Raw genomic sequence first — 42,069 nt, 5'->3', positions numbered from 1 at the left:
GCCCGACCGCCGCGCCGACGCCGTCGCTGTCGCCGTCGGCGCGGCCCCGCCCGCCCGCGACCGTGCCCGCCGGGCCGGCGGCGGGCGCCGGGATCGGCGGGCCGACCTGGCCGGCCGGGCAGCTGCCGCCCACCACCGGCCGCTACCTGTACGTCTCCGGCACCGGCGACGACGGCAACAGTGGGCGCAGCCGCAAACGGCCGCTGCGGACGCTGGGCCGGGCCGCCGCGCTGACCGAACCCGGCGACACGGTGCTGGTCGACGACGGCGAGTACCGCGAGCCCGACCGGTTCGCGGTGGTGGCGATCGAACGCTCCGGCACCCCGCAGAAGTGGATCACCTGGGCCGCCTATCCCGGGGCCCGCCCGGTCGTCCGGGCCACCGCCTGGCACGGCATCTGGGTGCACGCCTCCTACGTCACCGTCTCCGGCTTCACCATCACCGGGCTGCGCGAGGAGCTGACCGCGGCGCAGCGGGCCGCGGCCCGGCGCGGCGACGTCACCGACCCGGCACTCTCCACCAGCTGCCTGTCCGTGAGCGAGCTGAGGAACGCCCCCACCCCGCGACGCCCGCACCACGTGGTGGTCTGGGGCAACACCATGACCGACTGCACGCTCAACGGCATCTCGGCCCAGTTCGCCGACCACGTGACGATCGCCCACAACGTCACCGCCCGCAACGCCTGGTGGTCGCCGTACGCCGGCAGCGGCATCTCGGTGCACAGCAGCTGGAACTCCGACGCCGGCACCGGCGTCAAGATGATCGTCCGGGGCAACGTCAGCCACGACAACCAGAACCTCGTGCCGGCCGCCGCCACCGGCAGGATCCAGGACGGCAACGGGATCATCGTCGAGTCGAACGACAACCGGGACGTCCGGGGCGCGCCGCTGTTCCAGACCCCCTACACCGGGCGGACGCTGGTGGAGAACAACATCTCGTACCGCAACGGCGGCCGGGGCGTCAACGTCTACCGGGCCGCCCACGTCGACGTCGTCAACAACACCCTCTACCGCAACGCCGCCCACCCCGACATCGAGATCGACCTGACGGTCACCGAGTGCCGGGACGTCCGGGTGGCCAACAGCGTGGTGGTCGCCGGCCCGGGCAGCCCCGCCGCCGCGCTGTCCCGCTCCACCGGGGTCACCTTCGACCACAACCTGCTCGTCGGGCGGACCCTCGGCGTCACCGACCGGGCCCTGACCTCGGCCGACCCCCGGTTCGTCGACCCCGGCGACGGCGACTTCCGGCTCGCCGCCGGCAGCCCGGCGGTGGACAGCGGCACCGCCACGGGAGCCCCGGAGCGCGACGCGCGGCGGGCGGCGCGGGTCGGCGGGGTGGACCGGGGCGCGCTGGAACGGCGCTGAACCCGCCGGCTGTCTTTCCGGCGCGTACGCCCCGACGTCACCCCGCTGCGGTGCGACGATGTCCTCGACCTACGACGAGGGGGCGGCAATGACGTCGCAGCTCAACCCGTACCTCGCCTTCGCCGGCAACGCCCGCGAGGCGATGGAGTTCTACCAGCAGGTGTTCGGCGGTGACCTTCACCTGACCACGTTCGGCGAGTTCGGCACCGAGGACCCGGCGCTCGCCGACCAGGTCATGCACGCCCTGCTCCGCACCACCAGCGGGCACGTGCTGATGGCCTCGGACCTGCCACCCGGCGTGGAGCTGCGGCGGGGCAACGGCAACACGATCAGCCTCAGCGGTGACGACGCCGACGAGCTGCGCGGCTACTGGCAGCGGCTCTCCGAGGGCGGCATCGTGGCGCTGGCGCTGGAAAAGCAGATGTGGGGCGACGAGTTCGGCCAGTGCGAGGACCGCTTCGGCGTCGGCTGGATGGTCAACATCTCCCAGCCCCAGAGCTGAGGGCCGCGCCCCCTGCCGACGCCGCCGGCACGGCAGGGGCCCTGGATCGACGCCACCGCGCGCGCCGCTTCCGTTTGGGCGGCGGCGGGACCGGAAAGAGTGCCGGGCATGAACTGGACCGGTCGAGCCGTACCCGTCGTCGCCGCCGCCGTCGCGGGCCTGGCCGTGCGCGACGTCCTCCAGCGCGACCACGCGCTGCTGCGCAACTTCCCGCTGATCGGGCGGGCCCGCTACCTGCTGGAGGCGATCGGGCCGGAGCTGCGGCAGTACATCGTCGCCGGCAACAACGAGGAGCGGCCGTTCACCCGCGACCAGCGGCGCTGGATCTACGCCTCGGCGAAGCAGGAGAACAACTACTTCGGCTTCGGCACGGACAACGACATCGAGTACACGCCCGGCTACCCGATCATCAAGCACCGCACCTTCGGCCGGGCGGTGCCGCCGTCGGCGCCCACGGCGGGACACGACGTACGGCTGCCCGCGGCGAAGGTGCTCGGCGGCGCGCGGGGCCGCGCCCACGCGTTCCGACCCGAGTCGGTGGTCAACATCTCCGGGATGAGCTTCGGTTCGCTGTCGGGCAACGCGATCACCGCGTTGAACAAGGGCGCGGCGCTCGCCGGCTGCCTGCAGAACACCGGCGAGGGCGGGCTGTCGCCGTACCACCGCAACGGCGGTGACCTGGTCTTCCAGCTCGGCACGGCGTACTTCGGCTGCCGGGACTCCCGCGGCCGGTTCAGCCTCGACAAGCTCAAGGAGCTGGTCGCCGGCGCCCCCGTGCGGGCGCTAGAGGTGAAGCTCAGCCAGGGCGCGAAGCCCAGCCTCGGCGGGTTGCTGCCCGGGGCGAAGGTCTCCGCGGAGATCGCCGCGACCCGGGGCATCCCGCAGGGCAAGGACTGCGTGAGCCCGTCCCGGCACGCCGAGTTCTCCGACTGCGACAGCCTGCTCGACTGGGTGGAGCTGCTCGCCGCCGAGACCGGGCTGCCGGTCGGCATCAAGTCCGCCGTCGGCGACCTCGGCTTCTGGGACGAGCTGACCACGCTGATGCGCGACACCGGCCGAGGCGTGGACTTCGTGACCGTCGACGGCGGCGAGGGCGGCACCGGCGCCGCGCCGCTGATCTTCACCGACTCGGTGTCGCTGCCGTTCCAGCAGGGCTTTGCCCGGGTCTACCGGACCTTTGCCGAGAAGGACCTGCACGAGCAGGTGGTCTTCGTCGGCGCCGGCAAGCTGGGCCTGCCCGACAACGCGATCGTGGCTTTCGCGCTGGGCTGCGACATGGTCAACGTGGGCCGGGAGGCGATGCTGGCGATCGGCTGCATCCAGGCGCAGAAGTGCCACACCGACACCTGCCCCACCGGCGTGGCCACCCAGAACCCGTGGCTGGCCCGCGGCCTCGACCCCACCCTCAAGTCCGTGCGCGCCGCCAACTACCTCCGCACCCTGCGGCGGGACCTGGTGAAGGTCGCCGAGGCGTGCGGCGTCGAGCACCCCGGCCTGATCGACACCGACGCGGTGGAGATCCTGGACGGCCGGACCGCCTCCACCCCGCTGCGCGAGGTCTACGGGTACCGGCCGGAGTGGGGGCTGCCGTCGGCGGCGGACCGGGCCGAGATCGCCCGGCTGATGACCGGCGAGGCGCCGCAGGGCGGCAGCGCCACCCCGTCGGCCACCGCCCAGGGCTGACCCGGGCCAGGCTCATCGCCACGCCGGCCGGCGGAAACCGGTGGCCGCCGCCGGCCGGCTGCGGCAGGATCTCCGACCGATGCTGATCAGACGAGAGACCCCCGCCGACGTCGACGCCGTCCGCGCCGTGCACGTCGCCGCCTTCGCGAAGGCGGACGCCCCGGACGCCGTACCCGTGGAAGCCGGCCTGGTCGACGCGCTCCGCGCCGACGAGGGCTGGCTGCCCGCCCTCTCCCTCGTCGCCGTCGCCGCCGACGGGACGGTCGTCGGGCACGTGGTCGCCACCCGGGGCACCGTGGGCGGTGCGCCCGTCGCCGTCGGGCTCGGGCCGCTCGGCGTGCTGCCGGCGTGGCAGGGTCGGGGGGTGGGCTCCGCGCTGATGCACGCGGTGCTCGGCGCCGCCGACGCGCTGGCCGTACCCTTGGTCGTGCTGCTCGGGCACCCCGGGTACTACCCCCGCTTCGGGTTCGTGCCGGCGGTGGACCTGGGCGTGACCCCGCCGGGTCCGTGGGGGCCGGCGTACTTCATGGCGCGGACGTTGAGCGCCTGGGAGCCGGACATCCGGGGCGAGTTCGCGTACGCCCGGCCCTTCAGCGACCTGTAGCCCGCCCGTCCCCCACTCGCCGCGCCTTCCGCGCGCTGCCGCCGTCGGGCATCCTGGGGAGATGGGAGAGGTGCTACCGATGCCCAGCTTCGGTGACCTGTTCACCGACACCCGGGGCGAGGACCGGACGATGCGGGTCAGCTACCACCCCGAGCGCGGCGCCGTGGTGCTGTCGCTGTGGAGCGGGGCCCACTGCCGGGGCTCCTTCCGGCTCGCCGCCGACGACGTCGGGCGGCTACGGGAGCTGCTCACCGCGATCGAGATCGCCGCCGCCGCACCGGCCGACGGGCCCGGGACCGGGGCCGCCGCCGGGTGCGCGGCGCCGGTGGAGGCGACGGAGGTCGTCCGGACCGGCGACATCTCCGGTACGGCGCGCCGGGCCGCGCTGCCGGTCGTGCCGCCGCCCCGGGTCGCCTGAGCGGGCGTTGGGCGATCGGCGGCTAGCATCGACCGAATGTCGATCACGTCGAGGACGGTGCGGCTGCTCACCCCACTGGCGGCGGCGCTGTTCCTGGGTGTCGCACTGGCGATCCGGGCGGTCGACGACGGGCCGCTGCGGCAGCACTCCGGCACCGCCCTGTACGCGTCCATGGTGTGGGCCGGGGTGTTGTTCGTCCGGCCCCGCCTGGCGCCGCTGCCCGCCGGGCTCGTCGCGGTGGTGTTCTGCTGGCTGATGGAGTGCGCGCAGCTGACGGGGATTCCGGCGGAGCTGTCGGCCCGCAGCGTGGCCGCGCGGCTGGCGCTGGGAGTGCAGTTCGATCCGGTGGACCTGGCCTGGTACCCGGCCGGGGTGGCGCCGCTGGTCGCGCTGCACCTCGCCGTACGCCGCCGACGGCGCACCGCCGGGCCGGTCGGGGCACCGATCGGCCCCGGCGGGGACGGGCGGGTGGGCGGCTCCCGCGACCAGCCACCCCGGACGGGTCACCAGGCGCAGGGGGCGTAGTCCTTCAGGAAGCAGCCGTAGAGCTCCTCGCCCTGTTCGCCACGGACGATCGGGTCGTACACCCGGGCCGCTCCGTCGACCAGGTCCAGCGGCGCGTGGAAGCCCTCGTCGGCCAGCCGCATCTTCGTCGGGTGCGGGCGCTCGTCGGTGATCCACCCGGTGTCGACGCTGGTCATCAGGATCCCGTCGGCGCGCATGTCCTCGGCGCTGGTGCGGGTCAGCATGTTCAGCGCCGCCTTGGCCATGTTGGTGTGCGGGTGCCCCGCCCCCTTGTAGCCCCGGGCGAACTGGCCCTCCATCGCCGACACGTTCACCACGTACGCGCGGCCTGCGGGCGACGCCGCCAGGGCCGGTCGCAGCCGGCTGACCAGGACGAACGGCGCGGTCACGTTGCAGAGCTGCACCTCCAGCAGCTCGACCGGGTCGACCTCGTGCACCCGCTGCACCCAGCTGTTGACCGGGGCGAGGTCCGGGGTCAGGCCGCCCGCGTCGACGGCGGTGGCGGCCGCGATCCGCTCGGGCGAGGCCGAGCCGCTGGTCAACGCCAGCGCGGTGAGGGCGTGTGGAGTGAGCGCGGGCGACGTCGGGGTGCCCTCCGGCAGCGCCGCGGTGTCACCCCGGCTCGCGGGGCCGGTGAAGGTGAGCAGCTCCGGCAGCGGCCCGTCCGGCAGGGCCGCCGCTTCGGCGGCGACGAGATGGGCGTACGCGCCGGGGCTGCGGCGTACGGTCTGCGCGGCGTTGTTGATCAGGATGTCGAGCGGCCCCTGCGCGGCGACCGAGTCGGCGAGCGCCACCACCTGGGCCGGGTCGCGCAGGTCGATGCCGACGACCCGCAGCCGGTGCAGCCAGTCCGCGCTGTCGGGCATCGCGGTGAACCGGCGGACCGCGTCGTGCGGGAACCGGGTGGTGATCGTGGTGTGGGCGCCGTCGCGCAGCAGCCGCAGCGCGATGTACATGCCGATCTTCGCGCGGCCGCCGGTCAGCAGCGCCCGCCGGCCGGTCAGGTCGGTGCGGGCGTCGCGGCGGGCCCGGTTCAGCGCGGCGCACGTCGGGCAGAGCTGGTGATAGAAGGCGTCCACCTCGCGGTAGCGCTCCTTGCAGATGTAGCAGCCGCGCGGATTGATCAGGGTGCCGGCGGTGGCGCCCGCGGTGGGCGAGGCGAGCGGGATGCCGCGCGTCTCGTCGTCGATCCGGCCCGGCGCGCCGGTGGCGGTGGCGGCCGTCACGGCCCGGTCGTGGGCCAGGACGGCGTCGCGCCGCTCCTCACGCCGCCGCTGCTTGATCATCTTGTACAGCTTCGCGGTGGCGCGCTGCACCCGCACCACGTCCGGGTGCTCGGGCGGCAACGCCTCCAGCGCCTCGAACACGTCCAGGCAGGTCTGCAACCGGTCCCGGTCGATGCCCACCGGGTCCCCGTTACGACCTGATCGTGCGACGTTGTCCACCGTCATTGCCACTACCGTCTCGTCCTCGTCCACTGGGTCGACCCACCGACCGACCCGGGAACTGTACGGACCACGGGGCCTCCGGTGCCACACGCCCCGACCGGCCGGGCCGCCGACGTGGCGGCCGGCGGCCCGGCGGGCATCCGCCACCGCGCCCGGACGGCCAATCATGCGGCCGAGCGGTGGATACCGGGCCACCGTCGCGGCGGCGACCATGACGGTGTGAAGTTGACCCCTCACCTGGTGTTGTCGGTCACGGGCGTCGTCGTCGCCGCGCTCGCGACCACGTTCGTCGTGCTGCGGTGGGAGTCGGCCGACCGGCTCGCGACGGCCGTGTCGGCGTTGGCGGCCGTCGCCAGCGTCGGGGTGGCAGTCTGGGCGGCCGTCACCGCCCGCCGGGCCGGCGGCCGGGCCGAATCGACCGGCCGGGCGACCGCCGAGGCGGGAAGCTACGCCACCTCCGGCATCGACGCGCCCGCCGACGATTCGGCCACCCTCGACGTCTCCGCGACCGGCGACGCCGAGGCCAGCGGCGGCGGGCAGGCGATCACCGGTATCCGCCGCCGCGACCGATGACCCGCGACCGGTTCGACGGACACCCCCCGTCCGGGTACGTCGTCACCAACACCGGCGGGGCGTGGGCCGGCGCACCGGGCAGCGTCGCGGTCTCCGGATACGTCGAGGGCAACGTCCTCGTCGGCCTGCCGCAGTACCGGCTCACCGCCCCGACCGCCGAGGCGCCGCGCGCGGCGGAGGGGTTGCGGCTCGCCGAACTGCTCGACGCGCGGCACCGGGTGGTCCCGTTCGTGGGCCGGTCCGCCGAGCGACGGTCGTTGGAGCAGTGGCTGACCGGGGTGGGCGCCACTCCGGACCGGTCGGCACTGCTGATCCACGCGGCGGGCGGCCAGGGCAAGACCCGCCTGGCGGACCGGTTCGCGGCCACCGCCCGGACGAACGGCTGGGCGGTGCTGCGGGCCCACCGCGACCCGGGCGCACCGGAGCCGACCACGGCCGCCGGTCCACCCCGCGGCCCGGCGGGGCTGCTGGTGGTCGTCGACTACGGCGACCGGTGGCCCGCCGCCGACCTGCGGGCCCTGTTCACCGACCCGCGGCTGCACCGCGACGGCCCGGTGCGTGTGCTGGTGCTGGCCCGGTCCCAGGGCTACTGGTGGCGGGCACTGCGGCACTGGCTGGGCACGATCGGCGTGTCGACCGGCGAGCGCGAGCTGGCCCCGCTGGCGGTCGACCCGGACACCCGGGAACTGCTCTTCCGGACGGCCGCCGCGCGCTTCGCCGAGCTGATCCCGGGGGCCCGGCTCGCCGAGGTGCCCACACCGGACCTGACCGACCCGGCGTACGAGACCGCGCTGACCGTACAGCTGGCGGCGCTGGTGGCCGTTGACGCCAGCCGGGGCGCCGGACCGGCCCCGCCGTCCACCCCGGTGGACCGGTACGGCTACCTGCTCGACCGGGAGGTCGGGCACTGGCAGCAGCTCTTCGCCGGAGCCGCCACCACCAGCCCACCCGAGCACCTCGACCGGGCGGTCTTCGCCGCGACGCTGACCGGCCCGGCGCCGTACGAGCTGGGGCGGGAGATCCTCGCCTGCGCCGGCGTGGACCCGGCGTGGACCGAGGTGCTGCTGGTCGACCACGCGACCTGCTACCCGCCCCGCGACCCTGGGTTTGTGCTGGAACCGCTGCAACCCGACCGGCTCGCCGAGGCGTACCTCGCACTGGCCCTGCCCGGTCACCCCTGGCCGTCCCACGCTCCCCGGCCGTGGGCGGGCGGGACGGCCCGCGCCCTGCTCCGGGCGGAAGGCGTGCCGCCCGCGGCGGCGCCCCGGGTCCGGGCGGCCACGCTCACGGTCCTGACGGAGGTGGCGGCCGCCTGGCGGCACGTCGCCACCACGGTGCTCCTGCCGGCGCTGCGCGCCGATCCGGGGCTCGCCACCGCCGCCGGCGGCGCCGTCCTGGCCACGATCGTCGACCTGCCCGACGCCGATGTCGCGCTGCTGGCCGCGGTCGAGCCGTTCCTGCCGCCGGGACGGGACGTCGACTTCGACAACGTGGCCTGCGACATCATGGCCCGGCTCGTCCGGCACCGGCTGCCCGGCTGCGACGCCCCCGTCGAGCTGGCGCGGTTACACCTCGCCTACGGGCGCCGGCTGGCCAACGCCGGGGACCGCGAGGCGGCCCTGGACGAGATCGACAAGGCCGTGACGGCGGGCCAGGAGGCGGTAGACGGGGACCCCTCCCCCGGCCGCCGCGCCCTGCTGGCACAGGCCCTGCACCTGCGCGGCTACCGGCTCGCCGCGCTGAGCCGTTACCCGGAGGCGCTGGTCAGCGTCGAGCGGGCGGTCGGGATCCTCACCCCGCTCGCCGACGGCGGGGGCGCCGAGGCGGAGACGCACCGGTGGGCGCTGGCGGAGACGCTCGACAACCTCGGGGTGCGGCTGTCGAACGTCGGCCGGCACGAGGAGGCCGAGGTGGCGGCGCGGCGCGCGGTCGAGGTGTTCCGCGACGGCCCCGGCTCCCCGGCGGTGCAGGTGAGCCTGGCCGGAGCGCTGACCAACCTGGCCGTGATCGAGGCGCAGCTGGGCGCGGGATGGTCGGCCCTGGCCACCGTCCGCCGGGCGGTGCACATCTGGCGCCGGCTCAGCGACGACCAGCCGTCGATCTACCTGCCCGAGCTGGCGCTGGCGCTGAACACGGTAGGGCTGCGGCAGGCCGACCTGGTACAGCTGCCGGCAGCGGTGGACGCCGCGGAGGAGTCGGTGCGGATCTATCGCGACCTCGTCCGGGTCAACGCGGTCGCGTTCGAACTGGACCTGGCCGCGGTGCTGGCGAACCTGAGCGGCTACCTGTGGCGGCTGGACCGCCGCGCCGAGGCGTTGCAGGCCAACGCCGAGGCCGAGGAGATCTTCGCGCGGTGGGGCGGCGCCAACCCGGAGGCGTTCTCGCTGCACCTGCGCCACGTGCGGGAGAACATCGCGCGGATGAGGGCGCAGCGGTCCTCGACGGACCTGCGCCGGTGGGAGCTGGGCGCGCACTCGTTCCATAGTTGACGTCCGTGCCCTTCGGCCGCCGCCCGCCGCCCCGGCTAGGCTGCGCCGGTGACCGAACCGTCAGCCCTGACGCGCCTGGAGGTCGAGCCCTCCGGGCTGGCCGTGTTGACCGTCGACGCCGGGCCGCTCAACCTCTACACCCTCGACCTGCACGAGCGGATCGACGCGGCGCTCGACGGGCTGCCGGGCGACACCCGCGCCCTGTTGGTCCGCTTCGACGGGCGGGTGGTCAGCGCCGGCGTGGACGTAAGCCTCTTTGAGGCGCAGCAGTCGCCGGAGCAGGCGAAGGTGCTCTTCGACCGGATGCTGACGCTGCCACAGCGGATCGCCGCCTACGAGTTCCCCACCGTCTTCGCCGCGCACGCCCTCTGCCTGACCTGGGCGTTCGAGGTGGCGGTGGCCTGCGACATCATCCTCGCCGCGCAGCGGGCCAGCTTCGGCCTGGTGGAGCGGGTGGTCGGGCTGACACCCACAATGGGCGGCACCCAGCGGCTCGCCGCGCGCGCCGGGGTGGGCCGGGCCAAGGAGTTCGTGATGACCGGCGAGCGGTATCCGGCCTCGGTGCTGGAGCGCTGGAACGTGGTGAACCGGGTCCTGCCCGACGACGGCTTCGACGAGGCGGCCCGGGAGTTCGCCGCGCGGCTCGCCGCCGGGCCGACCCGCGCCCACGCCGCCACGAAGCGGGTGCTCGACCACTTCGCCGCCGGCGGCGTGTCCGAGGCCGACCGGCACGTCACGGAGATCGCCGCCGAGCTCTACCGCACCGAGGACCTCCGCAACGCGGTGCGCTCGTTCCTCACCGACGGGCCGGGCCAGGCGACGTTCACCGGACGCTGACCAGGGCCCCGGTCGACGTACGCGCCGCGCCGCCACCCTGCCGACCCCGGTGGGACAAGGCCCCGACGGCGCTGGGGCGCGCACCGCGCCTCGGCCGTACCCGGAGTTGCAGGACCGGTAACCCGAGGCGGGCGGGCGGCGGGACGGCGGGGCGATAGGGTCGGGCCTCATGCGGACGAAGCAGGAGTTGACCGCGGCCATCCGGCGGGACCGAAGAGCGGCGCTGGTCATCAACGCCCGCTCCCGCCGCGGCCAGGAGAACTTCGAGCGAGCCCGGATCCGACTGACCACGGCCGGCTTCGACCTGCTCGGCACGTACCCGGTGCACCGGCCCGGGCAGCTCGAGGAGAGCATCGCCGCCGCCGCGGACCTGGGGCCGGACCTCCTCGTCGCCGGCGGCGGCGACGGCACGCTCAGCACCGCCGCGCGGCTGCTCGCCCACCGGGACATCGCGCTCGGCGCGCTGCCACTGGGCACCACCAACAACTTCGCCCGGACAATCGGCCTCCCGCTGGACCTCGACGACGCGGTCGCGGTCCTCACCGACGGCACGGTGATCGACGTCGACCTCGGGATCGCCGGCGGGATGCGCTTCACCAACCAGCTCGGCGTCGGCCTCTCCGCCGACATCATGCGCCGGACCCCGCCCCGGCTGAAGCGGATCTCCGGCCGGCTGGCGTACCCGTTGACGGCGCTGGCGCTGCTCGGCGGGCACCGGCCGCTGCGCGCCACCGTCCGCGCCGGCGGCACCGCCTACGAGTTCCTCACCCACCAGCTCTACGTCGCCAACGGCGGCTTCCACGCCGGCCGGCCGATCACCGCCGACGCCGACGCCGACGACCGGCTGCTGGTGGCGTACCCGGTCGGCGGGGCGACCCGCCGCGGCCTGGTCCGCGCGACCGTCCGCAACGCCGCGACCGGCCACCGCCGCACCCTGCACGAGGAGCCGTTCCTCGCCGTGGACGAGCTCTGGCTGGAGACCGACCGGCCGGCACGCTTCGAGGTCGACGGCGAGTTGTGCGGGACGACGCCGATTCGGGTCGCCGTGGATGCGAACGCGTTGCGAGTGATGGCGCCGGCGGGCAGTCCGGACCGCTGACGCCGGACTCAGGCCCCCGCCGCAGAACAGCGGAGTGACCGGGCTCCCGGCGGCCGATTGGCAGATCCCCGAAGATGGTGCTCCGCGCCGCGCGCTCGACCTCCGCGTCCAGGTCGATTTTCAGCTCTTCGGACGCGTCGTGAGCGGCGCCGATGAGCACAAGTTCGGTCCCGGGGTGATCGGGGAAGCCGGGCGGGCCGAGCGGGGCGAAGCGACGACCGTGGAACTTAGCCCTGTAGCAGCGCGGGGCAGCGTGACCCTCCGGGACCCGCGCTCGAACACGACTCGCCAGACGTGCGTCAGCAGCGGCAAGTCGGCCACCGGCCGTTCCTATCTCGTTGGTGCGCCGCCAAGGACTCGAACCCCGAGCCCGCGGGGTGCCGGCGAGCCGGCCGAATCGGGTGCGGTGCGAGGTCATTCGGCCTGCTGGCGCGCTTCTCGGGCTGGTTCGGCTGGCACGGTTGCTGTACTTCGCTGCTGTACTGCTGGCCTCAGACGAGGGGCCGGATGCGGGCCTTCGGACGCTCGTTTCTCAGGTGGCCCTGCTTGTGCTGGCGGACCTGCTCGTCCCACACCTCTTGGTCGTAGTCCGGGTTCGGCGGGATCCACTTGTGGGAGCCATCGCTGTAGTGGAACTTCTCGTCGCCGGGTCGCAGGATGCTCATCGGGTCCAGCCGAGGAACCGGTGGTGCAGGTTTCCGGCGGGGACGTGGGCCAGGTCCTGGGCGGCGTCGACGAGCTGGGCGGCCAGGTAGAGGGCGAGCGACACCGGGGCGCGGTCGTACTCCGCTCGCAGCTCCCGCCGCCGCGTCTGGCAGGGCCAGTCGGCACCGCAGCCGCCGCACGTCCAGGTCGGCGTAACGGGACCGTGGGCGGTCACCGCACACCGCCGAGGAAACGCACGGTGATCGTCCGGGCCTGCCGACTGGGCGCCCAATCCGTCTGCCAGCACGGGTACGGCGTCAGCCGCGACCACCACGCCCGGCAGCCGACGCACATGCCGTCGACTCCTCGAACGTGTACCGCGACGATCGTTTGCTCCTGGCCGTCGTTCACCGCTCACCGTCCTGGGGCCAGTGGCCACGATTGACTGGAACGCGGTGTCGGACGTGGAAGGGCAAGTCGGCTCCGCATCGGCACACGCGCCGCCAGTTCCTCCAAGACCAGACGGGACGGTGTCGCTGAGCCAGGGTCAGGGCGGTCACCGACAGGTACTCGTCATACGAGACGCGCTGGCTGCCAAGAGCCGACCGGCCACGTCGGCACACGCGCCGCCAGTTCCTCCAAGACCAGACGGGACGGTGTCGCTGAGCCAGGGTCAGGGCGGTCACCGACAGGTACTCGTCATACGAGACGCGCTGGCTGCCAAGAGCCGACCGGCCACGGTCGCCGCCGGTACGGCGGCTCATTGACGGCTCCCGGGTGCCTGTCTGTTCTGCCGGCGCGGCCCGGTCGGCGCTCCTCGCCTCAATTCGCAGGACGGCGGGACCTGTCGTAGCCGGGTTGCCTGGTCCAGTAGCCGCTGCCGGGCCGCCGCCTGCTCGGCCGTCTGGTGTTGCTGACCGATGCTCGGTCGCGACGGCGTGGGCCACCCGAGCAGCCACCGCATCAGAGCAAACAGACGACTCGGGGCCGGCTCGATGAGTGGATTCTTAGCATCGAAAGGCATGCCCGAAACGATTCCGCCGGCTCAGACTCGGCGGCCATGTCCGCTGGCCATGTCACGGTGGCATGAGCGGGCTCGACCTGCTCGAACCCCGCCCCTAGGCTTCAGCGCGGGCACCATGAGTAGTCATGTGATGACATCGCGGTTCGCTGTGCCGCTCGATCACCCCCAGGTTCCCGAGGAGCTGTGGTCCCGGGAGGACATGCGCGCCGCGCTGGGCGTCCGCGACATCGGCACGGTGTTTCCGCTCCTCGCCCGGCACACCGGTGCAAGTCAGACGCGGATCGGGGCGGCCGTCGGCCTGGAACAGGGTTACGTCAGCCGGATCATCGCCGGCCGGAAGGTGTCCTCCATCGAGGTACTGGAACGGATCGCCGACGGGTGCCGCATGCCCGACGAGGCCCGGATGACGCTGGGTCTGGCGCCGCGCCGGCGGCGATGTGCCGCCGACATGGCCGCGCATCCTCGCGGTGGGCAGAGTGACGCGCAGGCCAACCGGTCCTGGCGTGAGGACGTCCAGGCCGGGCGGGCCGCCAGTTACCGCCAGTTAAGCCGCGATGTCGCGGGCCGTGTCAGCTGCACGCCGGGTTTCTTCCTCGGCTTCGTTGGCGATGGCTGCTCGCTACTCGGCGGCGTACTCGGCGAGTAGCAGCCGACACGAGCTGGCACAAGGTCGACGGTCGTCGGAGTGCCGACAAGGAGTTGTTGGTTCTCGCCTCCAGCAGGCGCGGCGGTGACGAACGGGGTGCCGGAGCCGACGGTGCCGAGTACGTCAGCCCATGCCGGCGCGGGTGGTGGGAGCTTGCGGGTGTCGTGCCCGGGGCGCTCAAGGTGTTGCGTCGAAGGTGGGGGTTCCGCGGCGGGTCCGAGGACGGAGGGCAGGACGACGGTCTTGGCGCTCATTCTCGGAAGGGTGACCTGTGATGCTGCCGAGATCACCGGTGGCGAGCGAGAAGTCGATGACACGCACGTCGATGGTGCGGCCTGCGGTGACGGCGACATTCGCTGCCTGCTGTAGCGCCTGTTGAAGTTCGGCCGGTGTCCTGTCGCCGGTCCGGCTCTGGGCTTCGCCGTATCGCCGATCGCTACTGTCCCAGACGTCGCCGGCGAAGTAGGCCACCAGGTAGATGCCGGTGCCCCCCAACGGGCCGGTGAGATAGCGGTCGGCGAGCTGGGGGCCGAAGGCTTTGGTGACGTCTGGGTGCCAGTTGCCTTTGACCTCGATGACGATGTTGAGTTCGACACGGACGGTGGTGGTCTGCAGGGCGACGGCGATGATGTCGGGCCGGTCTGCCGGTGTGCTGCCGAGACGGGGACTGATCTCGACTTCCCGGAACAGCGCGATGTGGGCCCTCAGGTAGTGTCGTAGCTCGCGGGTCAGCCAGGTGGAGATCTCGTTTTCTTCCTTGGGCACCCAGGTGCCGCTCCACCGTTCGCCGCCTGGGCGTTGACGGTGCCACGCCAACGCGCACATGGCCCGATCGCGGCGCACGTCAATGGCGAAGTTGTCGATCGCGCCGAGCAGGACCTCGACGAACTCCTCACGGGTGCGGACGCGGCGTAGTTCAGGGGTGTCTAGGACCGCGAGGATCTCGGTCACGGACGCGGTAGAGCCTGCGGCGATGGCGGTGTCCTCCAGGCGGCGCGCGCGTTGGCGGAGGTACACGTAGCCGGTGCGTTCGGCGAGGCGCCGGAGTGTGGCGACTGCGGATCTGGCCTGCAGCAGCGGGTCCGTCGTCGGGGCGAGCTGCTGCGGGTCGGACAGGATGTCCACGAGGTGGTCGGCGAATCCGGGGACCGGGTCGGTGGAAATGTGAACGCCAGGCGCGGCGAGGGGCTGCCGGAACGTGGTGTCGGCCCAGAGGAACAACTCGCCGATGTGCTCAGGCGTGAGACCGGTCCAGGCTCGCAGCCCGCCGTCACTGGCAGCGCTCCTGATCACGGCTGCGGCGAACGTGGCGTCGCTGCGCAGCACCGCGATGAACTCGGCGAAGTGGTCGGACAGTGTCGGCATCGCGGCGAGGGCAGCGGCCGCGTGAACGGCAATATCGCGCCCCGCACCTTCACCAGATTGGTACTGCCGCAGCAGGCCTCGCGCGATGAGGGTCGCTCGATCGGGTTGGTGGGTGGCGCCGATCATCAGCAGGTGCCGGAGATGGCGGCCGCCGACAGCCTCGCTCCCGGCTTCGGCTAGATCAAGAGCGGCTGCACTGATTGCCGGCGTCTGTACCCCGTGCAGATGCCAGACGATAGTCGGCTCAGTCAGCGCCGCAACGACGATCTGTTCAGCCGCGACTGGGTCGGCTCCCATGCTCCGGTGGATGGCCGTGCGGATAAGCCCGGCAACGTCCGGCTCGCCGATCAGTGTTGGCAGCCAGGCGAGCCAGCGTTCGGTGGTCACCGCCGTCAGGCGCTTCGGGTCGTGTCTGCTCAGGATGGAGTGAGCGGCGTTGAGCCGACACCGGCCGTCGGCGGTGATGGCGGACGCCTGCGGTGACAGCATGTGCCGCCGCGCTTGATCGGCCAACTGTTCCTGCTGGTCAGGGCTCAGCTTGTGCCACTGCAGGTTCGCCGGGCCGTCCTCGCCGATGACGTCGAGTACGCGGTCATCGTCGTGGCCGAGCAGTTCGCCGACGCGTTGCAGGAGCTGCTCGGTCAATGGCGGAGGGATGGCCGCTGTGTGCGGTGGTGGGGCGGTGCGTTCCTGGCAGGCTTCGGCGCTGAAGTAGTGGTTGAACACCGCCGCGGCGCCGCTCCCGACCTGCAGTTGGGCCGCTGCGGCTCGGGTTGCGGCCGGCAGCTGAGCCGGGCTGGTGATGGCGGCCGCGATCGAGGACAGTACTGCCTCGGCGAGGCGGGCGTCGTTGACGGCGACGCGGTCTTGGGCGGCAGCCAGGCGCTGCGCCCACCAGAGGGCGTCCTGCGCGCCCGTCAGTGGTGAGTTCACGAGGTGGTGTGCGCTGCTGACCATCGCGCGGGCGGCCACGTGGGCGGCGAACCGGCGCCGCCGTTCGTCGTCCAGGTGCTGCAGGGCGTCGGCTGGCCAGTCCGGTAGGGCGTGCTCGTCCAGCAGAGCCGCGGTGATCGTGACGGATTGCTCCCAGCTGGTGCCATCGTTCAGTTCGCCGGAGAGCACCCTCAGGACTAGGCGTGGTATGTGGTCCAGTCGGCGCTGCTCGCGGCGAACAGAGGGCGGCATCGTGGCGATGAACTGCAGCAGGTCGGCGTCCTGGTCGGTGGGGATAGCCCCGGCATGGTTGATGATGCCGATCAGCGCCCGAGCGAATGCGCTGCCGCCGGCCCTGCGGCCACCGGGCGGTATTGCGGCATGGAGATCAGCGGTCGTCAGGTAGGTCGGCCACAGCCATCGGGCAAGCTCCGTTCTGACAACCCAGGGGATGCCGCCGTCGCGTAGCAGCGTGGTTCCGCGGTTGACGAGGTGCGAATCGGTGCTGCCGCGTAGCGCGATGGCGGCCCAGGTGGCGGCCTGAATGTCGGCGTTGTAGTCGTCGGGGCCTGAGCGCCGCGCGATGTCCTCGATCACGGCAACGAGGTTGGCGTCGAGGTCGCGTAACCCGTTGGCGATGACGACCAGCAAGACTTCCTTGATGCGCCAGGCGGGCTGCCCCGCCGCCAGCAACGGCGCGAGATCCTCGCCGAGTTCCGGATACAGCAGGCCGGTGTAGTCGAGGCCGAACCGGTCCAGATCCGGTTCGGTGCCGCCAGGGTCGTACGGGGGGGCGTCGTTGGCCAGACTCTCGATCAGAGTGGCGCCGAGCCGGCGTCGTTGATCATCGGAGCGGTGTCGCAGATCGGGGTTAAACAGCAGCTCGTAACGTCGCTCCAAAGCCCACTCGAACCAGGCGTCGTCGGTGGAGGCGAGCCACGCCGTGACCCCGAGCAGCTGTGGTGGGATCACCTGCGGCATCGCAGGGCTTCCCAGCAACGCCGCTACCGATTCCTTCGGTAACGACTGAAGCTGTTCAGCGCACAGGTACTCCTCGATGCTGCGGTGAAACCAGGAACGCTCATCAATGTTGCCCCGCATCAGGCCGCCGTCGATGACCGCGTGAAGGGCAGTAAGGGCGATGTCACTGGTGGCGATGTCCTCAAGGTCAACGACCCTGCCCGTGTGGTCGGCACGGGGCTGCCGGTGAACGATCGTGGTACCGGACAGGGCGGTGACCGCAGCCAGTCGGCGGGCCGCCTTGAGGATCTGAGCAGTCGGCGGTCGATTTCCGGTAGCCCGGTCGTCGGGTCCATCGACTAACCCAGCGATGCCGCTGCGGTAGGTATCGGCGCGGGTGCGGGGCATCTGGCCCTTACGGTGGGCTTGCAGGACCAGCCGAAGCGATAGAGGGTGCGCCGCCAGCGGCCCGATGCCGGACTTCGCGACGCGGCGCATGAATTCGTCGGGATCGGGCAGATCGACTGACGCCGCCTGTCGGGCCTGCGCCGCCGTCAGTGGCGCGAGCTGGTAAACAGCACAGGGCGCGAGGCCCTCCGGCAGGGCCTGGTCGATGCTCACTGGCCACTGCGACCCAGTGATCGCTGCGAAGCGAAGCCGCGGCAGGGGCGCCTCGTGACGAATCAGCGCCTTCCGGACGCCACGGGCGATCGACTGAAAAGTCCCGTTTGTCTGGTCAAGGCCGTCAATGAGGACAACGCCCTCCGGGCCTACCTCCCTCAGGGCCTGGGCCACGTCGTCGCCGGCTTCTCGCCCGTCGAGGCCACTGAGGTCGATGAAGGTGACCGAGCGGCCTAGGTCCTGCAAGCGCCGTTGTTCAGCTCGTAACGCCTGAGTCTTGCCGATGCCCGACTCGCCCACGATGAGGATGACAGGCTCGATCAGGTCGACCAGTCGGGTGCCGGTTTGGGCCTGCGCACGGGGGTAAGGCTCTTCTGGGTCCTTGAGGAACCCGTCCGCGCTGATCGGCAGGCTTCCCGGGTAGGGAAAATACGCGCGTACCCATGGCACCATACCGTCGCCCAGGTATCCCACCGGATCACGATACCGGCGCTACCAAGCCACCAGACGATACCCTCGCCGACGTCGACGGTGACAACCGACCGGTTGACCTCCGCGCGCTGCATCAGCACCGACCTGGAGCGGCCTACGGGCTGGCGATACGTCGGACGGCGGCGCCGCGCAGCCGTCGAAGCTTCTTGTACTTTGATCCGGTTGGCTCATCGGCAGGGGTTGAAGGCGCCCGACGGCTCGGTCCCGGTCGAAGCGACACCAGGCCGACCGCGCCATCCGGCCTTAGGGGTCCGCGAGGAGAGGGGCGACGTCATGTCCGAGCTGTTCGGCACCAATACGATCGACATCGGCGGCACGTCGATGCTGTTGACGGTGACCAGCGGATCGGCGATTCATCTCGCAGCGCCGGCTCAGACACCTGGCTCTGGACGCGCAGCCGTCTTGGAACACCATCTGCGGAGCAACGATCCAGATCGGGAACGGCTGCTCGCTAACTACGATCGGCGGGCCTTGGCGGAGCCGCGATGGTCGGCGACAACCCTGTGCGGCCGGGAGTGGTCGCTGATGATCGGCGGCGACGGTGGCACCGTCTCGCTGTTTCGCGAGACGGCGTTCGCGCCGACCTGCCGACGATGCATGGCGGTGGTCGACCGCCAGTTCCCGAAGCCCACCGCCGATGACCGCCTCGCACTTGTGGCTCGGCTGGCGGCTGACAAGGTTCTCGAAAGCGGGCACGTCGAGGTGCACAACGTACCGGCCGACCAGCAGACGCTGCTACGTAACGGCGTCAAGAAGCTGCTCCGGGCCGTGACGAGCCACAGTGTCGCCACGCATGTGCTACAGGCGGGACAGATCACCGTCGTCTGCGATTCCATCTACGACGAGCAGTCCCACGACCGAGCCGCCGAGGCCATCGAAGACTTGGCGACATTCATCTTCGCGTCAGGTATGCAGCAATCGCCAGACGAATACATCGAGCGCGACTGGGTCATCGACTGGCAGCAGTGGGATGTTCCCTGAATACCTTGGGCTCGGCTCCACGCGAGCGCCGGAAGAGACTGCCGGAGGAGCATCGCGGGCCGTCCACAATTCGCCTACAGGCCATTCTGCTCACTGCATCCCCAAACCCGCTCCGCGTGCGCCAACACCGCTTTCAAGTCATACATGACCCGGTATCTGCTACCTGAACGCCCACTCTCATCAGATCCAGCCTGACCGTCTGCGCGCATCGCCGAGACACCCGTAGCTTCCGGGGAGCGCGCCCAAGACCGGATCAGCGCAGCCGCCACCGGGCGCCGCCACCTCACCGCTAGGTGTTCAGCGATGGCGTATGCGTCTAACGGGATCTGCTTTCTTACGCTAGACGCAATCCACCAGTCGACTGCGCCGGCAGCGCCGCAGAGAACGCACATGATCCTGCGGTCATCAAAATTTTGGTAGAGGTCTCCCCCACACCGCACCCCCTCCTCCGCCAGTGAGCACGCGCCAGCTTTGACCCAATCCGACGCGCCATCGTGCGCCAAATGCCATAGTTCTGGCGCCTCAGCAATATCGCGTAAAAGTTTAGAGACCGCTTGAACTTGAGAGTTCCTGGCGAGCCAGTCAGCATTGTTCCGAATCACATTCAACATAACTTTCGGAGATTCGCAATCCACAGCAACCCCCCTCGCCTCGATCACAATTTGAGCCACCGAGAAGAGCGCTTCTTTGATTGCCCCCCTTGCGTCTATAACATTCCCCCGGGGTGCATTTGATGGGACTCGAGAACCAGAAACCCTCTCACAATATTGCGGCGCATGGCCCAGCGCAGCCTCAAGCTCCACATAGAGGTTGTAGGCAATCTTGGCAAACCGGATTATTTGCTGCACCTTCACGCCTTGCTCCGACAAACCTCCGCCTACGAGACCACCCTTGGACATGCGCCCGCCAGTTCACTAGTGCCACCGAAGGTTCCGCTCCGAGGCTAAGCCAACCCTCCGACATGGACGCCTGAAGGGCGTGGCTGAAGTAGTTCAACCCGGTCGACGGATGATCGCGCGCTAACGGCCGTCGGCGTACCGGTTCCAATGCAGAATTAGGTACGCCCGAACCGCGCACCCCTGGCCCAGGGCAGATACCCGTACGCCAACAATGGCCATCCACCCGACGCCGCTTGAGGCGCGTCAGCGGACGAACCGACTGCCGACGCGGTAACAGCCGCCCGGGTCCGATGGCGAGCCGGTCGAAGAGGGCGTTCGCACCGATGGCCAACATGACGGCCACCACTGTGATCGCGCCAGCAGTATGTCGGACTCTGCCGGTACGTTGCGACCTATGGCTGTGTGGCCCCCGATCGACCGTGACGACCTGCGGCACGCTGCCGGGTCAGCCGGCTTCGACACGACGCTTCCTTTGCTGATACGCCGGCTGATCGCCGAAACCGGAGACGGCGTGACCGAGCTGGACATGCCCGGTGGCTCCGGTGTCGCCAGCGGCGGCTTCGATGGTGTGGTGGCGGCGACCGGCGGGACACCGTTCGTACCGGCCGGCACGTCGGTGTGGGAGCTGTCCGTCGGCGGCGGGCAGACAAAGGCCGACAAGGACTACAAAAAGCGCACGACCGGCCCCAACGGTCAGGCCCCCAGCGGCATCACCTACGTCCAGGCGATCCTGGTGCCGTGGACCAAAGCGGCCAGTTGGGCGAAGCAACGGACCGGTGAGGGGCTGTGGAAGGAGGTACGGGCCTACAACCTCGACAAGATCCACATTTGGCTGGATTCCGCGCCCGCCACCACCGCATGGCTGGCCGAGCAGCTCGGCAAGTCGATGCCCGGTGTCCGCCCGGCCGGCGAGTGGTGGTCCGGCGCCTGGCTGCCATCAACAACGATGCGCCTCGATGCCCGAGTTGTCCTCGCAGGGCGGGAACAGGCCGCCGTCTTGCTGCGGCAGGCCCTCGAAGCCGGCCGGAAGATGATTTCGCTCGGCGGTGACCTACGGCCGGACGAGGCACGGGCTTTCATAGCCGCCGCGTTGGAGTCCGCGGAATGGCACAACGCCCGGACGCTGTTCGTCACCGATCCCGGCAGCCTGACCCAGCTGATCCGGCAGCCACAGCCGCTGATCCTCTTCCTCCCCGACCGCAGCCTCGCCGCTGACCTGCCCCAGCACCCGCACCAGATCCTGCTGCTCGCGGCACCCGGCGCCACCGGCGACATCGCGGTGCCGCCGGTTGACGGCCAGGCCGTCGCCGCCGAGATGCAGGCCGCCGGGCTCGCCCACGAACGGGCCTGGTCGCTGGGCAGGCTAGCCCGGCGAAGCCTTCTGGCGCTGCGGCGCACCCTCGCCAACAACCCGATACCCCTGACCCCGTCCTGGGTGTCCGAGCCGGACGTGATCCGCCGGCGGCTGTTGCTGCTCGGCAGCTGGTTCGGCGCGGGCGAGCACGACCGGTCGCTCGTGGAGCGCTGCGTCGGCCGGCCGTACGAGGAGGTGCACGAGGCCGCGCTTAGGCTGGCCGCGGTTCCGGAGGTGCCGTTCGTCGCCCAGATGACCGAACAGTGGCATCTACTCTCCGCCGAGGACGCCTGGACCCTGCTGAGCCCGCAGCTGACCCACGACGACCTGCAGGCGTTCCGCGCCGTCGCCCTCGAGGTCCTCTCCGAGGTCGACCCGGTCGTCGACAACCGCGACGGCGATCCGCTGCGGCTGGCCATGAGCGGCGTGCGCCGCAAGTTCTCCCGGGCTCTGCGCGTAGGGCTGGCCCAGACGCTGGCCCTGCTCGGCGGCGACACCACGCTGCGCGCGCCCGGCAACACCACGGGCGCCCAGTGGGCACGCCTGGTGGTACGGGATCTTTTCGAGGCCGCGGACGGGGACGACACCTATGCTCTGTGGGCTTCGCTCGGGGATGTTCTGCCTCTGCTGGCCGAGGCCGCGCCCGAAGAGCTCCTCGCCGCTCTCAGCCGGGAGCCTCTATCGCAGAGAGGCCCACTGCACCAGCACATGTTTCAGGACAACGGCCGGGACCGCTTCGGGGGCAGCGTTCCCTCCCCGCATCTCGCGGTGCTGACCGCGCTGGAGGTGGTGGCCTGGTCGCCGGAGCATGTCGACGATGCCGTAGAGGTTCTCGGAAGCCTCGCCGCCTTGGACCCGGGCGGCACCTGGTCCAACCGGCCGCGTAGAAGCCTCGCCAACATCCTGAATTGCTGGGCGCCGAACACCGCCGCCGACGTGGACCACCGAATCCGGATGATCCGGCGGCAGCTACGGCACCGGCCCGGCGTGGCCCGCCAAACGCTCCACGATCTTCTCCCGCACACCGGCCGGTTGCAGACCGTGCATCCCGGGCCTCGCTTCCGGGACTGGAAGCAACGGGCCCGCGTCACGCCGGCCGAGTTCGAGACACAGATGAACGCTGTCGTCGAGATGCTGCTCGACGACCTCAGCGACGACCCCGACCGGTTCGTCCGTATGGTCGCGCACCTTGGTCATCTCTCCGCCACGCACCGCGCGGTGTTCGTCGCTCGCGTGACCGCGCTTGGCGCCACCCTGGCCGATGATGGACAGCGGGGGCAGCTGTTCGACGCGGTCCGTGAGTTCGTCGCCCGCCACCGGGAGTACGCCGACGCCGTTTGGGCGCTGCCTGAGGAGCAGTTACGCCCGCTGGAGTCCGCTGCGGAAGTGGTGCGGCCGCACGACCCAGTGCGGCGCAACGCCTGGCTGTTCGCCTCCGACTGGGTCACCCTCGGCGACCACTCCCGCCGTGACGACTACGACGCCTACGAGCGAGCCATGCAGCAGCTACGGACACAGGCCGTCGACGAGGTATACCGCTTTGGCGGCGCGGACGCCGTCGCCCAGTTAGCTGCGAACACCGAGTACCCACACTTCGTCGGCGACGCGCTGGCCCGAGTCGGTGCAAGCTCGGATGACACCATGCTGGCCTGGCTCACGGCAGACGACAGGTCCCGTTTCGAGGTGGCGTTCGCCTACGTGCGCGGCCGCCTCCGAGACGGCGGTGCCGAGCTGCGCGACCGGTGGCTCAGCGCGTCGTCCGACGTCTTGGCACAAGCCCGCATCCTACGGGCAACCCTCGACCCGCCCGCCGCCTGGACGAAGCTGACCGAGCTGGACCCGGCAGTCGCCGGCCCGTACTGGCAGGAGTTCACCTACTACGGGCTCGGCCACTACTTCAGCCCCGTGCTGCAGGCGGCCAGGTCGCTCACCGCGACCGGCAGGCCAGCCGCCGCGCTGCATCTGCTCGTCCTCTACCGCAAGCGCCACGACACAGCCGAGGCCGCCGGCGTCGCCGCTGACGCTCTCGACACGCTGATCGCTGGCGGCTGTCAAGACCCGGAGTTCACAACCCTGCGCGATCACGACTTCCAGGAGCTGTTCGCACTGATGGCACGATATGGCGACGAGGTCGGTGCGCAACGTCTACTGGCCATCGAATGGCAGCTCTTCCCGGTGCTCGGCTTCCAAGCCGACGCCCCGACGCTGCACGGTGCCCTCGCCGAGGACCCCGCGCTCTTCGTCGAGCTCGTGCGGCATGCGTTCAAGGGCGAGGCCAGCGCGCCGCAGCAGACCCGACCCGAGAGCAGCGAGCCGGAGCAGATCAAGCTGGATTTGGCCCTGCGTGCCTACGAGGTCCTGCACGACTGGCGCAAATGCCCCGGCGTGCGCGCGGACGGAACTCTCGACGAGGAGTTGCTGCGCCGGTGGGTCGACGAGGCTCGCGACCGGCTGCGCGACATCGGCCGGCTGCGGGTGGGCGACAGTCGAATCGGACAGATCCTCGCCTACGCGCCGCCCGACGCCGACGGGCTGTTCCCACCGAAGCCGGTACGCGAACTGCTCGAGAACCTCCGCAGCGACTCACTGGTCAACGGCCTGCACACCGGCATCTACAACCGGCGTGGTGTCACCACTCGCGGCATATACGACGGCGGTGACCAGGAGTGGCAGCTGGCAGAGGACTACCGGCGGCAGGCCGACGAGGCAGCCGCCTGGCCACGGACCAGGAAACTGCTGATCTCGCTCGCCGAGTCCTACGAGCGGGACGCCCGCGGCCACGACGCGGAAGCCGAGCGTCTGCGGCGAGGACTGGCAGAGTGAGAACGACTTCGGGCACCCCTTCCTGGCGCCGGTGTGGCAAGGGGATGCCCTCCGCAAGCGTCGCCTTCGTGGGCTTGCAATCGATGCGCTGGCTGCGGGATTCTGCGGCCCACCCGTGATGGGCAAGAGATGATCCGCGCTTAACTCTTTGCAAAGGTCAAGTCGCTGATGGTGCTTGGCCCCGCCAACGGATCGGTTGGCTGACCAAGTACTGCTAAGAATGGCCGGCAACACATGGATTACGGCAACCTTGTCGCGCCGTGCTGGCGCGGGACGACGGCTGCGGTTGCTTCGGCGGCGGCGTGGGAGAGCTCCGGGAGGACGTCGCCGTAGTACTTGGCGGTGAAGTGTGGGCTGGAGTGGCGGAGCCGGTTGGAGATGACTTTCATCTGGACGCCTGCGGCGAGGCCCATGGTGGCGGCGCCGTGGCGGAGGTCGTGGAGTCGGATGGATGGTAGTCCGGCTTGGGTGGCGAGGTGGTGGAAGTGGTCGGTGACGTCGGCGGGATGGAGCCGTCCACCGGTGGGGGTGGTGAAGACGAGCCCGGTCTTGGTCCAGGCGGTTCCGGCGGCGAGGCGTTCGCGGTGCTGGCGGGTGCGGTGGGCACGCAGGACGGTGACTGTTTCGGCGTCGAGTGCGACTGCGGCCTCGCTGTCGGTGGTTTTGGGGGTGTCGATGGCGGTGGTCCAGCCGTGTTGGACGAGTTGCCAGCGGACGGTGAGGGTGTGGGCGTCGAGGTCGAGGTCGTCCCAGTGCAGGCCGCAGGCTTCGCCTCGGCGTAAGGGACGTCTCGTAACTGGGTGAAGGCGTTGCCGGCGTGGGCCCGGCGGTCAGCCGGCGAGGATGATGTTGTGGAGGTTGGCGATGCCGGAAGCGGCGTCGGCCAATGTGTGGGCGGCGCGGCGGTGGTCGCGCAGGATTTTGAAGCACTTCATCCTGGCCAGGGCGTGTTCGACCCCTGCTCGGACGGTCCGGTGGTGGACGTTGAGGGCTTCTTTTCAGTCCGGCAGGTCGCTGCCGTTTGAGGGCTTGCGGTACGGCATGATCACCTCGGGGTTGCCGCGGTAGCCGCCGTCGGCCATCACCGGTCGCCCGTTCAGCTTCTCGGCGATGCCGCTGGTGCGGTAGACGATGGTGTCGTTGCGGTTGCCGGGCTGCGGGTCGCCGACGGCGATGACCAGGCGGGTGCTGGCGTCGATGGCGACCTGCAGGTTGGTTGAGTACCGGTAGTTCTTGCTCCGGGCGGCCAGCCGGTGATCGCGGGTGGGGATCAGAGTGCCGTCGACGATCGCGATCTGCTCGACCGGCCGCTTACGCACCGGCGCCAAGGCCAGCAGCGGGCCGAGGGTGTCGATGACCCGGTGCGCCGCGGAGTGCGACACCCCGAACAACGGATCGATCTGCCGCATCGTCAGGTTCGTACGCCAGTAGGTGGCCACCAGCAGCACCCGGTCGGCGAGGTCCAGGGCCCACTGCCGGCCCGGCCGGCCGTCGGCGACGCCCTCACCGCCACGCTCAGCGACCAGCCGAACCAGCTTGCGGAACTGGGCGGGCTGCAGCCCGGTGAACGAAAAGATCCACTCAGGGTTGCCTGCGGTGATCACCTGCACCCAGGGATCCTGACCGGTCGTCCTGACTAGACAGACACCGGGGTTACGAGACGTCCCTTAGGCCGGTGAAGGTGATGAGGTGGTAGAGGGCGTAGAGCCGGTCGCGGGCGTCGTGGGTGTGGTCGAGGAATTTGCCGGTGTGTTCGGGGGTCCAGATCATGACGGGGCTGGGGGTTTTGCCGGTGTCGCGCCAGGTGCGGATGCGTTGGTCGGTCCAGATGGTGGGCTTGGGTGGTCGGGCGGTGGGTAGTTCGACCATGAGGGCGGGGTTGGTGTCGATGTAGCGGTGGCGGCGCATCGCGTCGTTGAGGGCCTTGCGCAGGGTGGCGTGGATGACGTGCAGGGTCCGGTTGCCGACGATGCGCTGATTCTTGACCTGGTCGCGTTTGGCGGGGTCGCGGCTGGCGCGGAGGGTGGCGATGGTGGTGTTGCGTTGCGCGATGGCGTCGTACATGGCGTCGATGTGGCCGGGGCGGAGCCGGTCGATGCGCAGGTGGCCGAGGTGCGGGATCAGGTACAGCCGGATGTGCCCTTCATAGGAGCGCAGAGTGCCTGCCTTGATGTTCTTGCGGCCGGCCAGCCAGTCGGTCAGGTATGCCTCCATAATGGGCAGCTCGGTCGGGGCGATCTCCAGGTGCAACGCCCGCCGGACCTGCTCAGGGCTAGGCACGGGCGCTCCAGTCTTGACGGCAGTCTCGATCAGGTCGCCGGTCTTGACGGTGGTGTGCGGATCGCTGACGTCAAGCCCGAGCCCCGAACGGGGATCAAGCCGGAACTCATCACTGCCAATGCCTACGGCAGTTGTTGAAGGTGTCGACGGAAGCACGAGAACTCCTTGGTTGAGGTGGGGTTGTGGTGCTGATGGCGTGGGCGGGTCACCACAGCGCCGCCGAAGGGGTAAGGGCCGGTGAGAGGCATCCCGGCACCGCCCCTGCCGCGGTCGGGGTCAGCGGCGCATGACTGCCCGCCGCCGGGAGCAGCAGCGAAACGAATGGCCTTGGGGCAAGCGCGCGGAGGTAGCCGTTGGCGGGGTGGGGGCTAGCCTCTGAGTAATGTCCGGTCCTGCGACAAGTCCGTTGCTGTTTCTCGACGTGGACGGCACCCTCATCCCGTTCGGAACAGTCACGGCGGCTCAGCCGGGCATGCCGCAGGGCCACCCCGAGGCACCGGCCCTACTGGCCGACGCCCATCCCCTGCTGCACAAAGTCAGTCCGGAACACGGCCGCTGGCTGAAGGCCCTGCCGTGCGATCTGGTGTGGGCGACGACCTGGATGAACGACGCGAGCGACGTGCTCGCACCCCTGCTCGGGCTACCGCCCCTACCCGTCGTCGACTGGCCCGACTCCGACGAGGTTGGCGTCCTGCACTGGAAGACCCGTGGGCTGGTCGAATGGGCGCACGGACGCCCCTTCGTCTGTCAACGACGAGATCTCCCACGCCGATCAACAGTGGGTATCGACTCATCACCACGCTCCGGCCCTGCTGCATCGGTCGACCCACATCGCGGCCTGACCGAGCACGACTTCGCTGCCATCGAAAGCTGGCTCGCGCAGGCGCGGTAGGGCCAGCTTCCAGCCATCGCGGGTGCTGCGCTGGACGGCTGCCTGCCAGTCGGGACCGTCGCTGGTGAGGTCCCGCACCATCCCGCTGACGTCGGCCGCGGCCCGGGAATCGTGACGTGGTGCCGTCAGGATCCGACCTCGATGAGGCGACGCCTGCCACTCTCGCCCGGTACCTGCCATACCTGATCGTCCGGCCAGTGGCGGTACAACAACTGCTGCGTGGTCGTGGCGACAGCGTTCCGCAGCGGCTCGCGGAGCAGGTCGGTCCGCAGCCGTTCCTCTCGCTCGGCGTCCTGAGCGATCACCAGAACCGCCCCGACCGGCACCAGCCGGTCCGCCCGCCGGTAGCCCGCTAGCAGGCCACCCAGCCCTGACGTCGGCCGCTCATGCTCGGCGACAACGTCGCCGACCGGGCCACGGTCGACGTGGACCAGGAACCGCAGGCACCGCCCGTCCTGCAGCCAGACGCCGTAGCCGTCGGCCCGCAACTGCGCGAGGTCGTGCTGGCGCAACCAAGCCGAGGTCTCCATCGTCGCCAGCCACTGGAACAGCTCGCACCGCCCCGGGTTGCGCCGCGACACCTCCACCAACGGCAGAAACAGCAAGGCATCCGCCCGACCGGAGGAACGCTGCCCCAGCCGCAGCGGAACCGGCCGCCCCGACGCCGTCAGGGCGCGGCGGAGCACCTCCGTCCCCTCGGCCGTGACCTCGTACCACCAGGTGTGGGTCCGGTCCTCCGCCGAGCGGTCGCGGCGCACCAATCCCGCCTCGTGCAGCCCCACCAGGTCCCGGTGAGCCGTCAGCCGCGACACTCCGCAGACAAGCGCCACGTCCAGTGTCGTCGGAACCATGCTGCGCCAGGTACGACAGGATCCGCCACCGCCGCGGGGACAACCGCCCGTGGCACCCTGGTCGCCCATTCCCCGATGATCCTCCTGGCGTCGACAGTCCGACATCCCGTCCCTGACAGCCGTAACAGAGAGTGGTCAATGCGCCGACGGGAACATCCGAAGCCGGGACCGCCGTGACCGCACACAGCGCTCGCCGTCGGCCGTCATACGAGGCGTCGGCGGGCCGCGCGAGCACCCACATATACAAACCGGGGTTTTGGGGCCGATTTTGGTGGTCACTGTTCAGTGAATCAGCCGAAGAGTGGAGGACAGAAAACGCGGTACGGTCAAATCAGACCGCCGTTAGTTGATCTCCACGATCGGCGCCGTGCAGCGCGCCGACCTGTCAGAGGCCCGAGACCAAAGCCAGCTCGACTCGACGACGCAACGCCACACACCGACGCGTGGTTACTAAAAGTGACCACGCCCGGGGGCGTTGTCGCGTCTTCCTTCAGCAACGGGCGATGCGCCGAGGGCGAGCCCGTAGGGTCGGTCGCGTGGCCGAGACGCGGACCGATCCGGACCTGTCCTACATCGCCAGCGTGACGCGGGTCCGCGCGGCGGCCGGTGTGATCCTCCGCGACCAGACCGGCCGGGTGCTGCTGGTCCACCCGGCCTACAAGGACGTGTGGGAAGTTCCCGGCGGAACCGTGGAGCCGGACGAGTCCCCGGCGGACGCCTTCACCCGCGAGATCCGGGAGGAACTGGGCCTGTCGATACCCGCAGGAGCGCTGCTGTGCGTCGACTGGGTACCGGCGAACCCACCGTGGGACGGCGGACTCATGTTCGTCTTCGACGGCGGGGTGCTGACGGCGGACCAGGTCGCGACGATGCGACTGTGCCCGGACGAGCTCGACCGGTTCGAGTTCGTCGAGCCGGAACGCCTGGGCGCGGTGTTGATCCCTCGCCTGGCTCGGCGGGTCGCTGCGGCGATCGCCGCTATCGGCCGTGGCGGTGTCTACCTCGAGGATGGAGTCGCGACCTCGAACAGCTAGTCGACCGTGTGGAGCCTCGGCCGCTGCCCGGTACCGGGAGATGGAGGTCGTCCCCCTGCACGCGAACCTGGAGTTGTCGCCTCACGCCGGGGGCGTCATCGCCGACGACCGGCTCCGAACCACTCATCGGCCGACAAGATTGTCTCCGCCGTGAATGCCCCACCAACTCGGCGCGTGCCTGCGCAGCGTTCCCGAGAAGCGCGTCAGCAGCAGCCAGTCAGCGTCGAGGATCAGCGCGGCGTCCTCCGACCGCTCGTCTAGCACCCGGGCCACGGACGCCAGCATCTCCCGCGTCGCCCGGTCGGAGGATTCGTCCTTCCCCAGCCGGAAGCCGATGGTGACATACCGCTCCGGTTCCCACTCCCACATCGAGCCGTCACCATCCTCGGCCTCGAAGTAGCCGTGGGATCCGGCGTGGATGCTCACCGTGTAACCACATCGATCGCTGAGGTCCGCACTCAGCACCCGGGGTCTGCCATCCACCGCCGACTCCTCGGCACCGTCTGGGGCGACGACGCCGGCCAGCACATCGAGCGGAACGTCGCCGGCCAGCGTCAAGCGGTACTCGGTCGCCATGGGTAGCCCTTCAGTCTCGTCGCAGGATCTGGATTATCGCCCCGCTTCGCGTCACCGCCACCAGTTCCTTCAACCCTGCGATCGGCCAGTCGTCGAACTGCCTCTGCAACGCCGGGAGATCGCCACGCCAGTCGTGGAGGTTGACCACCACCCGTTGGGTCTGCTCGCTGGTGATCTTGTCGGATACCCCGCTCCACACGCCTCGCACGCTCTTCGCCGGCATCGGGGAGTAACAGTCGAAGACGTGTCCCTCGATCAGGTAGTCGGGATCCTTGCCCGGTTTCCCGGAATCACCGGTACCGAGCCGGGCATCAGCGACCTCCTGCCGGGTCGGGTTCTGGTGGAGCCGGTACCCCTCCGCAGCGACGGTATCGGCACACTGGTTCTCCAGGTCCAGGGAGCGCCGCACGCGCGCGTCTTCCCTCGGAGGAATCCGGGTACGCCGGCCGGTAGGCGAACCGCCGCGCTCTCCGGTCGGCTTGCGCGTCCACGGCGTCGTCACGCCCCTGCCGAGGGACGGTGTGGGAACCGAGGCAGGGCTGGTCGGTGCGGCACCGCCAGCCCCGCTCAGTTTCCCAACTGTCGTGCCTCGGCGATCGCCGCGTCAACGGCCTGTCGGGTGGTGGCGGTGCGCTGAACCAGCATGACAAGCACCTGCTTGACGCCCTCCAGAGCCTGCAGCAGCGGCCCCGGCTGCCCACCCTGCAAAACCCCGACGACAAGCTGCTGCGCCTCACCGACCTGGGTGATCGTGGCAGCCGTCTGGTCACGGATACCGTCGACCGCACTCTGCACCGGAGTCAGCCCGCTGATCGTCTCCCCCGGACTGGCCTGCTCCGGGACACCAGCGGCCACCTTCGTGGCATCACCGACAGCCCCGGCCAGACCACCCAGTCCACTCCGGATGGTGGCGACGGCTCCGCGCACCCGCGCCATACCGGCAGCGACCGCGGCGAACCCGGCACCCGCCGCGCGCAGCGCGATCTCCTGCGCCTGCTGATCAGCAGCGGCAGCGAGGCCCTGCGCCCGCTCGACACCGGCGGACAGCGTACGTAGCTCCGTAGTGATCTTCTCGACGTGCGACACGCTGCCGGATTCCTCCACCTGACGACGAGAGCTCAGGAGGTCGAACCTACCGGCACGGCACCGACGTCACCAGACGTCGCGGAGGAGTAAGCGATCAGTGGTCGCGGCCGAGAAGGCGGAAGAAGGAGAGAGCGGTGAGACGGCGGGAGATCCCGGTCAGCGCGGCGATTCAGCCCCACTGTGATGTCGGGCGGGCCAGCCCAGGAACCGGTCGAACAGGCCTTTGACGTCGCCGCCGGCGCTCGGATTGAGCTGGTGGAGGTCGTCGATGGCCTCATAGAGCAGACCGGCAAGGTAGAGGAAGAGACCCACCGTGTTGTCGCGGTACTCGGCGACCAGTACGAGCCGCGCTCGTCCGCAGGGCCAGGGCTGCCCGCAGCGGCGACACAGCCAGAGCGGACGCAACGGCAGATGTTCCGGCGACACGGGCTGCCCTCGCGCGAAGGCGCCGGTTCCGTCCGTACTCATCGGCGGCGGTGCTTCCGCGCCTGCTGCTCGAACAAGATCCACCAGACGTGCGTCAACAGCGGTGGGTCGGCCGAACCCGGTCCCACCGCCGCCGGTCCCACCGCTGCGCGGTCTGTCGTCAGTTCGCCGGTCACGGCGTACCGCGACACGTACACCGTCATGGCCGGGCCCCGGCCGGTGCCGGCCTCGGTGCGCGGTGGGCTTGCCGGCCTCCCGGCAAGCCCACCGCCGTCGGCCAGCGGTGGGGAGCAGACCGCCGGTCACCCGCCCACGCAGCCCCGCTGGCGGTACGCGAACGGGGAGTCACCCGTACGGTCGACGGAGAGCCCGGCGCGAGCACTTGCCGGTGCGTCGGGTCGCATTCCGACCTGTCGCCGATCGACACGTCCATCTGGATCTCCCTGCCGTGAAGCTGCCGCTGGCCCACCGGCGCGCCGCTGGAGATCGGCGCGCCGGCACATCCAGGCTGGCTTGGGCGGTGCACGGACGGAATGTCTCGCCGGTGCACCGACGGTGCACCTGCCGTCACCCCACGTGCGGCTACCATCACGTCCACCGGTGACTGTCCGTTCCGGAAGGACGTGTGATGGCTACGGTGACGACCTGGACCGGCCAGGACGCGAACGCGCTCCGCCATGCGTTGCGGATGAGCGTTACCGCCTTCGCCGAGCACCTCGGCGCGGCGCGGCGGACCGTGGCCAAGTGGAGCAGCCAGGGCGACAAGGTGCTCCCCCGCGCGGACATGCAGGCCGCGCTGGACACCGTGCTGTCCCGAGCCACACCTGAGGTACGGGAACGCTTCGAGGCGATGCGTGCGGCAGGCACCAGCGGTGCAACTGCGGGTGCCACGCGGCTGGACGCCGGCGAGCATGCGGATACTGGCGATGACGAGGACGGCGACTCGGGCTCGGGGGGTGACGTGAAAAGGAGAGACCTTCTACGCGGGGCGGCGATCGGCGTCGCTGCCGCGCCTAACGTCGCTCCACTGCTCGACGCGTTCCTCTCACCCGCGCACTCGAACGGTGCGGGGCTGTCTTTTCCGCAGTTCACCCGAGCCGTCGGCGCCGCCAAGGTCGACTATCAGGCCTGCCGGTACGAGCGTGTCCTCGACCGTCTTGTGGCGCTGCTGCCATCCCTCGAACCGGTGAGGTCCGGCGCGGAGGGCGATCAGCGACCACGGGTCGAGGCCCTGGCCGCCGACCTGTACCACGTCGTTGGCAGCGTCCTGCTGAAGCTGGACGATCGCGGGATGGCCCTGGTGGCGGCCGAACGGAGCACTCGGGCCGCTGCCATGAGCCAGGACCCGGTGGCGATCGCCGCGAGCGCCCGGATCATGACCCATGCGCTTATGGGCAACGGCCACGACGCCCAGGCGGTGACCCTCGCGGGAAATGCTGCCGACGTACTCGACCGGGACACCCGCCTCGCGTCGACCGATGCGGTGGCCGTCTACGGCGCCCTCGTCCTGCGAGGGGCCATCGCCGCCGCCCGCCGGGAAGACCGGGCCACTGCCCACGCGATGCTCGATGAGGCGACCCGAGCCGCGACCCGCCTCGGCTACGACGGCAACGACCGGTGGACCGGTTTCGGCGCCTCCAATGTCCTGCTGCACCGGGTCAACATCGCGCTGACCCTCGGCGACGCCGGAACGGCCATCGCGATCGCCCGCACCGTGCCGCTGGACAAGGTGACCCTGGCCGAGCGCCGGGCGTCTCTGTATGTCGACGTGGCACGCGCCTACACGCAGTGGGGCCGCTACGAGCGCGGCCTCAACGCGTTGCGCACCGCATACGAGGTGGCACCCGAGGAGATCCGCTGCCGACCAGCGGTCCAGCGCATCGCCGGCGACCTCGCCATGCTCGCCAACGGCTCCGTCCGCACCGCCGCTGCCGGCTTCGCCCACGACGCCGGGATCCGGTTGTGACCGGCGGTCACCTCCAGATCGTCGCCTGCGGAGCCGGGCCCGCCACCGGCGTGACCCAGCTCGTCAGGGCAGCACAGGAGCAATCCTGGACAGCGGCGGTCACGGCCACACCGAGCGCGATGGACTTCATCGACCCGCAGCCGCTCGAGAGCCTCACCGGTCATCCGGTCCGATCGACCTACCAGTCGTCGCCCGGCACCCGCCGGTCGCTTCCCGCCGCCGACGCCCTGGTCATCGCCCCCGCCACCTACAACTCGATCAACAAGGTCGCCCTCGGCTTGGCCGACAACTACGCCATGACCTTGGTCGCCGAGCTGATCGGCAGGCAGGTGCCGACCGTCATCGTTCCGTTCGTCAACGCCGCCCTCGCCGCGCGGGCGCCGTTCCGGCAGGCCGTGGCCAGCCTCCGCGACGAAGGGGTGCGCGTCCTGCTCGGCCCCGACGACCAATGGGAACCGCACCCGCCCGGCAGCGGCAACGAGCGGCAGAAAGCCTTCCCCTGGACGGTGGCGTTCGACACAGCCGCCCGGCGAGCCCACGAATCTCGACCGGCCGCTTCCGGCCACCTCTGATCGCGAGCGCCGCCCATGATCTGACCTGGCGTCCACGGGACGACTGCACCGCGTCCAACGTAGGCCTGCCCCGGGTTCAACGGCTCCCGAGCACCCACCGAGCCACCACCCACCAGGCGCAGACACGAAGAAGGCCCCGGCCCAGTGTGAACCACCAGGTCAGGGCCTTGATCGTTGGTGCGCCGCCAGGGACCCCGAACCCGCAGATTAAGAGTTCGCACGCGAGATGGGTGTGGTCGTCGTGCCGGGCGATCACGTACGCGCCCTCCGAGACGTTCACCGTACCGGCCGCATGATCACCAAGGGCCCGATCACGATGGCTGGTCTGGCCCTGACCGGGCTGCCGGCTACGCCGATCATCAGGCTCAGGCGGAGGTGGCGCGACCCTGGGCGAGGATCCCGGTGGCGTGACCGAGCTCGATCAGGTGTCCGTTTGGGTCCGGAGGCAGCACCGGTCTCGACGCCATGGTCCTTTGGCTCGGTCAGGAGCTTCCCAGCGCGTGGGCGGGTCGTGTCAGAACGACTTGATCTTTTCCGAAAGTCGAGCGTTCATCGTCGTGTCCCACCCCACGGGGCCCGTGAAGCGTTCCTCCTCCTAGCCATCGTCGCTGGGCAGAGCGCCCTCGGTGATGGGCGGACCGGAAAGGGATGTCGGATGCCATCTGATCAGCTAGCTGATTTCACCGAGGCCATTGATACGACCCATGACTGACCGCGAGCGGGAACGCCTGGCACCCGTGGTGGCCCCCCGCGATCGGATGCCAAGGACTCCCGTGCTGCCTGCCGTTTCCCGGCACGCAGCAGCCGACCACGGCCGCCGGCGGTTCCCGCGCAGAAGTAGCCACCTTGCCACCAACTTTGAGATTCGGAGCCTCCTCGTGAGCATCGAAGCCGTCTCATGGGCGCTCAACGACGCCCCCGACGTTCCCCCGCAATGCCTCGCCGTACTGATCGGCCTGGCCAACCACGCCGACGCCAACGGCCGCGGTGCGTATCCGTCACAGGAACGCCTCGCGCTTTACGCCCGCAAGTCCGTGCGGTCGGTACAACGCGACCTGACCGAACTGTCCCGCTGCGGCCTGATCCGACGCGGCGACCAACGCCACGTCGCGTTCATGCCGCCCGACCGCCGCCCGGTGGTCTGGGACCTCGCCATGAAACACCGCCGCGAACACCCCGCCTCCCTGGATCCGTCTGCCGAGCCGCGCCCCGGCCGCCCGCACCAGCTCGCCGAACCTGTGTCCGGCCGCCATGACGACGCCAACATCGACCGCGACGCCGACCGGGGTGACGCACACGACCGATCGGGGCGACGTACACGACGCAACGACACGACGTCCACGTCGTGCAAACCGTCCTTCAACCATCAACAACCAACGTCGGCGCGGACAACAACGTCTCGACGCGCTGGCGCTTCCTGCGGCCGCCACCGCGGCTGCCCCGCCCACAACTGCGGGCCATGCCGAGCCGAACGCCTCGGCGGCACCAGATGAGATACGCGGAAACCCTCCACGTGACGGGCCATCGCGCGATCCTCCCGTGCTCGCACCACCAACGCTCAACGACGAGCACGGCAAGGTCCGCGGCGATCGACAACGCCGCCGGCCCGGACGCCGGACAGGGATCTCGCCGTTGCGGGCCAGTTCGTATGCCAGGAAGCGGCCGAGCCGGCGACGCGGCTGTCCACCGTGCCACCGGACGCGGAGAAGGCCTACATCGTCATCGGTCGCGAGCAGGGGAAGGCACACACGCGGTACGTGGCGCGGCTCCGGAAGGCGTGCCCCCGGATACGGCCGGGACAGCGAATCGTGGCGGTCTCTGAGGCGGAGTTCCTCAGCGACGTGAGCCGACGGGTTGAGGCGGGGGTATGAGACAGATCAAGGCAGTGCGAGACCGGCGCACCCGCGCCCACATCGGGCAGCAGGTGCGCCGGAGACGCCGTCGCCAGCCATGCACCACTGCGGTGCGGCGCGCCACACCCGGGCGGTACCGGATGGGCTGCACCGCTCGTGGTCTCGGCGTGCCGTTCCCGAAGACCTTCCCGTTCGGCAGCTCCTGGTGGATGACTTGGCGGGGGTGCTCATGACCGGTGTTCTCCTGCCAGCTCTGTGGATGTCTGGGGAGCCGCAGGTGCCAGGGCCGTGGTGTCCCGGGACGTCCCGGGCCGAGCGGGGTCCACGGCGCCCTGTGGCCTGGTGCCCGCCGTGGGCTGCCGGGGTCGCAGCGGTGGTGGTGCCGGGCTCGGAGCCGGTGGTGCCGCCTCGCCCTGCGCTGCGGACGCCGAGGGCGTCTCGGCTTTGAGGATCTTGAGGAGTTCGGATACGCGGGTGTTGGACAGGGTGTGGCCCGCTTGGCGGAGGGCTTCTGCGAGCGCTGCCCGGGTGAGCGGGCGCTGGTCGGCGGCAAGTTGGTCCCGGACGTGTCGCGCTGCCGGTAGCAGCTCGACCAAGTCGCGGGTGCGCGGGGCGGACCGCCCCCGGTGTGCTCTGCGGTGACGGCGGTCCGGTCCGCGGGGTGGGGAGTCGGCATGCGGTGGGTGGACGGTCCGGGCGGTAGACGGCTCCCCCGCCGTCCCGTCAGACCGGTTCTGGTCGGACGGTCCAGAGTGATGTCCGGTCTGCGCGATCTGGTCCGGAACATGCTCCCCGGACCGGACGGTGGTGGTCGGGGTCGCGGTGTTCGTGTAGCCGAGGGCGATCTTGACCATGACGAGGAAGCCGAGCGCGGGCACCGCCGCGGCGGTCCAGCCGATCGGTGAGGGTTCGGCCTCGACAACCTGCGCCGCGAGGGACAGGGTGACCGCGCAGGCCAGCACGCTCGCAGGGAAGGCTGTCGAGGTGTGAGCGCGTTTGCGTCGGCGTAGTTCGAGGCCGGAGGCGATGGACATCAGCTCCAGGACGATCGCGTCGGCCCAGGCCAGCCATCCGGGTTGGCCGTGGGCGGCGGCGACGTTGTGGACGTGGGTGAAGCTGGCCGCTCCCGCGGCTGCGCCGATGGCGAGCATGATGACGATCTGGACGCCGCCCTCGACGCGGCTGCCTCGCGGACCGACGTCTGGGTCAGGTGCTGGTGAGGTCGTGGTGGACCACCTCCCCAGGCCGGGCCGTGGCCGAGACGCGTCCGCCAGCGCGGTGGCCTTCGACAGCCGGGTGGACGGTCCGGACACCGTCGTGGGGGACCGTGACGGGGACGGACCGGCCGCTGGTCGCGGACCGGACGCGCGACGACACCTCCACCGTGGCGCCGTCGGAACGGTCCGCCACTGTCACCGCTCTGTCAGTCACGGCCCACTCGACGCTGACAAACCGGTGAGAGTGGCCGGGTATTACTATCCGGCGAGCGGGCGAGGTACCTTCCACGGCCGGCCGGCCCTCGCCCATCATGCCGCCTCCCCGGGAAGGTCCCGGCCGCCAGCGACGTCAATGGACAGATCGGCCAGGCGCCGCCGCTGCCCTCCTCCCCCGGCCACCGCCCAGACCGCCTCAGCGGGACACAGACCAGCCGACGCGGCATGGTCGCGGGCGCCGGTGGCAACCGGCACCAGTGGTGGTCTGTCGGCGAGCTGGCGACGCAGGTTGGTCTCCCGGGCGGCGGAGTGCAGCCAGAACAGCACTGGCCACACCCGCCCGATCGTGGCGAACAGCTCGCGGTAGCCGACCAGTTTGCTGGTCAGCACTGCGAGCTGCTCGCCGCCGGTGTCGTACTCGACGAAGAAAGGCACCATGACGTCGTTCTCCGCCCAGAGTCCGTAGCCGTCCGGACGGACCCGCGGCTGGTAGGCGCGCACCAGGCCCGGATCCGCCCGCCGGCTGAACGCACCCGAACGTTGGCACGCCGCCTCCGACAACCACTCGACCAGGTCAGCGCCGGGGTGAGTGCGGGCATAGCCGGCCAGGTCGGTGAAGAACCCGTTCACCCCCAACCTGTGCGCCAGGCTCCGACTCGACGTCCAGCGTCGCCGCTCCACCCGGGCGTGGTCACGCCGTGGTGGCCGCTCGTCCCGGCTGGCGGCGACGACCTCGGCGCCGAGCTGGTCGATCACGTAGTGATACGGGTACGAGCCTCCGTCGGCGCGCTGTGGCCGGAACCGGGCGACCAGCCGCAACCGGTGCAGGGTGCGCAGCCGGCGCTGGCAGAAGTCCAAGGAGGAGAACAGGGCGTGGGCGATCTGGAACGAGGTCAGCACCGCGTGGTCGTAGAGCCAGCCCAGCAGCACCCGGTCCCGGTCGGTCAGCTGCGACTGCACCCGCAGAACCGGATCATCCACGAGCCACCACCTCCCTGGATGCCGCTGCCCAGGGGGAGAGACCCCAGACCAGATGGGGTCTGTCGCAGGACACCCTGCCAGCGCTGCCAGACGGGCTGACCTGCGGTGTGAGAGGAAGACGGGGGTCGGTTCGGGGGTCCGGCTCAACACTGACGCCAACCCGGACGTCAAGCCCGACCCGCGAACGTGGGTCAAGCCGGACTCTGTCACCGCCACCGATCACGGCGGCAGCGGCCGAAAGTACTCTGGCGAACAACGGAACTCCTCTGTCGTGTCGAGATGTGGTCGGCGCCGACGCTGGGCACCGAGTAGAGCCGTCCCTACGCCTGTCGGGCGTCAAAAGGCGGGCGGCAGAAGCTGACGACCGCTATCGAGCCGGGCCTGCGGCCAGAGGCGAGCAGGTGTTGCCCACTGTGGAGATGAAGGAACCTGCCGTCGCGAAACAGGGACGGCAATGCGCGATGGGGTCGACATCAGCCGCCGCAACCGTGACCCGCACTGCCGTCTACGGGATGCTCGGGACATTGGCGAAGCGAGCCAGCAGGGTCAATGCCCTGGCAGGGCCTGGACTCGCATGGCCCAGGACAAGGCGGCACCTACGCCGCTCACCCGCCAAAGCGCGCGGCGGCGCGGGCGCACCGGCTCAACTCGCCGGGAGAAGATCCTTCATCGCGGTCCTCCTGTCGCTCCTTCGGCACCCGGTCGACAGGCCGCTCACGTGCGGGCCACAACGACAGCGACGGCTCCTACGGAGCGCCCAGCATCGACCGATATGGCCCGGCGAACGAGACCGCCGCACGGGCAACGTGCATCCAGTACCGCTCGACAGCGGTGACCGTGTCAAGGGCTTTCAGTCGCAGCAAGCGGCGCATGATCTGGCTCCGCCGCTTGGCGCGACGCCCGCTGACGCCCCACCGGTCACCGCTCCCCTCGGTGACCGGTGACCCGGCGGGCGACGGCCAGGAGATACTCCCGGCGGTCGGTGGGGTCGTGGTCCCAGCGGGCGCGGGTGGGCGGTTCGCCGCGGACCGGGCGGTAGTGGTCGAAGGTCGACTCGAAGATCGCCTCGCCGCGGGTCAGGGCCGGCAGCCGCCGCTCCACCGCGTGCACCCGCCCGGCCGGGACGTGCCCCTCGACCACGTACAACGGGCCGTGGGACACCGTCGTGCGGGGCAGGGCGTCCAGGCGGGCAAGCACGGGCAGCACGACCCCGAGGGCGTCGGCGGGGACCTCCAGCCGGAACCGGTGCACGGGCTCCTCCACCCGGGTGCCAGCCCGCAGCAGCGCCGCCATCAGCACCAGTGGGGTCAGGTTGCGGAAGTCCCCGGCGGTGCTGGACATGCTCTTGTCGAACGTGCCGTGGGAGTGGCTCTGCCGGGCCCAGTACCCGGCGTGCGTCATGGTCACCACGACGTCGACGACCTGCCAGCCGTACGGGCCCTGGCGCAGCGTCTCCCGGACGGTCTCCTCGACCGCGGTGAAGAAGGCCGGCGGCATCGAGCCGAGTTCGACGCCGAGCCGGAAGCGGACCCCGCTGCCGGCCGGTCCGGGTGCGACGTGCAGCCCGACGGTGGCCAGGAACGGGTTGGGCGGCACGCCGATCACCTCGACCGCCGCGCCGGCACCGGCGAGGCGTTCGACGCAGACGGTGGTGGTCTCGCGGAAGTCGACCGCCAGGCCGTACCGGTCGGCGAGCAGCGTCTGCACGACCTCCTTCTGCACCTCCCCGTAGAGCGACACGGAGATCTCCCGCCGGGTGGGCTCCTGCCGTACGTTGATCAGCGGGTCCTCCTCGGCGAGCTGGCTGAGGGCGGCGTGCAGGGCGCCCCGGTCGGCGGCCCGGGCGGGCACCACGACGGTCTCCAGGCTCGGCGGGGCGAAGTGGCGGGCGTCGGTCGAGCCGGCCGGCGCCGCGCCGACCGGGTCGCCGATCCGGACGTCGCCGAGGCCGTGCAGCAGGGCGATGCGGCCGGCGGTGACCGCCTCGGCGCGGACGGTGCCGCCCCGGTCGAAGACCTCGATGCCGGTGACGGTGGCGGTCCGGCCCGCCCCGACGGGCAGCCGGTCCCGCAGCCGGACGGTGCCGCCGAACATCCGCACGTAGGCGACCCGCTCGCCGGCCGGGTTCCGCTCGATCTTGAACACGGTGCCGGCGGCCGGGCCGTCGACCGGCGGCTGCCGCACCGGCAGCAGCGCGGTCAGCGCGCCGATCAGGTCCGCCACCCCGGCGCCGGTGATCGCGGAACCGGCGAGAACCGGATGCACCAGCGCCCGCCGGGTCTGCGCGGCGAGGGCGTCGCGCAGCCGCTCGCCGGTCAGCCGCCGCTCGTCGCGCACGAACTCGGCCAGCAGCGCGTCGTCGTGCGCGGTGAGCAGGTCCCGTAGCTGACGGAGGAAGTCCGGGTCGCTGTCCGGGTACGGCACGCAGCGGGCCGCCGCCGTGCCGGGGGCGTGGACGGTGCCGGTGGGGACCACCGCCGGGGTGAGCCGGGCGGCGATGTCGCGCCGCACCCGGTCGGGGTCGGCCCCGGCCCGGTCCACCTTGTTGACGAAGATCAGGGTGGGCAGGCGCAGGCGGCGCAGCGTCCGCATCAGCACCCGGGTCTGCGCCTGCACGCCCTCGACGGCGGAGACCACCAGGACCACGCCGTCGAGCAGGCCGAGCACCCGTTCCACCTCGGCGATGAAGTCCGGGTGGCCGGGAGTGTCGATGAGATTGACCGTGACGTCGCCGACGACGAAGGAGACCACGGCGGAGCGGATGGTGATGCCGCGCTGTCGTTCCAGGGCCATCGAGTCGGTCCGGGTGGTGCCGTCGTCGACGCTGCCGAGCTCGTCGATGACGCCGACGGTGTGCAGCAGGCGTTCGGTCAGGCTGGTCTTCCCGGCGTCAACATGCGCCAGGATCCCGACGTTCAGAGTCTTCACGGAGCGTCATGTCCTTCGGGTAGGTGGTCATTCCCTGGCGGTCGGACATGAACGCAGCGCGCATCGTGCTTCCCTCTCCGGTCGGTTGCCGTGACGTGCCCAGTCCAGCAGCGGCCCGCCGGGCGGGCAACCGAATTCGGGACGAGTCGACCGGGTCCGGGCGGGGCTCCGGTCAGTGAGGGCCGACGCTTTGCCGACGCCTCTTACCGTGATGGCGCTGCCGTCCTCGGACGGCATGCCCACCCCGAAACAGATGGACGCAGCAGGAGACCCGGTGAGAAGCAGGAAGTTCAGTCCCGTGGCGACCGTGGTCGCCGTCGCGCTCGTGGCCCTCACGGGATGCGGCAGCGACGGCGACGCGGAGAAGGAGTACGTCAAGAAGCTGACGACGGCCGGGTTCGACTCGGTGCGGGTGTCCCCCGAGACGAAGACGTCCCTGCGCAAGAAGCGCAAGCGCACGAAGACCATCGCGTACAACTTCGCCTGGGCGGCGAACACCGACGCCGACCCCGCGGTTTGCCAGGTCACCCTCCGGCATCCCGCGCATTCGTCGGGCAGCCTGCGGGGCGATCACTGGAACATCGAGGAGGTCAACGACGAGGACGTGGAGGGGTGGGGCGGGGAGAGTCCCGATCCCGAGTCGGTACGGCGGCTGCTCCGCGAACACCGCTACGACTGTTGACGCGGGGGCGTCAGCGCACCGCGTCTCTGGCGGTGGGCGACACCCCGTCAGCGCCTGCGGCCGTGCACCCACCGGCTCGACGGGGCCCGCAACGAGTCACCAGGAGCGGTGTCGGCTGTTACCGTCGGGTCCGTGCCCGCCGAGGAGATCCGGCATCGGGCCGGGTCGGCCCGGGTGGCCCGGCTGACCACCGTCGGAGCGGATGGACGTCCCCACCTGGTGCC

At 70.8% G+C, this 42,069-nt stretch carries 32 protein-coding genes and 4 pseudogenes; 19 read left to right on the top strand and 17 right to left on the bottom strand.

Going from position 1 to position 42,069, the window contains the following annotated elements; translation table 11 throughout:
* The 6 genes from V6U79_RS27970 to V6U79_RS27945 form a co-directional block, all read left to right on the top strand.
* A partial coding sequence (locus tag V6U79_RS27970; protein ID WP_334616477.1) for a right-handed parallel beta-helix repeat-containing protein occupies nucleotides 1-1,364 on the top strand: 1,364 nt, incomplete at its 5' end.
* A 58-nt stretch (nucleotides 1,365-1,422) separates the two neighbouring features.
* Nucleotides 1,423-1,866 carry a VOC family protein gene (locus V6U79_RS27965; protein ID WP_334616476.1) on the top strand — a complete coding sequence of 148 codons (444 nt, stop codon included), beginning with the start codon at nucleotides 1,423-1,425 and terminating at the stop codon, nucleotides 1,864-1,866.
* Between the two features lie 108 nt (nucleotides 1,867-1,974).
* Nucleotides 1,975-3,549 (top strand): FMN-binding glutamate synthase family protein, encoded by a 1,575-nt coding sequence (locus tag V6U79_RS27960; protein WP_334616475.1) that lies wholly within the window; start codon nucleotides 1,975-1,977, stop codon nucleotides 3,547-3,549.
* Between the two features lie 79 nt (nucleotides 3,550-3,628).
* Complete coding sequence (locus V6U79_RS27955) at nucleotides 3,629-4,153, top strand: GNAT family N-acetyltransferase (protein WP_334616474.1); 525 nt, start codon at nucleotides 3,629-3,631, stop codon at nucleotides 4,151-4,153.
* Nucleotides 4,154-4,232: 79 nt separating this feature from the next.
* The gene (locus tag V6U79_RS27950) at nucleotides 4,233-4,571 is read left to right on the top strand and encodes a hypothetical protein (protein WP_334616473.1); all 339 of its coding nucleotides are present in this window, start codon (nucleotides 4,233-4,235) and stop codon (nucleotides 4,569-4,571) included.
* A gap of 36 nt (nucleotides 4,572-4,607) precedes the next feature.
* On the top strand, nucleotides 4,608-5,096 hold the full coding sequence (locus tag V6U79_RS27945) for a ribosomal maturation YjgA family protein (RefSeq protein ID WP_334616472.1): 489 nt from the start codon (nucleotides 4,608-4,610) through the stop codon (nucleotides 5,094-5,096).
* Here the strand turns inward: V6U79_RS27945 and V6U79_RS27940 are convergent.
* Complete coding sequence (locus tag V6U79_RS27940; RefSeq protein ID WP_334616471.1) at nucleotides 5,075-6,547, bottom strand: SDR family NAD(P)-dependent oxidoreductase; 1,473 nt, start codon at nucleotides 6,545-6,547, stop codon at nucleotides 5,075-5,077. The genes V6U79_RS27945 and V6U79_RS27940 overlap by 22 nt on opposite strands.
* A gap of 216 nt (nucleotides 6,548-6,763) precedes the next feature.
* On the opposite strand from V6U79_RS27940, the gene V6U79_RS27935 reads away from it, so the two are divergent.
* From V6U79_RS27935 to V6U79_RS27920, 4 genes are all read left to right on the top strand, one after another.
* On the top strand, nucleotides 6,764-7,117 hold the full coding sequence (locus tag V6U79_RS27935) for a hypothetical protein (RefSeq protein WP_334616470.1): 354 nt from the start codon (nucleotides 6,764-6,766) through the stop codon (nucleotides 7,115-7,117).
* Complete coding sequence (locus V6U79_RS27930; RefSeq protein ID WP_334616469.1) at nucleotides 7,114-9,606, top strand: tetratricopeptide repeat protein; 2,493 nt, start codon at nucleotides 7,114-7,116, stop codon at nucleotides 9,604-9,606. Before V6U79_RS27935 ends, V6U79_RS27930 begins: the two co-directional genes overlap by 4 nt.
* 48 nt (nucleotides 9,607-9,654) lie before the next feature.
* Nucleotides 9,655-10,443: an enoyl-CoA hydratase/isomerase family protein gene (locus V6U79_RS27925; RefSeq protein WP_334616468.1), complete on the top strand. Its 789-nt coding sequence runs from the start codon at nucleotides 9,655-9,657 to the stop codon at nucleotides 10,441-10,443.
* Nucleotides 10,444-10,612: 169 nt separating this feature from the next.
* Complete coding sequence (locus tag V6U79_RS27920) at nucleotides 10,613-11,542, top strand: diacylglycerol/lipid kinase family protein (protein WP_334616467.1); 930 nt, start codon at nucleotides 10,613-10,615, stop codon at nucleotides 11,540-11,542.
* A gap of 491 nt (nucleotides 11,543-12,033) precedes the next feature.
* Here V6U79_RS27920 and V6U79_RS27915 read toward each other — a convergent pair whose 3' ends face one another.
* From V6U79_RS27915 to V6U79_RS27905, 3 genes are read right to left on the bottom strand one after another with little or no spacing between them, the layout of a single operon-like run.
* A complete protein-coding gene (locus tag V6U79_RS27915; RefSeq protein ID WP_334616466.1) occupies nucleotides 12,034-12,207 on the bottom strand; it encodes a hypothetical protein in 174 nt (57 codons plus the stop codon).
* Nucleotides 12,204-12,422 carry a flavin reductase gene (locus tag V6U79_RS27910; protein WP_334616465.1) on the bottom strand — a complete coding sequence of 73 codons (219 nt, stop codon included), beginning with the start codon at nucleotides 12,420-12,422 and terminating at the stop codon, nucleotides 12,204-12,206. The genes V6U79_RS27915 and V6U79_RS27910 overlap by 4 nt, the downstream gene beginning before the upstream one ends.
* On the bottom strand, nucleotides 12,419-12,598 hold the full coding sequence (locus V6U79_RS27905) for a hypothetical protein (protein ID WP_334616464.1): 180 nt from the start codon (nucleotides 12,596-12,598) through the stop codon (nucleotides 12,419-12,421). The genes V6U79_RS27910 and V6U79_RS27905 overlap by 4 nt, the downstream gene beginning before the upstream one ends.
* Nucleotides 12,599-13,341: 743 nt before the next feature.
* Between V6U79_RS27905 and V6U79_RS27900 the strand changes: the two genes are divergently transcribed.
* The gene (locus tag V6U79_RS27900; RefSeq protein ID WP_334616463.1) at nucleotides 13,342-13,857 is read left to right on the top strand and encodes a helix-turn-helix domain-containing protein; all 516 of its coding nucleotides are present in this window, start codon (nucleotides 13,342-13,344) and stop codon (nucleotides 13,855-13,857) included.
* Between the two features lie 177 nt (nucleotides 13,858-14,034).
* Here the strand turns inward: V6U79_RS27900 and V6U79_RS27895 are convergent, their stop codons facing one another.
* The gene (locus V6U79_RS27895) at nucleotides 14,035-18,210 is read right to left on the bottom strand and encodes an NACHT domain-containing protein (protein ID WP_334616461.1); all 4,176 of its coding nucleotides are present in this window, start codon (nucleotides 18,208-18,210) and stop codon (nucleotides 14,035-14,037) included.
* A 291-nt stretch (nucleotides 18,211-18,501) separates the two neighbouring features.
* On the opposite strand from V6U79_RS27895, the gene V6U79_RS27890 reads away from it, so the two are divergent.
* Nucleotides 18,502-19,209, top strand: a complete 708-nt coding sequence (locus V6U79_RS27890; RefSeq protein ID WP_334616460.1) for a hypothetical protein — start codon at nucleotides 18,502-18,504, stop codon at nucleotides 19,207-19,209.
* Between the two features lie 1,293 nt (nucleotides 19,210-20,502).
* Nucleotides 20,503-24,285: a hypothetical protein gene (locus V6U79_RS27885; protein ID WP_334616459.1), complete on the top strand. Its 3,783-nt coding sequence runs from the start codon at nucleotides 20,503-20,505 to the stop codon at nucleotides 24,283-24,285.
* Nucleotides 24,286-24,524: 239 nt separating this feature from the next.
* Here the strand turns inward: V6U79_RS27885 and V6U79_RS27880 are convergent.
* From V6U79_RS27880 to V6U79_RS27870, 3 pseudogenes are all read right to left on the bottom strand, one after another.
* Nucleotides 24,525-25,073 (bottom strand): annotated as a pseudogene (locus tag V6U79_RS27880) (site-specific integrase); the annotation flags it as partial.
* Nucleotides 25,074-25,115: 42 nt separating this feature from the next.
* Nucleotides 25,116-25,895 (bottom strand): annotated as a pseudogene (locus V6U79_RS27875) (transposase family protein).
* 55 nt (nucleotides 25,896-25,950) lie between these two features.
* Nucleotides 25,951-26,637: pseudogene (locus tag V6U79_RS27870) on the bottom strand (tyrosine-type recombinase/integrase); the annotation flags it as partial.
* Between the two features lie 334 nt (nucleotides 26,638-26,971).
* Between V6U79_RS27870 and V6U79_RS27865 the strand changes: the two are divergent.
* A pseudogene (locus V6U79_RS27865) lies at nucleotides 26,972-27,457 on the top strand (HAD domain-containing protein).
* Between the two features lie 125 nt (nucleotides 27,458-27,582).
* Here the strand turns inward: V6U79_RS27865 and V6U79_RS27860 are convergent.
* Complete coding sequence (locus V6U79_RS27860) at nucleotides 27,583-28,308, bottom strand: hypothetical protein (RefSeq protein ID WP_334616458.1); 726 nt, start codon at nucleotides 28,306-28,308, stop codon at nucleotides 27,583-27,585.
* Between the two features lie 536 nt (nucleotides 28,309-28,844).
* On the opposite strand from V6U79_RS27860, the gene V6U79_RS27855 reads away from it, so the two are divergent.
* A complete protein-coding gene (locus V6U79_RS27855; RefSeq protein WP_334616457.1) occupies nucleotides 28,845-29,342 on the top strand; it encodes an NUDIX domain-containing protein in 498 nt (165 codons plus the stop codon).
* Nucleotides 29,343-29,465: 123 nt separating this feature from the next.
* On the opposite strand, the gene V6U79_RS27850 is transcribed toward V6U79_RS27855, so the two are convergent.
* The 5 genes from V6U79_RS27850 to amcA all read right to left on the bottom strand — a co-directional run bounded on the left by V6U79_RS27850 (nucleotide 29,466) and on the right by amcA (nucleotide 31,633).
* A complete protein-coding gene (locus tag V6U79_RS27850) occupies nucleotides 29,466-29,918 on the bottom strand; it encodes a SitI3 family protein (RefSeq protein WP_334616456.1) in 453 nt (150 codons plus the stop codon).
* A 10-nt stretch (nucleotides 29,919-29,928) separates the two neighbouring features.
* On the bottom strand, nucleotides 29,929-30,327 hold the full coding sequence (locus V6U79_RS27845) for a CdiA C-terminal domain-containing protein (RefSeq protein WP_334616479.1): 399 nt from the start codon (nucleotides 30,325-30,327) through the stop codon (nucleotides 29,929-29,931).
* Nucleotides 30,328-30,485: 158 nt separating this feature from the next.
* Nucleotides 30,486-31,004 (bottom strand): DUF6244 family protein, encoded by a 519-nt coding sequence (locus V6U79_RS27840; RefSeq protein ID WP_334616478.1) that lies wholly within the window; start codon nucleotides 31,002-31,004, stop codon nucleotides 30,486-30,488.
* 156 nt (nucleotides 31,005-31,160) lie between these two features.
* Nucleotides 31,161-31,472, bottom strand: coding sequence for a hypothetical protein (locus tag V6U79_RS27835; RefSeq protein WP_334616455.1), 312 nt, complete (start codon nucleotides 31,470-31,472; stop codon nucleotides 31,161-31,163).
* Entirely contained in the window at nucleotides 31,469-31,633 is a 165-nt protein-coding gene (gene amcA / locus V6U79_RS27830) for a multiple cyclophane-containing RiPP AmcA (protein ID WP_334616454.1), read from the bottom strand. The genes V6U79_RS27835 and amcA overlap by 4 nt, the downstream gene beginning before the upstream one ends.
* A 425-nt stretch (nucleotides 31,634-32,058) precedes the next feature.
* Here amcA and V6U79_RS27825 point away from each other — a divergent pair, with 425 nt between their 5' ends.
* The 3 genes from V6U79_RS27825 to V6U79_RS27815 all read left to right on the top strand — a co-directional run bounded on the left by V6U79_RS27825 (nucleotide 32,059) and on the right by V6U79_RS27815 (nucleotide 35,461).
* Nucleotides 32,059-33,396 (top strand): hypothetical protein, encoded by a 1,338-nt coding sequence (locus V6U79_RS27825; RefSeq protein WP_334616453.1) that lies wholly within the window; start codon nucleotides 32,059-32,061, stop codon nucleotides 33,394-33,396.
* Nucleotides 33,393-33,968 carry a flavoprotein gene (locus tag V6U79_RS27820; RefSeq protein WP_334616452.1) on the top strand — a complete coding sequence of 192 codons (576 nt, stop codon included), beginning with the start codon at nucleotides 33,393-33,395 and terminating at the stop codon, nucleotides 33,966-33,968. The genes V6U79_RS27825 and V6U79_RS27820 overlap by 4 nt, the downstream gene beginning before the upstream one ends.
* 878 nt (nucleotides 33,969-34,846) lie before the next feature.
* Nucleotides 34,847-35,461 carry a helix-turn-helix domain-containing protein gene (locus V6U79_RS27815; protein WP_334616451.1) on the top strand — a complete coding sequence of 205 codons (615 nt, stop codon included), beginning with the start codon at nucleotides 34,847-34,849 and terminating at the stop codon, nucleotides 35,459-35,461.
* Nucleotides 35,462-36,048: 587 nt separating this feature from the next.
* Here V6U79_RS27815 and V6U79_RS27810 read toward each other — a convergent pair.
* From V6U79_RS27810 to V6U79_RS27800, 3 genes are all read right to left on the bottom strand, one after another.
* Complete coding sequence (locus V6U79_RS27810) at nucleotides 36,049-36,972, bottom strand: DUF2637 domain-containing protein (RefSeq protein ID WP_334616450.1); 924 nt, start codon at nucleotides 36,970-36,972, stop codon at nucleotides 36,049-36,051.
* 375 nt (nucleotides 36,973-37,347) lie between these two features.
* Nucleotides 37,348-38,235 carry a replication-relaxation family protein gene (locus tag V6U79_RS27805; protein ID WP_334616449.1) on the bottom strand — a complete coding sequence of 296 codons (888 nt, stop codon included), beginning with the start codon at nucleotides 38,233-38,235 and terminating at the stop codon, nucleotides 37,348-37,350.
* 918 nt (nucleotides 38,236-39,153) lie between these two features.
* A complete protein-coding gene (locus V6U79_RS27800; RefSeq protein ID WP_334616448.1) occupies nucleotides 39,154-41,163 on the bottom strand; it encodes a GTP-binding protein in 2,010 nt (669 codons plus the stop codon).
* 274 nt (nucleotides 41,164-41,437) lie between these two features.
* Here V6U79_RS27800 and V6U79_RS27795 point away from each other — a divergent pair, with 274 nt between their 5' ends.
* On the top strand, nucleotides 41,438-41,845 hold the full coding sequence (locus V6U79_RS27795; RefSeq protein WP_334616447.1) for a hypothetical protein: 408 nt from the start codon (nucleotides 41,438-41,440) through the stop codon (nucleotides 41,843-41,845).
* Nucleotides 41,846-42,069 lie beyond the last annotated feature (224 nt).

Origin of the sequence: Micromonospora psammae, assembly GCF_036902725.1 — a bacterium.
Taxonomy (GTDB): domain Bacteria; phylum Actinomycetota; class Actinomycetes; order Mycobacteriales; family Micromonosporaceae; genus Micromonospora.
This window is presented reverse-complemented; position numbering and strand designations above follow the sequence as displayed.

Coding starts and splice junctions, on each gene's coding strand:
- V6U79_RS27965 (WP_334616476.1), top strand. CDS start 1,423: ATGTCCTCGACCTACGACGAGGGGGCGGCAATGACGTCGCAGCTCAAC.
- V6U79_RS27960 (WP_334616475.1), top strand. CDS start 1,975: ATGAACTGGACCGGTCGAGCCGTACCCGTCGTCGCCGCCGCCGTCGCG.
- V6U79_RS27955 (WP_334616474.1), top strand. CDS start 3,629: ATGCTGATCAGACGAGAGACCCCCGCCGACGTCGACGCCGTCCGCGCC.
- V6U79_RS27950 (WP_334616473.1), top strand. CDS start 4,233: ATGCCCAGCTTCGGTGACCTGTTCACCGACACCCGGGGCGAGGACCGG.
- V6U79_RS27945 (WP_334616472.1), top strand. CDS start 4,608: ATGTCGATCACGTCGAGGACGGTGCGGCTGCTCACCCCACTGGCGGCG.
- V6U79_RS27940 (WP_334616471.1), bottom strand. CDS start 6,547: ATGACGGTGGACAACGTCGCACGATCAGGTCGTAACGGGGACCCGGTG.
- V6U79_RS27930 (WP_334616469.1), top strand. CDS start 7,114: ATGACCCGCGACCGGTTCGACGGACACCCCCCGTCCGGGTACGTCGTC.
- V6U79_RS27920 (WP_334616467.1), top strand. CDS start 10,613: ATGCGGACGAAGCAGGAGTTGACCGCGGCCATCCGGCGGGACCGAAGA.
- V6U79_RS27915 (WP_334616466.1), bottom strand. CDS start 12,207: ATGAGCATCCTGCGACCCGGCGACGAGAAGTTCCACTACAGCGATGGC.
- V6U79_RS27900 (WP_334616463.1), top strand. CDS start 13,342: ATGACATCGCGGTTCGCTGTGCCGCTCGATCACCCCCAGGTTCCCGAG.
- V6U79_RS27890 (WP_334616460.1), top strand. CDS start 18,502: ATGTCCGAGCTGTTCGGCACCAATACGATCGACATCGGCGGCACGTCG.
- V6U79_RS27885 (WP_334616459.1), top strand. CDS start 20,503: ATGGCTGTGTGGCCCCCGATCGACCGTGACGACCTGCGGCACGCTGCC.
- V6U79_RS27860 (WP_334616458.1), bottom strand. CDS start 28,308: ATGGTTCCGACGACACTGGACGTGGCGCTTGTCTGCGGAGTGTCGCGG.
- V6U79_RS27850 (WP_334616456.1), bottom strand. CDS start 29,918: ATGGCGACCGAGTACCGCTTGACGCTGGCCGGCGACGTTCCGCTCGAT.
- V6U79_RS27835 (WP_334616455.1), bottom strand. CDS start 31,472: ATGAGTACGGACGGAACCGGCGCCTTCGCGCGAGGGCAGCCCGTGTCG.
- amcA (WP_334616454.1), bottom strand. CDS start 31,633: ATGACGGTGTACGTGTCGCGGTACGCCGTGACCGGCGAACTGACGACA.
- V6U79_RS27825 (WP_334616453.1), top strand. CDS start 32,059: ATGGCTACGGTGACGACCTGGACCGGCCAGGACGCGAACGCGCTCCGC.
- V6U79_RS27810 (WP_334616450.1), bottom strand. CDS start 36,972: ATGCTCGCCATCGGCGCAGCCGCGGGAGCGGCCAGCTTCACCCACGTC.